The organism is Helicobacter macacae MIT 99-5501 (assembly GCF_000507845.1).
GTDB lineage: Bacteria > Campylobacterota > Campylobacteria > Campylobacterales > Helicobacteraceae > Helicobacter_B > Helicobacter_B macacae.
Genome location: NZ_KI669455.1, coordinates 67,441 through 125,111, shown reverse-complemented (window position 1 = coordinate 125,111; position 57,671 = coordinate 67,441). Strand labels below are relative to the sequence as shown.

The window sequence follows — 57,671 nt, the reverse complement described above, 5'->3', positions numbered from 1 at the left end:
AAGTGCGATTCTAGCAGTGGTGGCAAGTGTGCTTCTTGTGTGGTTTATCATCGGCTACCTCGTGCGACTACTAGGTGGCGAGCCAAGTATCGCTTCACATAGTGTGAAGCTAATCGCTAGCGGGGATTTGAGTGAAAGCATATCTAACAACATAGGTATGCTAGGCGAAATCGCAGCTATGCAAGAGCGACTCAAAAAAATCGTTAGCGAGATTTTAGTCTCTGCAAATGATATTTTCAAAAACACCCAGCTTGTGGCAAGTGCTAGCGCGGACTCCCAAAAAGCATCCATCACACAAAGCGAGACAGCAAAGCACTCTGCAAAGCAAGTGGTAGAAATCTCTGAGGGCATAGCTCAAATCGCTCAAATCGCTAAGCAAACCGAAGAAAACTCTGAAAAAACCCTAGAACTTTCTCGCAAAGGGCAAGAAGCGATGACAGATACCCAAGAAACCGTAGAAGCCGTTACGCAAATGGTAATCTCATCTGCCAATCAAATCCTAGAGCTAGAGAAGCAATCTAGCGAGGTAGGCTCTTCAGCCTCGCTCATCGCAGAAATCGCTGACCAAACAAATCTCCTTGCGCTAAATGCCGCTATCGAAGCCGCACGCGCAGGTGAACACGGCAGAGGATTTGCCGTTGTTGCTGATGAGGTGAGAAAGCTAGCGGAGCGCACTTCAGGTGCTACTTCGCAGATTTCTGCGATGATTCAGCATATAAGCCAAGAAATCCAAACCGTCGCTCAAGCGATGAATCAAGCTGTGCCACAAGCTCAAAAAAGCATAGAACTAGCCACACAAACCGCCTCTGTGCTAGATGAGATAAAAGACCAAGCTAGCGACTCCCTAGCAAAAGCAAAAGATGTAAGCACCTCCTCTAGACACCAAGATGAGAGTGTCAAAAATATCCGTGCTGAAATGGATGAAATGGTAAATATATCTAGAAACACAACAGATCTTATGCACAAAGCTTCTAGAGCAATAAGCGATTTGGAAAATATCTCTACCAAACTCAAAGAAAACATTGGATTTTTCAAAGTCTAAAAGGATAGTTTATCGCAAAAAGCCTGCCAAAGATTGCGGTGTAAAATCTTGCCTAGTGTTACTTAGTGATTGTAAAATTGCTTAGGTTAAAATTTTTGCTTTTTTGTGTGGATTTGTGCCAAAAAGCATTATAGATTCTTAAACAAATCTTGCACGATTTGCATTGTTTGAAGTATATTTGTGTAAATCCAACTAAAAGCCTAAAGGCTTAATAAATGCTATCAACTATCAAAAAAACGATTAAGCACAATTTGGCTGTGTATTTTATGGTGCTTGCTTGCTTGGATTTCGCGCTTGTGGGGGCGTGTGCCAAGATTTTGAGCACTGAGGGGTTGCCAAGTATTGAGGTGGTGTTTTTTAGAAATCTTATCGCTGCTTTTTATCTCTACTATCTTTTCAAAAAATCCACACTTAAACAAAAAGAGGGTGGGCATTTTGGGATTTTGATATTTCGAGGTGTAGCAGGTGTGCTTTCCCTCTATCTTTTGTTTTATAATATTGAGCATATCACGCTTGGTGGGGCATACTCTTTCCAAAAAACTGCACCGATTTTTACCACACTTATTGCATTTTTTGTATTCAAAGAAAGTATAGGATTTAGGGGGTGGATAGCCGTTGGTGTAGGGTTTGTAGGAGTGCTACTTATTGCGCAACCATTTGCTAGCGAGGATTTTCACACAGGTTTTGAGGCAAAAAACTGCCTTTTAGGCGTGCTGTGTGGATTTTTGTCTGCCATATCTGTGGTAAGTGCCCGCAAACTGCGACACTACTACACCACCGAAAAAATCGCGCTATCTTTTATGGTTGTTGGCACACTTGTGCCATTGCTTTCAATGATTGTTGGTGGATTTTACGCACCAAAGGAGCTAGATTTTGTGATTTGTGGCTTTGTCCTGCCAAGTGCAAAATCTGTGCTTTTTATCGTAGTTATGGGGATTTTGGGTGCGGTATATCAAATCCACCTTACCAAAAGCTACGGTGTAGCAAAAAAGGCTGGCATTGTCGCGGGGGTAAGCTATCTTGATGTGGTGTTTTCACTGATTTTGGGGCTATTTTTGGGGGATAGTTTTCCTAGTGCTATGGTGTTTGCAGGTATTGTTAGTATCATTGGTGGGGGAATCATCTTGGTGCTTAGCAAAACCTAATGATTTATCTATATAAAGTAAAATGTGCGAATACAAAAGGTGGCAAAATCTAAAAAATAGCAAAGACCAAGATAAACGCTGATAAAGCTTATAGAGGAAAATATGCTAAAAGTCATCAAACATAATTTGGGTGTGTATTTTATGGTGCTTGCTTGCTTAGATTTCGCGCTTGTGGGGGCGTGTGCCAAGATTTTGAGTGATGAGCTACCAAGCATTGAGATTATGTTTTTTCGCAATATCATCGGTGTGGCGTTTATGCTCTACTTGCTTAGCAAAGTCAAAATCCACAAAGAGGGTGGGCATTTTTGGCTATTATTTTTTCGTGGGCTTACGGGGGCTATTTCGCTGTATTTGTTTTTTTATAATGTCTCTAGTATTTCGCTTAGCGGGGCGTTTGCTTTCCAAAAAACTTCGCCGATTTTTATCACACTGATTGCGCTTTTTGTATTTGGTGAGAGAGTGGGGCTAAAGGGCTGGATAGGGATTTTTATCGCTTTTGGTGGTGTGCTACTTGTCTCGCAGCCTTGGGCGCACCCTGATATGCACACAGGCTTTGATTTTAAAAACTCCATTATAGGCATTATAAGCGGATTTTTTGCAGCACTAGCACTTGTGAGCGTGCGCAAGCTAAGGGGATTTTATGCTACCGAGCAAGTGGCGTTTTCATTTATTTTTATGGGGGCTTTGCTACCACTTATTTCGATGATTGTTGCAGAATTTTACGCACCAAAGGAGCTAGATTTTATGCTTGCACCATTTGTGATGCCTAGCCTAAAATCGTGGATTTTTATCATCATTATGGGAGCTATCGGCACGATTTATCAAATCCACACTACCAAAAGCTACGGTGTGGCAAAAAAAGCTGGCATTGTAGCTGGGGTAAGCTATCTTGATGTGGTGTTTTCGTTTATATTGGGGTTGTTTCTAGGGGATAGCTTTCCTAGTGCTATGGTGTTTATCGGTATCGTTGGAATCATACTAGGTGGGCTTATCTTGGTGTATAGAAAAGATTAGATTTTGGTGGTTTTGTTTTTGTAAGATTTTATGATTTTGCACTTTTTTTGGTGGATTTTAGATTTTAAGGAGAGTAAAAATGTATTATCTCATCGCTTTGTGTATGGGGATAGCTATCGCTACCCAAGCCCCTATAAATGCCTCTTTGGCTCGCTCTTTGCAAGGCTCATCACTTCAGCTTGCTTCGCTTGTAGCTGCGCTCATATCATTTGGTATAGGCACGATTTGTTTAGGCTTTATGGCGTATTTTAGTGGTGCTTTGGGACTAGATACGATTAAATCGCTTTTTTCTCAATCGTGGTGGAAGTTTTTGGGTGGCGTGCTAGGCGCGTTTTTTGTGTTTGGGACGATACTGCTCGCACCCAAAATAGGGCTACTAAATATGTTTTTGCTAGCACTAGCTGGACAGCTTCTCACAAGCGCAGTGCTAGACTCTATGGGGGCTTTTGGACTAGGGATAAAGCCTATCTCGTGGCAAAAGATTTTGGGACTAGGCATAATACTAATAGGACTTTTGGTATTTTTCTCCAAAGAACTACAAAAAAACTAGGGTTTTGGTAGATTTGTGCGTGAGGTTTTGGCGTGTGGCTTTTGAGGTTTAGTTTGTTTGCAAATGCTAGGTTTTGTAGGGAAACTGAAATATCTAAAAACTGCAAATTTTGCAAATAGGCATTTTTGGAGATTTCGCTTTTTGCAAAAAAGCTCAATATGACAATGATATAAACGCTTAGTATGGTAGCGAAATCCAAAAACTGCAATGATTTGTAAGCATAGCAAAGTATCTAAAAATAGCACAATATATAAGACACTTTTGCATTCTATGTGCTTTTATCATTAGCTAGTATTGGCTAGATTTTCTCATTTTTTTAAGTCAAGTAAAAAAACGATAAAACATAGAAAACACATCATTTTTGTCATTTTTACGCAATTTTTTATATATTTTTGTGAAATATCGTAACATAATCAAGTTTTTATAGGAACTAAAATGAGATTTACTTGACAAAATGTTTTTATTTTTTTTTTATAATCTGCTCGCCACCCAAAGAATTGACAAATAATACATATATTCTTAAACATTTCTTATGAGGTGGCAAATTTTATGTAAGGAGGATACAACTATGAAAAAGTTGTCCTTAGTTTTTATGGTTTCTTTGGCTTTGGGACTTAGCTCCCTATCTGCAGAAGTGGTGCAAAACCAAGCTTCACAACATAAAGAGGTCTTGCAACAATCTGATATGGACTTTTTGTTTAAAACCGACAAACAAAAAGAACTCAATATCGTTGTTTTGGACGAAGATGAGCTAAAAGCTACTCAAGGTGAAGCGTGGAGTTGGAGAGGGTTTATTAGAATATTAGGTGAAATATTTAGACTATTCTAAATCACAAATCCAACATCATCACTCTACATAGCCCAATGGTTATAAAAGCCATTGGGTGATTACTATTTATAACTAAAAGGACTAAAAATGGTTTCATATTCAGCTACTTATGCGGCGGCTTATATGGGTGCTTTTTGCGCTATAAATCCTGCCGAGTGTCCAAAAGAGCCTGCTAGGCTAGGAATGGGTGTGCAATATGCACAAGTCCAAGAGGGAAAAACACAAACCTTAGGTGGCTACCTAAGTATGAATGTAGGGATAACCTCTACGGAGGGCAAAAGGGTGCGATTCTCTGTGGGAGGGCTTGCAGGGGCTGGCAATAGTAATAGCAAAAACTTCAAAGCTAATCACACTTCTGTGAAAAATGAGTTGGCACTTTTTTGGGAGCTTTACCCACGACTTGGGATAAATATCGCCACCAAAAAATACCCTCTGTATCTCAATATAGACATTATCGGCGAGGGATATAGCTCTAAAATCAACAGAGAAAATGGCTACACTAATGCGCTATTTTCTGCTGGGATAGGGCTAGAGGGGATTATCCCTACTACAAATAGATTTGCCATAGAATACGGCGCAAGCTATAACTACATATTTGCAGGATATTATTGGTTTGGGCAAACAGGCGATGATAAACAATCCACAATGAGTGGATATAGCTATGGAGCAAAGGCACATATCGGCTTTTCTTACGCTGCTAGTGAGAAATACTCATACTATTTGCGCCTTGTGGGAAAATATCAAGACTTAAGTGCCTCAAAACCTATCAGCACAAATGGTGGCACTCCTCTAAACTACCCTGCGACAACAAACATAGTAGGAATGCTCGAAATGGGATTTGGGTTTATGAGCGTTAGATTTTAGGTAGTGCTTGTGTAAGTGCTAGGCAGTGTTGGATTTTGGGTGTGGCAAGAAATCATTTGAAAATCTACGCCACATAAAATCTACACTGCATAAGGATTTGTAAAACTATGGCTTTGCAAAGCGTGGATTCATAAACGGATTTGCGAGTGGACTCACAAGCAGATTTGAGTGTAGATTTGCAAAGCCTAGAGAGGTTCTAGATTGTTTGCAAAAAGCTAGAATCTTTGAATAAAAATCATACAAACTGTGATGAACCCCTAAATGAAAGAAGCACAGATGAAAGATACACTAAAGAGATGAGAAAAACGCGCGCTAGTAGCCCACACCAACGCGCTTAAGATATTTAATAAAATCTTAAAGAGATAGTTGCACTTTTGCCTTAGCACGAAGTGAATCAACCTTTTTTTGCATTTCTTCACTTACCTTTTGCTCGGTTATCATTTGCTTTATAGCCTCTTTGATTTTCTCAAAGTCATATTTATCTGCCTTGTCAATGACATAGATGATATGATAGCCAAAGTCTGTCTTTACAGGGCTTTTGGAGTAGTTGCCAGCACTCATAGCAAACGCCGCATCAGAAAATGGCTTTACCATTTGGTCTTTGCTAAAGTTGCCTAAATCCCCGCCGTTTTGAGCTTGCTTGTTGCCCGGGTCGATAGTTTGCTTATTTGCTATTTCGATAAACTTTTGCTCTACCTTGTTCTTAGGAGTTTTGTTTAGCTCATCAATGACTTTTTTTGCTTCGGATTCTGTTTTTACGATGATATGTCGTGCGTGGACATTTGGCTTGGAGAACTGCGCGCTATTGCCATCAAAAAACGCCTTTGCTTCTTGGTCGCTTACTGTTACTTTGCTAGCGATATTTTGCCACTCTTTTTGTGCCCATATATTTACCAAAAGATTGTCTTTTATACGCTTTGTGATTTTGTTGTAGGCTTGGGTAAATTCCGCACTTTTATCAAGGCTACTTTTTTGCGCTTCTTTGGCGATTAGGACATTATTTACCGCTTGATTTACAAGCTCTTGTTTTTGTTCTTTGGTAAGTTTGCTAAACTCAAATGAGGGATTTTGTGCTTTTATCTCATCAAAATCCGCTTCTGTAATCTGCACCCCATCGACTGTGGCAAGCACTTTTGCTACTGCTAGATTTGCTAGGCTTAGCCCTAGTGCTACTGCTACACTTGCGACTTTTGTCGCTACTTTTGCGCTATTTGCGTTTGTTTGTTTTGCCATTTAGACACTCCTAAGTAGATTTTGTGTATAGATTTTGTGAAAACACAAATTATAAAAACACATCTGTGGATTTTATCGCTTTTTTGTAAATTTTTAAGTTTTTTGCGTGTGTGATATGTGCCCAATGTGTGTTTGACTAATGCGCTAGCAAAATGTGAAAAATCTATGTGCTATTTTTTTGGTGGATTTTCCTATTTGTAGTTTTTGCAGATTTTGGCTTAGCTTTGCGCGATTTTTAGGAGTGATGGCGAGTAGGGCTTGTGATAGTTGTGCTTGCAGTGGCAAATCTTGTAGTAAGGCAGATGATAGAGAGTTTTTTAGGGCTTTATTTTTTTTTATGGTTTCTTCTATGGATTTTTGGGGAGGCTGGGATTTTTGGATTTTTGGATTTTTGGAGGATTTTATGGGATTTGAAGTTTTTAGATTGGCTTGATTTTGAGCACAAAGTAAAATCGCCACTTTTTTCTTTGCAAACGCGCTAGATTGGGCGAGCTGATTTGTAGCCGTTGGAATAATCACAAATGGCAACGCGTTTTGAGCGATTTCATAGATGCTTTGCCCACCAGCACTTATGGCTATGTCGCACCCTCTCATCACGCTAGCAAAATCTTTTGGGGATAGATTTTGATAAATTTTGTGCGTTATTTTTGTGGGATTTGTGGCACTTTTGGTGTTGATAGATTTTGGCTCAAGGTGGTGGGGATAAAACTCGCCAAGCACGATATGAGCGCAAACTTTAGAGCTAAAAATATGCTTTTTTTGAGTGCTGATTATTTGGCTTAGTGCGTCTATGGTTTTTTGGGTGTAGTTTTGTGTATCGCTCGCTCCAAAGGTAAGCAAAATATGCTTTATGCGCTTCCTTTTGCCCTCCCTAGTGAAGTCAAAATCTGTATTTGCTACGAAATATTTCACCCCATAAAAGACATTATTTTTGACAAAATCGCGCAATAACTTCTCGCTAGATTTTGCAAAATCCCCTCTAAAATCTAGCTCGCAAGATAAATTTGCTACAAAATCTTTTGTAAAATTTTTCATAAAATCGCGTAATAATTTTTCGCTCCCAAGAGCACCATTTAGCACAAATATGCGGCGTAAAGCATTGCTAAGTTTTGAGAGATTTTGTGGTGTGTGCTTACCCTGTCGCAGTGTATTTGCCACAAAGTGCAAAAACCCAATCTCATCATCAAGGATTAAAATGGATTTGCAAAAATCTTTTTTGCCTAAATCACTAGATTCTAGCTCGCTTAAAAGGGCTTGATAATGCTTATTTTGCACTTCATAGCTATCAATGATGATGAAGCGATTTTTTGCGATGATAGCGCGAAACTCGCTTATATCTTGCCAAGTCTTAGTCTTTTTGCTATTTTTGTTATTGTGGATATTGCTTTGCGCCTCGCTATTTAGAAAGGCAAAATCAATTTTGCTATGCTTTGTGCGGGGTTGCGTGTGGGATTGCAGAAGTTTTGCTAGCTTTTTTGTGCGGAGCAAGTGCCCACCACCTGCGTTTTTCCCCCAACTTGTTAGCACCACAGCATTTTTTGTAGTCATTTTTTAGGCTTTTTATTTTTATGCGTTGTGGAGTTTTTGGCTAGAAATTTTCTTTTTGCTAGCTGCCAATCGCTCATCGTGTCTATGTCTTGGGAGCGGGAGGGCTCTAGTGCGATAGCGCGTGAGTGGCTAGAAAATATCGGCTTTTGCGCCAAAAACGAGCTAGCCCTACCCCAATAAAGCACGCCAGCATCGACATAAACAGGTGGTAAGTCTTGGGAGCGCACATTTTCGTAGTGGCTAAAAAGCATTTGTGGTGTGCCACAAAGCGTGCTAGAATCGGCAAAATCCACGCTATAAGTTTTCGCGCTAGATTTCGCACTAGATTTTGAAGTGTATTTGTGCTTAAGATTTTGTGTGGATTCTAGCGTGAAGCCACGCAATGGGTTTTTTGGCAACTCATTTGCAAAAAACACATATTCACATTTAGAGCGCAAAAACACCTCAAAACTACGCAAAATATCGCTAGAATCGATAAGTGGCGCGGTGGGATATAGCACACATATAGGTGTATCATCTTTTATGCTTACGCCTAAAGAGCGCAGGCAATGAAGCGCGTGAGCTATCACAGGGAGTGTCGCAGTGGTATCATCTGCTAGATTGCTAGGACGGAGGAAAGGCACAGCTGCGCCGTATTTTTGAGCGATTTTTGCGATTTGCTTGTCATCGGTGCTAACCACTACGGTAGAAAAAAGTGGCGTAGCAGAAAGAAAGGATTTTTGGCGTGAGGTTTGGTGTGTGGCACAATCTTTTTTTGAATCTGTCTTTGATTCTGTTTTGGATTCTTTTTTGGAATCCTTTTTGGATTCTGTTTGGGAATCTGCTTGTAAATCCATTTCAAAGCGCACTCTAAAATCGGTTTGGGAATGCGCACTAAAATCTATGCTAGAAGCTATACTAGAATTGATTTTGGATTCTAGGGCGTTTTGTATGGAGTAGGCAATGATAGGCTTGCCACAAAATGACTTGATATTTTTGTGAGGGATTCGCTTGCTGCCACCTCGTGCGGGGATAATGCAAATGGGCTTAAGACTATCCAAAATCTAATAACCTCTTAAATTTTTAGCTACTTTTTGCTACTGTGTAAGTGGTTTTACAAGCATTTTACTTCTTAAAACTGCCAAATACTTAGTTGAGCTAAAAAGGAAATTCATTTTCCACAGCTTTTGAGCCAGCTTTTTTGTGGTTTGTCTGCCCGATAGAGCCTACGCTTAAGTAGGAGATTTTGGAGTCAGAGATATACTTTGATGAGATAGTGTTGTCTCTTTGTATGTCATAGGGGCGGATTACGCCACTTATGGTAACAAGCCGTTTTTCACCATCTATTAGCACTTCGTTGTGCCCATAAACGAAGTAGTTGCCATTTTCTAGGACTTTTAGGATTCTAGCTGTGATAGAAAATTTCAGTGCGTCATTGCGACTTTGCGCACCGCTACCGTTAAATGTCGAATTATCAGTGGTTTTTTGCAAGGAATAGTTTGTTGTGTTGTTTAGCTCTTGGGTGTCTTTGGCGATGTCCTCATCTGTGCCGTTGTAGTTTAGGATTGGTGCGTTTGTCGCTCCATTGCTCGTGGAGGTGTAGTTTTTGGAGCTAGAGAGGGAGGCGGTGGAGTTTTCATCTATGTTTATGGTGATTAAGTCATTTGGTCGCATAGCGCGTCTATCGGCAAATAGCGGTCGCTCTCCTTGCCCAAAAAGACTACCTGCTTGCGTGGGTGCGGGCAAAAACTCTTTGCTTGGCATTTCCTCGACATAATCAGGGGGATTGAAATCTATCTGCGGGTCAAACGCCACACATAGACTTAGTAGCCCACACAATCCCAAAAGCCCCAAAAAAGCGGGGATAAAAGCGATAAATACTTGAGGTTTTGTAGATTTTGCTGTGTGGATTTGACTTGGCTTAGTGGATTTTGGGTGTGGCTTGGCACTTCCTTTGATTTGCGCTCTCATTATGGCACTCCTTCGTGTTTTTGGTGTTTTTAGGCTTTTCTTGCTTGGTGGTTTTGTTTGATTTTGCTTTTGATATTCTTGGGTTGTGGTGTTTTGGTTTTTGTGGTGTCTTGCTTAGCTTTTTGCATATTCTCTATTGCTTGCCACTTATCCGCATTTGTCCTATCTACGACATTGACTAAGGTTTAGCAAAACTTATTCCATTATCTCGCGCTACTTTGCTATTTGCACCTGACTATTTTGCACTTGCTGGGCTTAGTGGTGTTTAGGTTTGTTTAGTTTGGCATATTTTTGTATAATGCGGGTTTTTTTAAAGTTATATCCAAATTTATGTAGATTTTATTACTTTACACGCGAGGTATAGAATGAATAATGCTGGCAAAATCTCTGTATGTATCATTGTAAAAAACGCGCAAAAAACGCTAGCAGAGTGTCTTGAATCTGTGAGAGATTTTGATGAAATTATTTTGCTTGACAATGGTAGCACGGATAAAACCTTGCAAATCGCGCAAGAATTTAATGCGACTTATAAAAATTTGCGTGCGAAACAAAGCGAGTTCATCGGCTTTGGTGCGCTGAAAAACTTGTGCGTGAGCTATGCAAAAAATGAGTGGATTTTATCGCTTGATAGCGATGAAGTGCTTGAATTAGACGCATTAAACGAGATAAATGCACTTGATTTAGAGCCAAATCAAATCTACGCCCTGCCACGCAAAAATCTCTACAATGGCGAGTGGATAAAGGCGTGTGGGTGGTATCCCGACTTTGTGTGGCGCATTTTTAACAAAAATTTCACGCGCTTTAATGATAATGCAGTGCACGAAAGCGTGATGATTCCGCCGACAGCGCAAAAGATTCACCTAAAAGGCGCGATAAAGCATTATGCTTTTGCAAATATTGATAGCATCATTGCTAAAATGAATCGCTACACAAGCCAATCAGCACAAGAAAAGTTAAAAAACGGCAGAAAAACGAGCTTTTTTTCAGCATTTGCGCGATTGCATTTTGTGTTTTTCAAAGATTACTTTTTGCGAAAAGGGTTTTTATACGGATATAAAGGTTTCATAGTAGCCTTGCTAAACGCGCTTGGTGCGTTTTTTCGCTATGCGAAGCTATATGAGCTAAGCAAGGATAAAAAAGAGCCTAAAGTGATTGCATTTGATAGGAGGCTTGGTGTGGGGGATATTATTTCAAGCATTCCAGCCTTTTATATTACAAAACAGCTTTATCCACAAGCGACATTTATCCTAATCACTAACAAAATCGGTGCAAGTTTATGTCGCAATTTTGATTTTATAGACAAATTCATCATTGAGGGAGTGGATTTTGAGATAAAAGATTTTGCCAAAGTTGTCGATGAAAATGAGGTTGAAGTCTTGCTTCTAGGACATAGAAGTAGTGCAAATATAAAACTTGCCAAACAAAGCAAATGCCCTAAAATCATCACTTGGAGGCATTTACATTCTATATTTTCCCAACGCTTTATACACCCAAAGCATATCAAAAGAAGCCAAAGGCTTGAGATTTTGCGATGTTTGGATTTGGTAAGAATGATAGATGCTCCAAAGTATGATAAAAATATAGACAAATTTGAACTAAAAAGCTTACCTATACAAATCCAAACTGATAGAAAAAATAAGATTTTTGTAGATGAATTTTTGAGTGATGCTAAAAAATACGAAAAAATCATCGCCATAAGTCCTTTTGGCATATCTAGCGCAAAATATAACCTTGCAATAGATGATTGGATAAGTCTTGTTAAAAATCTAGCAAAAAAATTTGATAAAGCCCTGTTTGTCTTTATGAACTTTCGTGGTAGTGGTTATGATTTTAAGCCATTTATGGAGGAAAATATAAAAGTATTTGTAAATAACGATGACTTACTAAATCTAGTAGAACTAACAAGCAGGGTAAATCTCTGCATAAGTCTAGCTACAGGCAATATCCATATAGCTGATAACTTAGGGATTGATACTTTGGGATTTTTTGCTTATACAGATGAGTTTTTGTTTCCTTGTGGGAATTATGGTGGGAATTTTGAAGTGCTATACCTACCAAAAGATTGGGAAAAAGACTATGAATATTACAAAAATTCTTTTTATCAAAAAGCTCAAAAATGTGTAGAAAAAACACTTTTAGGACATAAAAACAAAAAGGAAAAATGAAATAAACCGCAAAATTTCTCACATTTTAAACACACACAGAGGTAAAGCAAAACAAAGCATAAGATGAGGCAATGCAAAAACAATAAAAAGTGTCGCGATGTTTTTAAGGCGATACAGAGCAGTAAAATAAGCTTTAGCTTTTATTGTGAAGCAAATTTGATTTGTATCTGCTTTTGCTTTGTTTCAATTCGAGCAAAGCCATTCAAAAACCACAAACAATCCCACGACAAATCTCCCAAATAAATCTCGTCCTTAGGCATTGCATAAGATTCCATTTTTGCTATAATTTTGTGCGAATAAAACCACAAAATACCAAAACCGCCAAACTTGGTGCAAAAACCTTGATACAAACTTGACACAAAAGCAAAATATGAATCCAAAAAAAACACGAGTAAGATGACAGATGAAAGCCCTCTCAAGCATTTATTTTAAGATTTTCTTTCTTTTTTTGAGTGCGATAATCGTAGCAATAGCACTTGCTTATGAGATAGACAAAAGCTTTCACAATAGCGAAATCTCTCGCTCAAAAATAGAAATATTCTACCTTATCAACTCTATGACGCCAAATATCGTTATGGAGGATTTCGCCACTGCCAAAGTGCTAGCAGAGCAGTTTGGATTCTATGAGCTAAATAGCCTGCCAAATGGATATTCTACGCTATATCAAAGCACAAATGATATGGTGCGCTCTATGATTTTTAGCACCAAAGAAATGCTTGGGTTTGAGCTAGAATACGAGGAATATCATACCATTGTCTCTCGTCCTATATCTTATGGTGTGGTTATGGGTAATGATTTTTTGTTTTTTTGCGTGGTTTTTGTGGGGATTTTGGCTTTGCTTGGGATAGTGGTTTTACGCTTGCTACGGCCACTTCGCAAGCTAAAAAAATCGCTAAAATCATTTAATGCAGAAATATCTAGCAATGCGTTTGTAGCAAATGCACAAAAAGATGAGATAAGTGCGCTTATTGCTATGCTTAATGAGATGAGTGAGCAAATCGTGCGTATGCTAAAGTCGCGTGAGCTTATCCTAAAAAGTCTAGGACACGAGCTAAAAACGCCACTAACCAAAATGAGGCTATTTATCGAAGTGTCTCAAAAAGAATATCCATATATGCAAAAGCTACTACCACACATAAGTGGGCTAAGAGGGCTTATAGATAATATATTGGAGCTAGAGCGACTAAGTAGTGGCAAAATACAGCTACAATCAAGCAGATTTTTTGCTGAAACGCTTGTATTTGAAACGCTAAAAAACTTCAATGAGGAAGAAGAAAAAATACGCCTAGAGATGATAGAAAATTTCCCTATACAAGGCGATTTGGAGCTACTTGCAAGGGCATTGCGCAATCTTATCGAAAACGCACTTAAATACAATGAATCCCCATACATAAAAATCATCATCGGCGATGAGCTATGCGCTCAAAGCGCGACATTAGCCCAAAATCAAGAAACAAAAAATGACAAAACAACAAACAAGCTAGTGGGCTGGGGTAATATGAACTATACTCTTGGACTAGAGCTAGAGTCGCTGCAGGATTCTATCGCTTCTCCCGCACTAAAAAACGCCCTCAAAAGCACACTAAATCTGCCCAAATGTATCTCTGTGGTAAGCAAATCTCCTCCGCTAACACACCCACTGCATCACTACACCGAGCCATTTGTCCGAGATGATGTCCACAACGCTTTGCCCGGACACGGGCTTGGACTATCAATCGTTAGCGATATTTTGGCATTGCACGGATATTGCTTGCAATACAGCTACCACAATCAAAGGCATTATTTTTCTATGGTGATTGCTTAAGTGGTTTTGGGCTTTGTGGCTTAGGCTTGATTTTGGACTTTATCGTGGTTTATCGCGCCTTTTTATGTTTTGATTAGATTTTGGAATCTTAGTTGGCATTTTCGCTATTTTGTCTACTATGGCTACTTTTTACACTTTTGCTACTCTCAGATGCTTTTAAAAAGGCTTTAGTGCATTAGAATCTATAAGGCTTTGGATTTGGCTTAGGGTTTTGTCAATTATTTTGGCGCAGTGTTTTTGTGTGAGGAGGGATTTTTCTTTGGGGATTATGGTGTAAATTTTATCGTGTGTAGCCCACCTAATCGTGTCTTTGCGTGAGTATAGCCCTATGGTTTTTATCCCTAGATTTGAGGCTAGGTGGATAGTGCCTGTGCTTGGGCTTATAAGCAGGCTTTGGAAGCCTAAAAGTGCGATTAGGTTTGATAGTGTGTTGTCATTCCTGTAAATAAAGAGTTTGGATTTTTGTGCTTGTAGTTCGCTATGGCTATGCACTTTGGCTACAAACTCATTATGCACGCTAGGAAAAGTGATGATAAGCACGCAGACATTTGGCAGTGCTAAAACCTTAGATATAAGCTCCAAAAACGCTTCCAAAGGCAAAGTGTGCGTGGCAGCATTGCTAAATGGATTTATGCAGATGATAAAGGGGTGTGGTAGGTTGTGGGTAATATGTGGGATATTTGTGCAAGTGGTGTTTATAGGTGTATGATTTGCGGTGGTAATATTTGTAGTGGATAGATTTGCTAGAGTGGAGTTTGCGCTAGATTTTGTAAAATCTATTTTTGTAAAATCCATTTTAGAATCCCTTTTGCAAGCAGGGCTAGAATCTATGGGAGTTTTGCAAGTCTTGTTTTGCAAGTCTTTTATGTAGTTTTCCACGCGCTCGCTCAAAAAAGATTGTGCGATTTTTGGATTTGGCACTTTTAGTTTTATATCATCTTTTATGATAGTATCTAGCTGCTCCATTTTGTGCTCAAAATTTGCATAAGATATGTAGCTAGATTTTTGCTTATAGTGTTGCCCCCCCCCCCCCGCTAGAGCACAAGGATTTGGGTGTGCTAAGTTAAACATTTGCCAACTAGCACTTGCTAAATCGCTATTTGCAAAATCTGTGCCCGCTAAATCATTACTTGCCAAATCTGCTAGATTCTGCGCTCTATCAATAGAATTAGCAACAAAGCTATCAAATGCCCTCTTGTCTATAAGCCTAACAAGCGCACAAATAGCATTGTCTGCGCGTAGTTTGCGATATAGTGGGAAAAATGTAAGTGGCGGACATTTTGCTTTGTCGCAAAAAAGTGAGGGGAATTTAAGCGGTGTAATGATAGGTGTGTCAAGTTTGGATAAAAGCCTAATATAGTGCGCTTTAGGGTTTGTGAGGATAAAATAATCGCACTTATGCCTAGCAACTATGAGCAAAGACTCCTCACGCAAATGCGAAATATCCACCACCAAATCTGTGCTATCTAAAAAATCCACATAGCTTAGGATTTGCTTAAATAGAGCATTGCCAAAGATGATAAGATTGCAATTATAAGCCCTTTTGGCAAGGTAGAGGGATTTTAGTAGCATTAGATTATCCCCAAGTCCGTAGTGGTGCAAAAAGCCTAGAGTCAGCTTAGAGGGCATAGTGGGCGACATAGTAGATTGTCGTTTTTTACTCATAAAAATCCTTAAAAAAGCGAAATCTAAAAACGCGCAATTATAGCAAAAACACCTAAAATCTAGCCACCACAAAATCCGCGCAAAATGCCTACAAAAGCCACCAAAATCAAAAAAAATGTCGTGTATTATCTTTTTTTGAGTAGAATTTTAGCGCAATTTTTGCGATTGCATAATATGCGCAATTATTGCTAGCAAATAGTCCAACTATTTGCAAATCTAAATGGATTAAAGGAGAAAAAATGGCACTTTATGACAGAAACATAAACACAAACAACGCGACTTTGGAGGGAAATATCGCTTATGCTGATGAAAGCGCACTTGTAAATTTCGTAAAGACAACTTATAAATTCTTTGGTGCGAGCTTGCTTTTAGCGACTATCGGTGCGCTTGTAGGATTTCAAAATTTCGCATTTGTGCTAGAGTATCGCATCGGTATCTTTATCGCTGAAATCGTTGCGCTAATCGCGCTATTTTTCTTGCGTGCAAAGCCTGCGGTAAATGTGGCACTGCTTTTTGCATTTACTTTTTTAAGCGGTGTGGCACTCGTGCCTTTGCTAGGATATGTGATTTCTAGCTCTGGCTTGGGCGCAGTGTGGCAAGCACTTGGTATGACGACTATCGTCTTTGGCGTGATGAGTATTTTTGCACTAAAAACCAAAAAAGACTTGGCAAATATGGGCAAAATGCTTTTTATCTCGCTTATTGTGGTGCTTGTATGCTCGCTAGTAAATGTATTTTTCCTAAATAGCACACCATTTCAAGCACTAATCGCTGGGGCTTGCGTGATTTTGTTTAGCCTATATGTCGCGTATGATACCCAAAACATCGTGCGAGGGCTTTATGATAGTCCTGTGCTAGCAGCGGTAAATCTATATTTAGATTTCCTAAATATCTTTATCAGCCTTTTGCAGCTTATAGGCATACTCGGTGGCAATGACGACTAAAGAGGGATTATTTAGTATTTTTAGATTCTAGTTAGAATCTCTTTTTGTTGGCTAGGTTTATGGCGTTTGCGCTTTAAGCCTAGCCTTTTTATTTGGGCAAAAATTTGGGGGATAAAGTGTTTTCAAATGTTTATTAAGGCGGGGGAAGTGGGGAGCAAAGTCTATATTTTGTCGATTTTTTCTACCCCATTTGCCACAAGCAATGCAAAGTCTTTTGCAATTCGTGCGTTTTTGCTACCCATTTTTGCAGCGAAATTTAGTGCTTTTTGTCTAGCGATTTTGGAGGCTTCATCTAGCTGCTGCGCCCTTAAATCTAGCTTTTTTGCTCCATTTATATTTGCCAAATACTCCTCCACACACGCTAGATACTCACTTGTCCCAAAATCATAAAATCCAATCTGCAATCCAAACCTATCACTAAAGCTAAGCTCCTCTTGGACTATGCTATGCTCTGGACTATGGTCTGCGCCCGCATTTTCTATGAGTTTGCGAATATTTGAAGTGGCATAAAGCAGGATATTTTTTGCCCTCCTTTCTAGCGAGCCCTCAAGCACGCTTTTGATACTTTTATACTCGCTTTGCCCTATGCGGAAGCTCAAATCATCGCAAAAAATAATAAACTTATAGGGCTTAGTGCGCAAGGTATCAAAAAGCAGTGGCAACAACAAAATGTCCTTGCTATCAAGCTCTATGACACGCAATGTGGTAGATTGGCTCGGGGTGCTGTGGCTTATTTTTGTGGTTTTTGTGGTAGTAGGGGTTTTTGTATTGTCAAGGCTTTTTGTGGTTTTGGTTTCCCAAATACCCAAAAACTCACCTAGCACGCGCTTCACACAAGAGCTTTTCCCACAGCCTCTAGCACCCCACGCAAGCACATTTAGTGCGTCTTTGCCTGATAAAAAACTAGCTGTGTTTGCCCTCAAAATCCCTAGCTGCTCATCTAGCCCAAGCAGAGTTTCTACCCTATCAAAATCCACAATCTTATGCAGGTAGCAAACCCCCTCAAACCTCCGCAAAGCAAACGCTTTTGCTTCCTCAAAATCCACTTCCCCAAAGCTAAAACCATTTGGCAAAAAAAACTCCATAAAGCACCTCCGCTTCCAAATTATCCACAATCTTTCTTAGATTCTTGTGGCTTTTTATTGGGCAGGCTTCAAATCCTCTCACAAATCCTAACAAAATCCTGCCAAAATTTATCAAAATCCTGCCCCACAAAAACAAATTTTGAAAAACAACTTGCAAAATTCACAGCTTACAAAAGGCTTGCAAAATCCAGCTTGCAAAACGCAAAATCTAGCTTTTGCAAAAACCCTAGCGCGAAAAATCCACCAAAATCATACCCAAAAAAATCTCTTTTGGAATATTTTGCTTTGGAGTGCTGCCCAAACTAGAATCTAGCGCAAAATCCCCATACTCTAGCAAACTCTCTAAGATATATCCGCTGATTTTACGCCCACCGAAATCATACTCTACCTTAGCCCAGATTCCACCTATTTGGCTTGCCATTTGTCCTGATTGTAGTGCTTTTTGCGTGCTTAGCACATAGAGTTTGCGCCCTCTTGGTGCTTTTGCGCGTGAGGGAGATAGCTCGCTTGGCTCGCTTCGCACAAACGCGCTTGAAGCGATGACTTGGGCGGATTTTTTATTCGCTATGTTTTTTGTCTCGGGGATTTTTGGCATATCAGATTCTAGCGAAGCATAGCGTATCTTTTGCCATAGCGTATCCCAAAGCATATCGGGGTAAGTAAAATCCGCTGTGGCGTTATTGGCGTTATTTGATTGTGCGTAGAATTCTACTCGGTAGAGATTGCCCGCTTTATCGATACTTGCTAGGGGATTTAGATTTTCTTTTTTTATGATGATTGTGGAGGATTTTGGGGTGGCTTTTTGCCCTACTACCTTTACTTGATAGCCTTTTTCACTCCATTGTGTGCTATCAATCTCTAGAGATTCTCTCACTTTGATTACTTCGCCAAAGGATAGATTTTGCTTTTTGTTATCGACATTTGCCGTTATCTGTATGCCTTTTGGCTTAGCAAACTCCACATACTTTGGCACTATTTTTGTCATAGCGTTGTTGCCGTATTTGAGGGTAAAGGAGTTGCCCTTTGGCAAAAGTCCTAAAATCTTAGCGCGAGAATCTAGAACTATTGTTTCAAATCTCTTTCCCACAGGCAGTGGCAATCCCCTAATCTCATCTCGCAAATCAAAAAGCGGAAAAGGTGGCATACCCTCTATGCCAACGCGCAGATTTCTATCATATATGACTTTTCCCACCCCCTCCACACTTAGCTCGAAATCCCGCTCAAAGCCTATGCCCACCCGCTCAAGCAACGCCTCAATAGCAAGCAGATGATAATACACGCGCTCTTTGACATTTAGCGTCTTGCTAGCCTCGTTTGCAAAAGCGGCTTTGCCACCCTTTATCGCATAAAAGGTAAGGGCTTTTTGCATTTCTTTGTCTTCTTTTTGGGTTTTGGTATTGCGCACGCGGTATTCGTGTAGTGGCTTTAGGATTTTGGCATTTACGCGCTTAGTGATATGTGTGGCTATCTCATTTAGCTCGCCAAATCTCACGCCCTCTAGCTTGTCTTGGTCGATTATGGTGCAGTTTCCCCATCGCTTCGGGCTTAGTAGCTCGCTTTGGTGTGTGTGGCGAAAAAACCCACTCCCATCGTGCAAATGCAAAATCACATCGACACTAGAATCATCGATGATAGATTTTACGCGATTTATGAGTGGAGCTTCGGGGTCTTTTGGAGAGAGTGTGGCAAACTTGCGATTCATATCATCATAAAGCCCTCGATGATTTAGAAGCATTGAGTGAGGGTTTATCACAGGGATAACCCACACGCCACCTTTTGTGATTTTGTAGTGGTTTAGAAATACATTTGTGGCGTTAAACCCACCGGGCTCATCTCCTTGAATCCCTCCTATGAGAAGTAGCGTAGGTGCTTTGGCAAAATCGTCTTCCCCGCCTCTTTGCCCTTGCATTTTGATGAGGCTAAAATCTATGGGTTTTATCAGCTGTGTGCTACTAGGCGGGCTAGCAAAAGCTGTGGCGCAAAGCAAAATCAAAAAAACAAATAACCTCATCACTAATCCTTAAATAAAATCTAAAAAACATATATGATAGTCTATAAAAGCGTGAATTATATCGTAAGCTAAATAATAAAATCTCAAAGCCAAAACAAAAATATCGCCCACCAAAATGATACAAAAGACGCACATAAAAATCGCCAAGTAAAATCCACCCAAAAAACCAAAATACGCCACCAAAAAGGAACGACAAATGCTTCTAGCAAAACAAAGTCGCGCAAATATCACGGCACAAATATAGTGGCATAAAAGCGCGTAAAACTGCGTTTATAAAACTGCATTAAGGAGAAGCGATGCAAGAGGACAAAACCCCAAAAAACACAAGTCTTGGCAATAATGCAAGCAATATTATAGAGACTTTCAAAAAGCACATAAAAGAGCAGGGCATAGAGCCTGATACGCTAGCTCAAAACGCCCTAAGCAACATACAAGCGATAAAGTCAAATGCTAAGCTACCATTTTTAGCCGAGCGCAAAATCCGCAACTTCGGCGAGGACATAAAAAGCGCAAACGAACTCACAGGCGCACTCCAAACCCTACAAATCGCGTTTAAAAAGCTACTTTTCTTTGCAGATGAAATCTCGCAAGATAGCTCAAGTCAAGCAAGAGGGCAAATCCATAAACAGATAAAAGATAGAATCTCATCTACCACATTTATGGGAGATGGGCTATTTGACACCGTCTTAAGTGCCAAAATCGGTGGAAAAGAAATTTTGCTAGAGAATCCATCGCCTATGCCACTGCTAGAATCTAGCAAAGCAAGTAGTGAGGGCGAGTGTATGGATTTTGAAAATTTCAAAGACTATGTAAGTGAGAAACTGCTAGAAATCAATGAAACGCTAGCACTCTTAAGCGAGGCAATATCACAAGCGCAAATCTTTGATAAAACCCAAGAATTTGATAGCTCTAGTGCGTTTGAGAAATTTGACAAAAATATGTTTAAGAATCTAAAATAACCAAGTTTGATACTCAAGTTTGCAAAATCTAGCTATGAGTATGCTTTAAGGTGGTTGTAGATTTTGCAAATGTTTTTGTGGTTTTTGATTTGTGCTTTTATCGCGCAGGTGTGCTTAAAAATGCGTTTGAAGCGCACTTGTGATTAGGATTTTGGTGTGGGGTTTTGTCTAATTTTACTTGTTTGCTACTTCTAACTTGCTTGCGAATTTTTATGAACTTTCTCTAAGTGATTTTTACCGAACTATTTTGCTTGAATGATTTTCTCTAAATATTTTTGCTTGTAAAAAAAATGCTTAATTTTATTTCAAAAAAAAGCGGTTTTTAAGTTTTTTTGCTTTATGATTTTGCATTTATTTTGCATATAATTCTTACTTTTCTTAAAAGCATAGAAATAATGAGAGTGGCAAAGTAAAAATGCAAAAAATTATGCAAAAAAAAATGTGTGTAAGTGTGCTTAAATGTGTGTGCTTAAATGTGTGGAATGTATAGAGTGTGTAAAAAAGGTTTTTTTATGAAAAATATTCAAAAAGTGCTTTTGCTTGCGAGTGTAATGAGTGCATTTACAAATCAAGTGATATTTGCTAGTGAAGTTGCTAGTAGTGAGATTGTTGGCAGTGAGATTGCTAGAGGGATTGCACCCGCTGATAACGAGAGAGAGAGAGAGAGAGAGAGTAACTCCCGCGCAAATGGATTCTAGCGAATCCAAAAAGAGTGATTCTGTAATATATGATTCTAAAGCGAAAGATTCTAGTGAGAAAAATACAACATCACAAGATTTACAAGCAAAAGACTTAGGCAAAGTAGTTGCCAAAGGCTACAAGGACAATGGCACTCAATCTAGGGAGCGATACCAAAGCAGTGCAGGGGAAATCTCACGCCGTATGCTAGAGTCTAGCCCAAGTGGCAATGGTGATATAGGCTCAATTCTAAGGATTTTGCCAAATGTGCAATATGACATTACCCAGCTACGAAGCACTACGCCCGGGGAAATCGACCCTGCCAAAATCTCTATAAGCGGGGGATTGCACTACCAAAATAACTTCCAACTTGATGGAATGAATATGAATAATGACATAAATCCTATGGGAAGCACGGGGTATTATGGAGGGGCAAAGGGACATACGCAAGGGCTAAATATCGATACTTCCTTGCTAGAATCTATCATCGTGCAAGATTCTAATATCAGTGCAAGCTATGGTGGGTTTAGCGGTGGGGTGGTGGAGGCAAACACTCGCAAGCCTAGCAAAAAATTTGGCGCAAATATTAGCTATCAATTCACGCAAGGCAATGCAAACCCTGCCAATGTATCGCTAACTACCTATCATCTAAACGCCCAAACAGATACTCAACTTCTAAACTTCATAAACTCTAGCTCTCAATCAAATCAGCCAATATTTACCAAGCATCTTATCCGCGCTAGCTTAGAATCCAAAATCAATGATAGATTTGGAATCCTTGCTAGCTTTTCAAGCACGCTTAGCTTCATACCACTTTGGTATAACTCGCTTTCTTACTTGCAAGCAGGAAACATACAGCCAAAAAAGCAAAATCAAAACCGACAATCTTATAATTATTTTTTCAAAAGCTATTATGATTTTGCTCCAAATGTCCGCACAGAATTTACCTACTCTTATGCCCCACAAAACAACACTTATTTTATTTCGGGCACAAAAGATAATTTCTACACTTCTGTTTTGGGCGGACACCAAGTGGGCTTAAAAACAATGTGGGATAACACTTTGGGCACACTTACCCACATTCTAAGCTACTCGTATTTGGAGAATAGCACACAAACAAAGGGCTACACAAATCATCAATTTTGGTATATGAGTGAAGCAAAAAATTGGGATTATACTTATGGAAGTGTAAGGCAAGGTGGACACGCTCCTTATGATTCTACACAGCACACGATAAGCAACAAAATCTTGCAAGATTTTACCCCATTTGAAATGCTAAAAACCACGCATAGATTTTCTGTGGGTGTAGAAATCGCTTATCAATATGTCCAAAATCAAAATCCTAGATTGTATTATGCTAGCTCACACACCCCACGCCCTATGAGTAAGCAAATGCAAGCTAGCTGTTTAGCAACTGATTTGGAGTGGTGCGACCCTACAAAAACAACCTATGTCTATACTTCTGCTGCTAGAAAATATACTGAACCTGACGCTTCAAAGGGCGAAACGCAGTATGATTCTTATCGTGTGAGTTCGCTAAGTGATTTTGGTATAAGCGATGGTGGCACAAAAGTAAATGGATATGATACGCAGATTTGGCAATATGGGCAGTGGGTAACAGGCTCTAGGGCATTGCTAAAGGGTGGGGTAAGCCTAGATAATGTGCTAGGAGCGGTGTTTGTAGAAGATGACATTGGTATAGAGCTGGGGAGGCTTGGGCGATTAGGCGCAAGGCTAGGTGTGCGACTTGATACAGACAGCTATATGGGCAAAGCCACATTTGCACCTAGATTTAGTGCTACTTATCAAGCCCCGCATAATGCCCGACAAAAATATCATCACTTTGCTTCCCAAATCACTTTTGGTGCGAATCGCTACTATGGACGAAATATCTTTGCTTATGCGCTAGCGGATGGAATGAATACATTGCTAAAATATATCACTCGAAGTGGACCTCACAAAAGTTTTGATGATATTTTGGCTCACCACCTTGCCACAGGTGAAGTTTGCAACCCAAATGAAGCGGATTATAGCTATGACTGCGTGTATCAAGTGGGACAAAACACCACCAAATTTAGCCAACTAAAAGTGCCTTATAGCGATGAGCTAATGATAGGAGTAGCACAAAAAATATATGATTTCACACTTGGAGTAAAATACATTTATCGAATGGGCAAAGATGAAGTTCGCAGAAGCACTAGAGCACTGAGTGGTTTGCCTTTAGATTCTGCTTATCAAAGCAACTACTACATTTACACCAATGAGGGAAAAAGCAAGACAAATGTCTTAACGATTTCTTTTCAAAATGATAAGCCTATAATTCTAGGTGGAATCCAAAATTTTGTGCTTTTTGCTTATGACTACACAAATGTCGTGCGAAACTACACAGACTATACCGATACACTTAGCAATCTAGAGCTAGCAAATCAATGGATAAGCTGGGGTGGCAAAATAATCCGCTATGGAGATAAGCCTGCTGAAAACTTTGTCCGTCCATATACGATACGACTAAATACGACAAGTGCTTTTGTGATTGGTAGATTTAAGTGGCTGTGGAATAACTTTTTGCGCTATCGCTCTAGCTACAATGCTATGGCTGCTATCCCTGCAAGCTATGGTGGCAACCCACGCCGTGCGCAGCCTGATAAAGTAAATGGCGTGTATGTGGATACTTTTCGTCCATTTCTTATAAAAGGTGCGTTTAGCTGGGATATGCGACTAGGGTTTGAAGTGGATATATGGCGTGGCAAACTCATAAACAACACTTTGCAAGTCAATATAGATATTTATAATGTCCTAAATAACAAAAATATGGCAATCGCTTCTGCTAGTGGTGTGGTAGGAAGTGCTGCAGCTAGTGCTGTGCCTGTGTATGAAGTAGGCAGGCAGTTTTGGCTAGAAGTGGGATATAAGTTTTAGCTTAGTGCGGGTAGATTTTGTGTGGGTAGATTTTGTTGCTTGCAAGTGTGATCAGTGCGTATCTTGAATTTAGATACTTGTATTTTAGGCATTTGGTATAAAATTTTCCAAATATGATTTTAATGCTTTGCCTACTTCTATCCACTCGCCGTTTTTGCCTTGAGCTAGCACTTCCCCACCACATAGCCCGCTAAATCTCCCTCCTATTCCACGCTCTTGTAGGCTAATATTTTTGCCTATCTCTTCCCACCGCCAATCATACCGCTTGTGTGCCACCACCACGCAGGGAATCCCTAGCGCAATGGCAAGATGGGCAGGTGCAGAATCAATGCTTATGACAATATCAAGTCCACTCATCACTTTTGCAGTATCTAAAAAGTTTGCCAAATCATAGAATCTAATGCTAGTTTCTGCAAAATTTTCTATGCCATTTTTTGTGGGACTTTCTGTGGTATTTTTTGCGTCATTATTTGCGCTACTAATGTTTTTTGGGGCTTTTTGTGAAGTGTTGTGTGCGTTTTTTTCTTTGCTGATTTCTTGGGCGGATTTTTGCAAGAGTGATTCTGGCTGGAGGCAGTGTAGCTCCAAATCTATGCCTCTTTTGCCAAAGGATTTTCTAACCCCAAAAAGAATGTCTAGTATAAAATCTAGCGGTATGGATTTGTCTTTGGCATTTGAAGAGCCTGAAGTAGAAGCAAAGAAAAAGCCCACTTTGAAAGGGCTAGCAAGATTATTAGCTTTATAGATAGTTTTATTGACTGCTTTATGGGCTACTTTGCAGGCATTGATTTGTGCATCTTGTGTGCTTTTAGCAAAAGATGATTCTATGTTTTTTTGGCTTTGTTTGTCTAAATCATTTTGATTTTGTTTGGTTTGATTTTTGCGTGGGATTATGCCTGCTAGGTAGTTTTGGTTTGTGCTAAAATCACTCAAAGACTCCACTCCCAAAATATATGCCAAGCTCATCGCACTCACGCAATAATCAAACTCTCTAAACTCACTCTCCACTACCTCATAGCGCAAGGCAAAAAGGCTTTTTAGCTCATCTCTCACATATACATATACCGCTTCGCATTGGCATTTACTTTTTAGTGTGTCGATAAATCGCCCAAACATTATCATATCGCCAAGCCCCTGCTCCCCAAAAATCAGCACCTTTGCTCCTTTTAGTCTTTTTTGGAGTTCTTGTGGAGTGCCACTTAGGCTATGCAAATAGTTTGGGAGGGCAAAAAGCTCTGAATTAAACGCATCGGCTTTATCTAGTGCCAATCGCTCCTCATATAGCTTAAATCCAAGCGAGAAGTTTTGAAGGCTTAGGGCTAAATGCGCGTAGTTTATCGCGCAAAGTGCGTTTGAATCCAAGCAATACGCACAGCCATATAAATAAAATGAAAGCATATTAAATCCAGCGTATCGTGCGGTGTTTGCGTAATTGAAATAAAATTGTGAAATGTGCTGCTCGGGCTTGCTAGATTTGGTGTGTAGGTGGCTTTTGTATGAGGCGATTTTGCTTATGGTATCATCTAGTGAGGGGGTTTTGTAGGTTTTTGGCATATTTGGCAAAATATTGCTTCTAAAGTAAGAATCTAGCGCGTCTTTGTCAAACTCCTCGCCATCAATGCTAAGTGGCAAAAATCCGCATTCTTTGGCAAACCCAGACTCTAGCGTGGCATAGATAGCACACGCCTTTTTGCCCTCATCAATTTGGTTGTATAAAAAGGCTAGATTTAGTTTGGCATTTAGCGTGCCACATTGCTCATATAGTGCGATTGCTTGGGAGTATTGCTTATCTTTGGCGTGCAAGTTTGCTAGGTTGTATATGGCGTCTTTATCAAGTGGGTTTAGCTCTATGGCGGTTTTGTATGCAATCTTTGCTTGACTAAGCAGTAGCCTTGCTTGAGGGTGTGGTGGCGTGGGTGGCTCATAAGGATTTATGAAGTATTGGGGGTTGGTGAGGGAATCTAGCTCTAGTGATTTTTGCAGAGGAGAATCTAAAGACTGCGCTTTAGATTGTGTTTGTGCGAATGGAGAATCTTGTGTGCTAGATTTTGCGCTGCTTTTTGTGCTACTTGGTGCAAAATTTTGCTTGAAATCTTGGCTTTTGGCTTGCGTATTATTTATTTGTTGTTTTTGTGATTTTTGTGGCGGGAGTTGCGCGCTTTTGCGGTTTTGGGAGGTGGTAAGATTTGCTAGATTTGTCATTTTTGGCGAGTTGTTTTCTTTGGCTATATTTTTGGCATTTAATAGCTCAGCTTGGGTGGTTAGCGCACGAGCAAGGTTATAATACACATCGCCATTTTTGCAAGGCACAAAGGCATTTAGGATTTCAATAGCACTAAGTGCATTGCCATTTTGTCGCAAAATCTCGGCTAGATTGAAAGCGATTTGTTCGTTATTCGGAGAGAGAGTTAGAGCGATTTGGAGGGATTCTATGGCACGGGGAATATTTGCTAGATAGTATAGGCTCATACCGCAGATAAACCACACCTGCGGTGCGCTAGGATTTTCTTGCAAAAACGCCGTGCAAAGCGCAATACAACGATTAAAATCTTTTGCTTCAAAAGTGGCGATAATCTCGCTTGGAAGTGCATCTGTCGTGTTTGGAATCTGTGTGGTGTTTTGCTTATTTTGCGTAGGGGCTTGTGTGAGGGATTGTAGTGGATTTTGGGCTAGATTTTTGTGGCTAGAGGGGGAGCTAGTCTTTGGAATCATAGAGCGTGTCTTAGTAGATTTTGTGTGTTTGGAGGGGGTTTTGTTTTGGCTAGATTTTTTTCTCATCACATAGCCTAAGCGCAGGGATTAGCCCAAACTTAAAAGCCTAAGATTGGTGCGTGCAAACCCCGCTTTTGTTTTATTTCTGTGTCTTGCGATATTCTAAAATCATCGCATACACTTCGTCTTTTAGGCGAAGTTTTTGTTTTTTTAGCACATCTATTTCAGTTGGCGAGAGTGGCTCTAAGCCGTTTTCGGCGTTTTGGATTTTTTGGTCTAAGTCATTGTGCTCATCAAAAATCTTTTCAAAATGGGCATCAGAGACTTTTAGCTTGCTGATTTCATCTCGGTATTCGTGGAACATTTGGGACTCCTTAGGGCTTTTTAGTATTTCTGCTTAAAGATACAAAATCGCTTAAGCACTAAGGGGGTATTCTACAAAAATTTTGCTAAGTTTGTCCTTAGTTTGTGGCTATCTCTTAGCAAATCTAGTAAATCCTAAGTAAAATCACAAAATGCTAGCAAAATCTTAGCCCTATCTCATCACTCATATCTTAGGGCTTTTATCGGGTCTTGCATAGAGGCTTTTTTGGCTGGTAGGTAGCCAAAGGCGATTCCCACAGCGGCAGATACACCAAATGCACCCAACGCCACAAGAGAATCAAATACAAAAGGAATATTTAGATAAAAACTCATAAAAAGTGCCACAAAAAATCCAAGCACAATCCCTATAATCCCACCCATCATCGAAATCACTACTGATTCGACAAGAAACTGCATAAGCACTTCGCTCTCTAGCGCACCGATAGCAAGCCTAGTGCCGATTTCGCGTGTGCGCTCTGTAACGGATACTAGCATAATATTCATAATCCCTATGCCACCTACAAGTAGGCTCACACCCGCTATACAGCTTAGAAAAAGCGTCATAGTCTTTGTGGTTTCTTCTTGTGTGCGTGCCATTTCTTTGGTATCCCAGATTTCAAACATCTCTCTTTGTCCCTCTTGTGGGGGGCGGATTTGGAGCATTATCTCACGCAGTCTTTGCGTGGCTTGAGTGCTGTCTATGCCTTCTTTTAGCGAGATAGTGATGCTTTGGACAAAAAATAAACTACTTGAGCCAAAGACAAAGCTAGAGTATGCTTTTAGTGGCATTATGATGACATTATCTTGGTCATTTCCCATTCCGCCCTGCCCTTTTGATTCTAGGATTCCTATGATTTCGCACACGCTATCTTTTACTCGCACTCGTTTTCCCAAAGGATTTTCCCCGCTAAATAGCTCTTTTATCGCGCTTGTGCCCATTAGGCATATTCGCGCTCCTTGTGTGTATTCTCTCTCATCTATGCTTCTTCCGCTTGAGATTTTCCATTGTGTCGCAGAAAAATACTCACTATCTACGCCTATGACTTGGATTTGGGCATTTCTCCCTCCATAGCGAACCAAAGATTCTTTCCAAACACTTGGTGCAACTGCACGCGCTTGGGTAAATTGCTTTTTTACCCTGCCTACTTCTTCAAGGCTAAAGTTTCGCTTCATAGCCAATCCACCGCTCATAAACCCCCTCGCAGGTCGCACCATTATGATATTGCTCCCTAGACTTTGGATTTGCTTTTGGATATTTTCTTTGACTCCATTGCCGATAGCTATCATCACTATGACACTGCCAACACCGATGATGACACCAAGCATTGTAAGAAATGCACGCAAAAGATTGCGGCGGATTTGCTTAAAAGCTAGCAAAAAAGCATTTAGTATCACAATTTCGCCTTGTGTGTGTTATTTTCTAGCAACTTGGGCTAAGATTTTTATCAATGCAATCAATGCCTTGCCTATCTAGCGATTTCTTTGTCATCTAGGATTTTACCATCTAGGAAGTGAATCTCACGCGTGGCATAAGAAGCCATTTCGCTTTCGTGGGTAACCATAAGGATAGTTATCCCAAAGTCCTTGTTTAACTCGCACAAAAGCTGCATTATCTCCACACTTCGCTTTGAATCAAGATTTCCTGTGGGCTCATCTGCGATGAGAAATGAGGGCGAGCTAGCAATAGCTCGTGCGATAGCTACGCGCTGCTGCTGTCCTCCGCTTAGCTCATTGCTAGAGTGGTGCGCCCACGAGCTAAGCCCGACTTTTTGGAGTGCCTCCATAGCGATTCTCTCTCGCTCCACTTTATCTACACCTCGATATAGCAAGGGAAGCTCGACATTTTCTAGCGCGGAAGTTCGTGATAAGAGATTGAACCCTTGAAAGATAAATCCTATATAAAATCTACGCAAATAAGCCCTTTGCGTGCGGTTTAGCGCACTTACTTCTACGCCGTTAAAAAAATATTTGCCACTTGTGGGGGAATCTAAGCAGCCCAAAATATTTGCCATAGTGGATTTGCCAGAGCCAGATGGTCCCATCATCGCTACAAAATCTCCCTTTTTTATTTCCAAATCCACCCCACGCAGTGCTTGATAGCCTGCGTCATAGGTTTTGTGAATGTCTTGCAAAGAGATGAAACTCATTTTTTGCCTTATGGTTTTGTTTATTAAGATTTTATTATTTTTTGGACTTGGCTTGAGAGGAGAGAATCACTTGAGTGTCCTTTGGTAAAATCGGGCTTATGATATGGACATTTGTGCCGTCATTTATGCCTACTTCGACTTCTAGTGGCTGTGGCTTGCCATCTTTTAGGATATAGATTGTTTTGCCCATTTTTTTGGACTTTGTGATATTGCTTCGTGGTGGGCGAGGCATATTTCCACCAAAAGAAAATGCTTTTTTTGCTTGCTCTTTCTCACGCGGTGGCTCAAAGTATAGTGCGCCCACAGGGATACTTTGGGCGTCTTTTTGGGTTTCTACGCGGATATTTGCGCTAGCACTCATACCCGGTCGCAGTAGCAAAGATTTGTTATCCACCAAGATTTTTGTCTCATAGCTTACGATATTATTGGTGCTATCCTCTACCGAAGCGTAGCTCACCCTATCGACAAGTGCGCTAAACTCTACATCTGGATACGCATCGACAAAAAATCTAACTTCTTGTCCTTTTTTGACTTTGCCTATGTCAGATTCTGCGACATTTACCACAAGGCTCATCATCTCTATGCTTTTTGCTAGCTTAAAAAGCGTGGGGGCTTGGAAATTTGCCGCCACAGTCTGCCCCGCATCGACACTTCGCTCTAGCACGATTCCATTTATGGGGCTAATGATAATCGCATTTCGCAAGTCAATTTCAGAGCTTCTCACATCAGATTCTATGTTTGCGATATTTGAAGCATTTACGCGCAAAGTGCTTTTGGCTGTTTCGTATTCGATTTGAGCGGTTTTTAGCTCTAGTTGTGAGGGGGATTTGCCTCCTGTGCGCTCATATAGCTCTTTTAGGCGATTGTAGTTCCACTCATTTTTTGCTAGCGTGTTTTTGGATAGCTCGTATTGGGAGCGGGCAGAAGCTAGGTTTGCTTTGTATTTGGCTAGAGTTTGATTTAGCTTTTCGGGGTCGATTTTTGCTAGCACTTGCCCTTGTGTAACCTCATCGTTTATATCGACATACACAGCTTCTATGCGCCCAGAGATTTGAGAGCCTACCTCGACTGTGTCGGTAGGAGAGAGTGTGCCTGTGGCGGATACGACTTGGGTTATGGTGAGATTGGTAGGGTGTGCGGTGGTGTAGGAATATGACTGCTTGGGCGAGAAAAACAGCACAAAAACAAGCAAAGCAACTAGCACTCCTACAAGCAGTGCAAGGGAGGTAAAAAATTTGGGTGATTTTTTGGGTGGATTTAGTCTTGCGTAAATCTCTTGAGCACTCAAGGTATTACTCCTTAATGTGGATTATGGATTTAATTTTGGGCAAATAAAACTACTTGCAATGATTTTTGGTGAAAATAGATTTTGGCATTGCTTTGTCATTGCCTCTGTATTGTAGGATTTTTGTGTGAAATAAAGATAAAATCCTAGCGACATAAAAACTAGCACAAATACTACCACAACTACACTAGCAAAAACCTAGCCAAATACACAATCTAGTGCGACATTTTCGACATATCAATAAAGATTTTATGCTAGAATTTCACACAATTTTATTCACACAACTCTATACACAACTCTACTTGGTAAGGAAAAAATATGCTTCGGTTTGCGCCCTCCCCCACAGGCGATATGCACATCGGCAATCTTAGGGCTGCGATTTTTAACTATATCTTGGCAAAGCAGCGCAATGAGCGGTTTTTGCTTCGTATTGAGGATACGGATTTTGCAAGAAATATAGAGGGCAAAGACAAAGAAATCTGCTCCTTGCTAACGCTTTTTGGACTGCAATGGGATAGTCTCGTGTATCAGAGCGAAAATTTCCCTCGTCATCAGCAGTTTGCAGACTTGCTACTAAAGCAAGGTAAGGCTTTTTATTGCTATTGCTCAAAGGAGTTTTTAGAAAACAAAAAGCAAGAAGCTATCGATTCTAAGAGGGCATTTCGCTATGATGATGCGTGGGCAGAGTGTGAAAAAAGCGAGGGCAAAACTCCTGTGGTGCGACTTCGCGGGGCACAAAATCCTATCACTTACATAGACAGCATAAAAGGAAAGCTAGAGTTTTTGCCAAATGAGTTAGATAGCTTTGTGATATTGCGCGAAGATGGTGTGCCAACTTATAATTTCGCGTGCGCGTGCGATGATATGCTCTATGACATTAGCTATGTGGTGCGCGGGGAAGACCACACAAGCAATACCCCAAAGCAGATTCTTATCCACAAAGCACTAGGCTATGACAAAGACATAGCTTTTGCGCATCTGCCTATTATACTAAATGATAGTGGTAAAAAAATGAGCAAAAGGGACTCTGCTTCAAGTGTGGCGTGGCTGCTTGATGAGGGGTTTTTGCCAAGTGCGATTAGCAACTACCTAATCGCTATGGGCAATCACACGCCTTGTGAGATATTTACGCTAGAGGAGGCAATAGAGTGGTTTGACATAGCCAAAGTAGCAAAATCCCCCGTGCGCTTTGATATAGCAAAGCTTAGATTTATCAATCACGCGCATTTATCGCGCTTAAGCGAGGATAAAATCGCGCTTTTGCTAGAATCTAGCAAACAATATGCTAGCCAAATAGGTGCGCTTGGCAAAATCTACTTAGAGGAAGCAAGCACGCTAAATGAACTAAGGGCAAAAATAAACGCGCTTTTAGAGCCAAAAGACATTGGGGCTAGCTATGAGGGGTGTGATTTTAGCAAGCAGTGTAAAAAGCTATTTGAGGTTTTGAGCCAAGTGGCAAAAAATCCACCAAGTAGCTATGAGGAGTTTAAATCTATCGCAATGAAGCAAAGCGAGCTAAAAGGCAAGGAGTTTTTTAAGCCTCTTAGGATTTTGCTTACAGGGGCAAGCCACGGACCAGATATAAGTGCTATGTATCCGCATTTGCGTGAAATACTGCCATATATTTTGCGCAAGAAATAACATAAAAACAAAAAGGAGAGAAAATGAGTGTGTTGCTAGGTGCGATTGGCACGGGATTGCATTTGATGATTAGCGCGTATATGTGGGTGATTATCATCGCTGTGCTACTCTCTTGGGTGCGTCCAGACCCGTATAATCCTATCGTGCAGGTGCTAAACCGACTAAGTGCGCCACTGCTTATGTGGGCGCGGGAAAAAATGCCTTTTTTAGTCATAAATGGTATTGATATTTCGCCTATTGCTGTTATCATCGGCTTGCAGGTGCTTGACAAAGTCATAGTCCATACGCTTGGCGTGCTGTGATAGTAGAATTAGATTATTGCTATATTTAGGAATTATTATGCGGATTTTTTGGGTGGTGTTTGGTGTGGTGTTTTTTGGATTTTGCCAAGTGGCTAGCTGCGCTCCGCTACTAAGCCTAAAAGAGCTACAAACAAAACCAAAAGGCGTGGCAAGGGATTTTTATATTTGGGAATTTATAACCCACAAAGACACAAGTCTAAAAGATTCTTTGGAAGCCTACAAACTCGTATATAACGAAATCCCAAAGCTAAAAGCTGCCCTAGAAAAAAAGGGCTTTCACGCGCAAATGCCAAAAAACATAGCCTGCTCTAAGCTAGCTTATGAAAATCTAAAAAACAAAGATGCCCAATGTATCGCCTACGCTCTGCGACTAGGTGCAGTGCCAGCTATGAGCCAAGCCCAAGTGGATTTTTTTGTCTCTAAGCTAAAAGCCACCCACCCAAACATAGTCCAAAAAATCCAAATCCTAAGAAGCAAAGACATAAAAGAATCGATGCTAAATGCTAGCACACAAATATTTGCTGAAGTATATAACTCGCTAAGCTACAATCAAAGAGCGCAGATTTTTGGCACACCTACCAAGCCAGAATCGCTAAAAATCCTAGCAAATGCCAATCGATATAGCTTCAATAGAATCTTGCAAAATGTGATTTTGGATGGCGGGTTTTTGGAATTTAAAAAAAGCATTTCTAAGGCGGATTTGAGTGGGATAAAAGACGCAAATACGCTATTTCTGCTAGGCATAAATGAAGTCCGCATAGGCACAAAAGATAAAGCAATGAAGTATTTTGCACTCTCGCGCACAAATGCCGCAGACCCATTTTTCCGCGATAGGGCGATATTTTGGCAGTATCTGCTAAGTGATAATGTAGCGTTTTTAAATGATTTGCAAGCAAGCAAATATGCTGATATTTTCTCTATCTATGCCAATCAAAAGCTAAAAACCACACCAAACTATCAAGTCATCTCACACTTTGAAAATCTATCCACCACAAATCCAAAACTTGATATAAAAGACCCATTTGCGTGGCAGATTTTGCGTGATAATATGCCAAAGGAAAGCTCAAAGCTAAAAGCCATTGCAAAGGATTTTAGTTACGAGCTAACTATCCCTCATCTAGCGTTTGTAAATAACAGAATCAACAAATACTCCATAAACTACTTCATAATGCCATATACAGAAAATCTCAAATGGCGTGATAACTCCCAAAAGGCTATGGCACTAGCCGTAGCAAAGCAAGAAAGCACATTTTTGCCAGCACTTGTATCGCGCTCCTACGCGCTAGGAATGATGCAAATAATGCCTTTTAATGTCGAGCCATTTGCTCGCAAGCTAAAAAAAACGGATATTACGCTAGAATCTATGTTTGACCCTGTGATTGCTTATGAGTTTGGGAGAATGTATTTAGATGAGCTAAATAGGGAATTTTCTCACCCGCTTTTTAGTGCTTATGCTTACAATGGCGGACCGGGATTTTTGCGAAAGACACTTAGCAAAAAGCGTCTTTTTATCAAATCTCGCAAATATGAGCCGTGGATTTCACTAGAGCTACTACCTGTGGAGGAAACGCGATTTTATGGTATGCGCGTGCTTGCAAACTATGTTATTTATCAGCAGATTTTGGGAGTGGAAGTGGATATAGAATCCTTGCTAAAAAAGACACTTCGGTATTAGGTGTTTTGGGCTATAAAGCACTTATTTTCACAAATTTTAAGCAAATCTTGCGAAATTTATCGTAATTGGATTTTGGGCTATAATTTGATAATGGCATAAAGCTATGCTAAAATGGCGCAATTTTACTAAAAGGCTCGTATATGACTGCTAGAATCAAGCCAGATGCACACACCTTGTTAAACAATTTCTATGTAGATGATTGTGTAAAGTTTATGCAAAATAAACTACAAGATGAAAGTGTTGATATGATTCTTACCTCCCCTCCCTATGATGATTTGAGAAATTATAAGGGCTATACTTTTGAGTTTGAAAAAATTGCTAATGAGATTTTTAGGGTTATCAAAAAAGGCGGTGTTGTTGTTTGGATTGTGGGGGATAAAATCAAAAATGGCAACAAAAGCCTTACTAGCTTTAAGCAAGCGTTGTATTTTCAGCAAATTGGCTTTAATATGCACGATGTGATGATTTATGCAAAGAAAAACACACCTTTTATGCGCTCAAATGCCTACACAAATGCGTATGAATATATGTTTGTCCTATCCAAAGGAAAGCCAAAAACTTTTAACCCATTAAAAGAGCCTACCGCAAGGAATGGAATGGAAATGCTTGTGGCAAATAAAGGTGCGGACGCAAAAAACAATAAAGTCTTAAAAGAACTCAAAAAAGAAAAAACAAAAAACAACATTTGGTATTACGCGGTTGGGCTAGGTGGTAGCACAAATGATAAAATCGCTTTTGAGCACCCAGCGGTATTCCCAGAGCAGTTAGCACTTGACCATATTTTATCTTGGAGCAATGAGGGGGACATAGTCTTTGACCCTATGTGTGGCTCGGGCACGACTTGTAAAATGGCTTTTTTGCATAATAGAAATTTTATAGGCGTAGATATAGGCAAAGAATACATACAAATAGCCCAAAAAAGATTGCAACAATATCAACAAGGTTTATTTGTATGCTAAAAAATGATGATTTTGTAATCGCAAAAAAGCAATTAGATAGCGTTGCGCCAAATTCTGTCGGTGTCATTAGAGCCATAAATGGTAAATCCGCAATGGTGCTATTTATAGGGCTTAATGAACTAAAAAGAGTTGATTTTGGCGCATTACAAGCACTTGATATTTACAAAACAGGCAAAGGCTATGACAAAAAGATATGCAATATTTGCCATATCTTAAAAGATACAGATGATTTTGAAATAAACCAAACAGACGCAAAGGGCAGAAAAACTACTCGCCCAAGTTGCAGAGAATGTAGAAAAAACATTGATGGCGTGAAGCTATCCCCCGCAGAGAAAAAGCGAATGGATAAAATCGCCCCACCTAAAGGTAGTATTTTTACTTGCCCGATTTGTGAAAAGCGAAGCATAGTAGGCGTTACAGCAAATCTTGTGCGCGACCACAATCACGACACGGGCGAGGGTAGAGAGTGGATTTGTGATAGTTGCAACACAGGACTTGGTAGATTTAAAGACAATCCCAAATTTTTAGAAAAAGTCATAGAATATTTGAAAAAGTATGAGAAGCAATGAGATTTGCCAAATCCTGCTAAAACAATACTTTCAAGCCAAAGGTGGGGCGAAGTCTATAAAAGAGTTTGTGTGGGTTTTGCGCAAAAATCTAGGCTAAAGGGGTTAGCCAAAAAATGCTAAAACACCAAATGCGAGATATAAAGCCCTAACGAAGCGCAAAATAGCGTGGGAAGCGTGAAAATAAGGCTATATTTGCAATAATGCAAAAAGGTAAAATCTATGCCCTTTTGCGTGAGGGTAGAGCTTTTGGCAAGTAGAGATAGCCAAAGAAGCGTGCAAAGAGAGCCGATAGGCGTTAGCTTTGAGCCGATATTGCAGCCTAGCAAATGCGCGTAGATAAAGGTTTCTTTTAGGTTTTGGGCGTCAAAATGTTGCGTGTATTGAAAAAAATCGCCTATCGCCAAATTGCCAAAAAGCACCATAGGCAAGTTGTTTATCACGCTTGAGCCAAGCGCACTCACACTTGCCACCCCAAAGATTCCTGCAATCTCGCTTTTGTCATAAAGCGCGATAAGTGCGTGAAAGAGGGCGTTTTGTGCCTCTGTAAAATCCAACTTTTGCACGCCAAACACCACCACAAATAGCCCAAAGACAAACAAAATAATGCCAAAAGGTGCTTTTTTTAGCGTGCTTATGGCTTTTTGGCGCGATTTGTGCCATAGTGTGATAAGCAAAATCCCCGCATAAACCGCGCAATTTAGGCTTAGAGGCAGGTTAAAATGCGTGGAGAGGAAAAAGCTCGCGATAAAAACTGCCAAAGTAGCGCAGTGCAGGGCAAAAAGCGCGTTTTGTAGCTTTGGCTTTGATGGCGTGCGAAAGGTAAGCGGGGTGCGAAGCGGTGTGCGAAAAAGCACCAAAAATAGCATTAGCGCACCAAAAATGCCAAAGAGATTTGGCAGAAGCATTGCGAGCGCAAATTCCGCAAAGCCGAGTGAGTGAAAGTGCGCGGTGATGATATTTGTGAGGTTTGAGATGATGAGCGGGTTTGAGCTAATGTCGCACATAAAGGCGGTGGCGAACAAAAACGCGATGATTTGTAGCGAAGTCGCGTTTTTGGCACGCAAAAATAGCCCAAGCACCAATGGCGTCAAAACAAGCACCGCGCCGTCATTTGCGAGCACCGCGCTTAAAATCGCGCTAAGCAAAATGAGCGCGACAAATGCTTTGCGCGTGTTTATGCACAAAGTCGCACCTAAATGCGCTCTAGATTCTGGATTCGTAGTGTGCGAATCAGCGCAAAACTTTAGCACCCAAAAAATCAGCCACTCAAAAAACCCAAGCCCCTGCAGACAAAAGCTAATGACAATAAGTGCGATGAGGGTAAGCGCACTATCCCAAATAAGTGCGAAAATCACGCCCAAGTCGCCCACCTCCACTAGCCCAAGTGTAAGCGTGGCAGCCGCGCCAAAGCTAGAATACACCCAAATACTAAGCCCAAAAGGGCGGCGCAAAATCCCAAAAAGGCTAAGGGCAAAAATGATAAGGGCTAACATTTGGTGTTCTTTCTTGCGCTAGGTTTATAGCAACTTGCCACCGTATAATTCTTTGTTGTTGCTATTGTATTCTAGCTTTAGTTTTACCTCTTTTTCATACATATCCACTATGTGAAATTCGCCATTTAGTAGCAACGCACTTCCATTTTTGTATGTCAAAAAGCAAATGACTAGATGAGAGGCATCATAGAGGATTTTAGAATGTGTGGAGGGGGAGTAAAAAAATGAACGCAGTGTTTGATTTTGCTTGCTTTGCTCGCAAGTCTTTAGCTCGGTGTAAAAGTATTGATTTTCAAACACGACTAATCCGTCAGGATAGCCACTTTCTTTGCCTTTGCCCTGCGTGTCTTTTGGCTTTTGGTAGTCTAGCCCTACGCCTTTGCACTCTATGGCAAAAAGATTTGCCACGATATTGCCAAACTCATTTGGACGCCCGCTAAACTCGATATTATTCACAGGCGTTATGGTGTTTTTACACGCACTTTTGAGTAAGCCTAGCAATCTAGCGTTTTTAAATTCTAAAACCTCGTGTTTTTCGATGTTTTTGATTACTTCTCTAAATGGAAATCGCTTGTTGTTTAGCTTGCTAATCGTGCCAAGTTTGACATAACTTTCATTGATAGATTGCTTAGAATAATCCATTTTCTACCCTCGTGTTTTTTATCCGCTCTTTTGCGAAATCTAGGTAGCTTGATTCTATCTCGCAGCCGATGAAGTTGCGCCCTAGCTCTTTGCAGGCTACACCTGTCGTGCCAGAGCCACAAAAAGGGTCTAGGACAATGTCGTTTTGATTGCTCCACGAGTGCAAATGGTCGCGTGCTAGCCACAGCGGAAAAGTCGCAGGGTGTTTTATGGATTTGCACATATTTTCCTGCCCTGAAGTGTTGCCTTTCCAAATATTATAGCGCATACCAAATTCTGAAATCACGCGCTTTTTTTGCTTTGTGAAGTTGCCATCTTTCTTGCGCGTGGTGTTTTCGCCAAATGTCGTATACCCCGCATAGACATTTTTCCTATCCATAAGTGGATTGAATGTCTTTGGCGTGCCTTTTGAGAGGACAAACATATACTCAAACACCTGATGATAGCGCGTCTTGCTAGGGTTTGAAAAATTGTTTTTTTGATAAATCATCGTATCGTGGATTCTAAACCCTATATCTTTGAAATGCAGTGCCTGCCTAAAGCTACTCAAACTCTCACTGCCATTTACCACAGAATCCCCCACAATCCACACCATTACCCCGCCATTTTTTAGCACGCGAAAGAGCTCGCCCGCAATAGCTTCAAAATCAAAGCTAAACCCCTCATAATCGCGCAAATCATCATAAGGAGGCGAAGTCAGCACAAAATCAATGCTTAGTGGTTGCAAGGTTTTTAGCGTATCTTTTGCATCGCCTAGCAAAAACAAAGGGAAGTCCTGCAAGTTGCTAGATTGGCTTATAGAATCTGTGTAGCACTTTTGCGAAGCTAAAGTCATTTGTGTCCTTATGGCTAATATTTCGCGCAATTATACTAAATTTTGCCTGCATTTATTTTGGCAAACAAAAAGCATTTTTTAAGAATCGCGCTTGTGCTTAGAAAAATAAGCCTAGCACAAAAATGGTGCAAAATCCCAAAAAGCATAAGGGCAAAAATGATGAGGGCTATGAAATCCAACTACTCCAAGCATCGCCCGCTAGCACATTGATTTACAAGCGCACTTGTAGGAGTTGCGCCACTACCGCGTCTATTTTCGCCCTCGCCCGTGCAGTTGCTAAGCGAGATATTGCTAGCAAATGGATTTGCTAGCAGTCCACGCGCACAAGTAGCGCGATATTTGTGATACTAAAGCCATATTCACTAAATCTAGCCAAAAACTCGCCTCTATTGCGCAAAGGCGTAGTAAAAATGCGAAGTTCCTCCGCACTCATTGGCACATTTGTGGGGATAAGCACCACACCAGCACTTGTCCTTATAGCCACCATAGCGTGTCCTCCCTCTTGCTGCGCGCTCTGCATACGAAGTAGCACTACAAATGCACTTCCATAAGCCGAGCCAAAGATAGAATCTATCACGCGAGGAATATCACTCTGCCCTTGTGCACGAGTGGTGATTGCCCAATCATATTGTGGCAAAAGTGCGATTGCACTCATTAGGGCTAGGTTGTTATTGTAGTCAAACCTCATTTGCTCTGTGATAGTAGGACTCTCCGCATAAGCAGGAAACCAGCGGACAATGTCATCTAGCGTGTGATAAAGCAATGAATTGCGCGATTCAAAGGACACAAAGGGATTTGCGCCCATTTGTGTATTAAAGAAATATCCGCCACTTTGGCGCGGAACTCGCGGATTTTCCAAAATTTCAGCGATGATTTGAAAAGATTGCAACAAGCATATACCGCACACACCTACGCTACTCTCCCCACTATCACTCGTGTGGATAATCGCCAAAAGCCTAGCAAGCCAAGAATTGTTTATGACAAAATCATTAGGAGGGTTTTTTAGATTTTGTGGGGAATGTGTGTTTTGCGGATTTTTATGTGGAGATTGATTTTTAAGCTGATTTTTGGGTGGATTTTGTTCTGTGTTTGTGCTTTTTGTCGTTTCATTTGAGGGAGCTGGGCAAAATGGCAGATTATCCCCGATATTTGCATAGATAAATCTAAGCCAATCCTGCGTATCTTTGTCGATGATAAAGCGCGAAGTAGGGTAGTTTGCGCTATCTTTTAGCAGATATTTGGGCGCGACAATGTATGGCGTCCCCCAATGAATCCCCGTGCTAGTTACGCGCAACGCCGCGCCTTGAAAGTTTAATAGGACAGATTCAGCCTCGCTAACGCGGATAAATCGCCAATAAGCGCGATTTTTGCTAGGAGCTTTTGCGTCCGTGCATTTGCCCCACCAAGCCCAGCTCCACTGCGCCCCACCCAAATCCGCATAAAGGCAGTTTAGCCCCTTATAGTCGTCATATTGCGCGATATGTCCGCTCTCTAAGTTGTAATACAAATCCGTGGTGTTTCTGCTAGAGCCGTTATTGTAGAGAAAATATCGCTGTGTGCCCTCTCTCGTGGTGTAATCCCACGCTAGGGAAGTGAGAATGCTAAGATTTGTAGGACGCGCAATGGTGCTTAGCCATTCACTCATCGAGGTGTGAATCCTACTTAGCTTTAGGCTTGTATCACGCAAAGTCGTAGCATAGAGATACGCGCCGTCATCTTTTATCACATAGCTTTCATCAAGCGAGTAGAACAAGTCATTTTTGAGCTTCCACCGCTGTTTTTTATCATTGATGACACAGGGCTTTAGCGTTAGGTAGTCCTTATCTTTGCGCTTTGTTTGCGCTACTGATTCGGGAGCAGTCAGGCAAAGCCAAGTATCCTCTACATTATAAGCGATTCGCCCAAAGACATCGTATCTCGCGGGTTTTGCCCAGCTCGTGCGACAAGTGCCAATCACAGCATAAACACTCCGCACATCGGGCATATAGCAACGAATCTGCCCATTTTCATCAAGGACTTTGATAATGCTATCTTTGGGCGAATCGGCTAGTTTTTGGGGAATGGGCGGGGAAATTTGGGTGAGATTAGGCTTAATATTTAAGTGCGGTGGATTTGATGATAGATTGGGCGGATTTGGGGCAGATTCGCCACCACTCATCGCACACGCAGAAAATAGCAACGCAAAGAGCATAAAGATTAAAATCCTAAATATCGCAACAACCATAAAGCCCCTAAGTAAAAATATTTATGGCAATTTTATCGCAACACTTATTAAATTTGCGCATTTTCCATTTCATTTTCACTTTGGATTTTACGAAAGCACTGCTATGTCATAGTGTTTATAAATATTACAACGATGCAATTTTCTTACACCACTCATTGAAATGGCTACATTTTTCTCTTATGTGTGTAATGGTTATCTTTTCAGTAATAATTTTGCCGTGCAAAACCTTTCTATATGTTGGCAATATATTTTTTAGTCTATGTGATGGGCTGGTTTGTAGAGAGTTGTTAATCAATTCTGGGTTGTTAAATTCATCAATAATCGCTTTAAGCCCAATAAAGTAAGATTTATTATTGCTCCACTCTGTGTCTGCCTGAATAATTTTATCAATATCACTAAATAGCAGACTTTCAAATTCATAAGGCTGAATATGCGGGAAAAATCTTTGGTAGCAGTCGTCACTATCATTTATATCCTCATAAAAACCCTGCTCTAAAATAGCGACTTTCTCATAAATATCACCATTTTGTTTGTCATATTTTGGAAAATCATTAGGCAGGGCATAATAATCAAAAAATGTGCTTACAAAGGCTTCTTTGTGATTAAGCAGGGCTAGAATCTCTTTTTTTATTCTATGATATTTCAAACCGCCACCCTTGTGTCCAGCGGAAGTTTTTGTAACTATGGGGATAAGACAATGTTGTGAATTTATATTGATAAAGTAGGGGGCTAAAACTTGCCTAATAAATACTTCCTCACTTTGTCCCTCACAAAGTATATAAACTCTTTTCATTAAGGACGACCGCCTATGAGATTACTTTTCCAAATTTCGCCTAACGAATAATCTTTTAGCCAAGATTCCAAGTCAGTAGCATCTAATCTTTTAAAGGTGGATTGATTGTCCATTCTATCCACAACAATAATATCTTGTGGCTCAAAATAATTGATAAGTTCTACTGATTGCGAAGAAATAATGATTTGTTTTTCTTTACTTGCTCGCTTAATCAAATCGCTTAAAATGCAAAGCGCGAATGGGTGAAGCCCAAGCTCAGGCTCATCAATGATAAGTGTATCTGGCATTAGCTCAAAAGGCTGCAATAATAAAGTCGCAAGAGCGATAAATCGCAATGTGCCATCTGATAAATAATGCGCCTTAAATGGCGTATCCGGGTCTGTTTTATCAAACCATTCAAGCTGAATATATTCATCATCTCTTAGCACAAATCCACCGAAAAATGGTGCAACCATTTGTATAGTTGCTATGATTTGCTCGTAATGCTGTGTGAATTTATCTTTAAGCATTTTAAGATAAGGTGCTAGATTTTCAGCATCTTGCTTAAAGATAAGATTATCAATACTAGCACTTTTTCCTTTCATTTTTGAAGTATCGCTTGTATCGTGGAAATGATAGATTTTCCATTTGCTTATATAGTAAGCAGAATATATTCCGACAGCTTTAGACCTAGCATAGCTTCCAGCTTCACTAATATGGCTTTCTTCTAAGTTATTGCCTATCAAATACTCGTGCTTCAAAAAACCTACATATTCACTTTCAATCAAGAGTTTATTTTCTTGAGTAGGACTGATAGTGACCTTGTATGAATTACTATCAAATTGAAATTTAAAATAAATTTTGTCTGTCTGCTTTCTACCAAAATATAAAAAATTATCAGGAGATTTGCTTTGTGTGTAAAGTTGCAATCTCTTATTATACATTTCATTAAGTAGTCTAAAAATAGAGATAAAGTTACTTTTACCCACCCCATTAGCACCAATAAGAATATTTAATTTTGTAAGTGTAAAATCCTCCAAATATTTAATAGATTTGTAGCCTTGTATAGTAATCATATCTACTTGCGCCATTTTAACCCTTTAATACTTTTTGGTATTACGCTACCATTTTAAAAAGTGTGGAATTGTATCAAATTTTGCTTAATTTAATTTGTAATATAAGCACAATATTTCAAAAAGAAGGCAATGTGGAAATTTCGTGCAAAATCAAGCATTGTAACCTATTACACCTTGCGTTCTTTTTATATATCCTCATCATATCTCTTTTAACTTCTTGTCGCATTTGCTCCAGCTCTTTGGGTGTGAATTGTTTTTCAGTTTCTTTTGCAAGTTTAGTTAATCCCCACTCATCAAGCGTTTTAAATTCATTGGGCTAGAAAAAGTCGAGCAAAGAGATAGAGAGAGCAATATGCGTTGGTTTTATGCCCTGCAAGGGCTTGGGGCACTGAGTGCGTTTATATTTATCGTAGGGAGTTTGGGGATATTTGCCTACCTTGTAGTGTAAGATAAGCCAAATGCTTGGCTATCGCTTATCCCTGCGATTATTACCTCACTTGCCAGACAAAGTTTTATTCTAAAAAATACCACAAAATTACCAAAGGACAAGCAAATCTCATAAGCGCAGTGATAAAAAAGACGAAAATGGCTAACCTTGCTTTTTAGTGTAAATCAATATACCACAATGTACTACTTTGAATCTCTTTCAATATCATACAAAAACTGCGATATTGTAACAAAGATTTTAAAGTCCTTGCACAACAATTCAAATTTATCATAAATTTTCTCCATTTCGCCAAACGCTTCTTTCACTTTCTCATCGCTCTCCACATAAGTCCAGCTAATGTTTATTGTTTTAAGTGCCATAAATAGCGTGTGTGGCGTGGTTAGATAGATTTGTTTGTTAAAAGCATATTGATAAAGCGTTAGCTCAGCATTCAATGCCAAATCCAATATTATTATATGGCGCAAAAAGTAGCATAAAATCATAGATTCGCGTCTGTGCGAATCGTGGATTTTTGCTGGTAAATTTTTTATAAGGTTTTTTAGCAAGTTCATCTATGCGTGATTTTTGTTGGAATTTTGATTTGATTCTAAGTATATTAGCAGTGTTAGCCTAAGGGTGGCAAGCTCCAATCAAATGCTTCCTTGCCCATTTCTATAAGCGCGGTATTTGCCTTTGCAAACACGCCACTGCCGACAAAGCCTTGCGCTAGAGGGCTAGGATGGGCAGCTTGCAAGATAATGTGCTTGCTAGAATCTATGAGGGTTGCTTTGCGCTTTGCGTAGTTACCCCATAGCATAAAGATAAGCCCCTCTTTTTTGCTAGATAGTTTTTTTATCACACTATCGCTAAACGCCTCCCACCCGAAGTGTTTATGTGAGCCTGCTATGCCTTTTTGCACAGAAAAAATCGCATTTAGAAGTAGCACACCTCTTTGAGCCCAAGCACTCAAATCCCCGTGTCTTGGTGGGAGAAATCCAAGTGAGATTTGCAGCTCTTTGTAAATGTTTTTTAAGCTAGGTGGAATAGGCACACCTAGTGGCACACTAAAGCTTAGTCCCATAGCCTGTGGCACTTCGCGCTTCACTCCCTCACTATCAGTGATAAACACACTCCCGTGATATGGGTCTTGCCCTAAAATTACGATTTTGACATTTTGTGGGGGAGTTAGATTGAAAGCATTAAAAATAAGATGATTTGGTGGGAAAATGGTTTGGTTGGATTTTAGTGCGTTTTTGTAGTGGGCTACTATATCGCCAAAATATTGTTGCGAAAACTCATCATCTAGGAAATCCACCCATTGCTTTGATAGTGTCTTTGGTATCATTGTGATTTGTGGTGCTTGGCAAGGTTTTGGCAATCTTTGTGCTAGATTGTGGGTGGCGTCTGCTAGATTTTGTCTAAGTAGATTTTACTTAGCAAACGCGTTTATGAGCTATTTTAGCCCCATTAGGCAAGTGCGCCACCACTTAGGTAATTCATCAAATGGATTTTTTGCACAAGCTGTGCGATAAGCCCGCGCATCTCACGACTAAGATTGTCGTTTTTTATCATAGAGTCAAAATCCTTAAGCGATATATTTGGCGATTTTTCACTCAAAAAATCCACCATCATCATTTCATCGCGGTTGATTACGCCGTCATTGTGAAGCTGGCGAGCCATAGCCTTGAAGCTATCAGCATCAATAAGTGCGTTTTTGAAATACGATTTTGCCCTCATAGCCGCGCTAAGCTCATCTGATGGGGTAAATGTATCTTCAAGTCGACTTATAGATTGCACACCTTGCTGTGTTTGAGCGGTATTTTGGGTATCGCTTACTTGGTTTATGTTGGATATTTGGTTGATTTGGCTTACTAGATTTAGCGCGGAGTTTTGCTCATTTGCAGGGTCGTGGATAAAGTCTTGCAAAGTTGGCAATGTGTCTTTTTCCGCGCTGTTGTAAGGGATTTTGCTATCAGTTTTGCTATCTTGGGTGGTTTGAGGGTGTTGCTGCGTGTTTGTTTTGGCAGAATCTCTAGCAGGAGTAGTCGCACCACTTGTGTCTAGGTGGTTTTGGGCTTGGCTTATGTCTTGGGTAATATTTTGCGCTGGGGTTTGTGGCAGGGTAGCACTCTGTGGGGCATAGCGACTTGCAAAAAGCTCGGCTAGCGCGGAAGTATCTGTCCTGCTTGTGCTAGAAATACTACTAATAGGGCTCATAGGAAAATCCTTTTTGGGAAATAAATTAAGGATTTTAAGCAAAATATATTCCCAAAGTGTAGCACAAAATCCACAAAAAAGCAAAATCTTAAAATGAGCGAAAAACAAAAAAAGTAGTAAAAAAATAGAAGTGAAAAGCCAAGCTAAAGCAAGTTTAAAAATAAAAAGCCTCCAAACCCTCGCTCCGCCCTAAGCTAAAAGCGTAAATGATTTGGAGGCACTTGAAATATTTTAAGGCAAAGAGTCTTACGCAAAGCTACCTTTGATAGAATCTACCCAAGATGAGATTCTGCTATCTGTCTTGTCATCTTGATTGTCTTCATCTATGATAAGCCCTACAAACTTGCCATCTACCACCGCTTGAGAGTCGCTAAACTCATAGCCGTCTGTGGAAGTTTGTCCTACGATTTTGCCTGCTTTTGCTTTTGCGTAGATATGAGAGATACCATCGGCAAAAGTGTCGCTATAAGTGTCTTGGTCGCCAAGTCCTACAAGCCCGATAGTTTTGCCCGAGAAATCGCCATCGCTAAGCGAGCCCAAAAAATCGTCCCAATCGCTTTGCAAGTCGCCACTACCATAAGTAGGAGTTACAAGCACAAGGTTTTTGAACCCTGCAAGTTGGTCTTTGCTTGCGTTTGCCACATCGATTAGCTCAGCATTTCCTAGTGCGCTAGATACTTTCTCTGCTACGCCTTTAGCGTTTCCGCCATCGCTTCCATAAAAGATTCCAATCTTTTCCATTGTGTGTCCTTTCTATGAATAAAATTTAGAAACGATAAATATGCCAAATTTTCTTAAATAATGCAATAAATCCACACATTTTTAGCGCAAAATCACACAAACTTTAAGTCCAAACTAAGCCTAAGCCACCCCCCTAGCCCACCACCCAAAGCGCAAAACAAACGCACAAAATCCACAAAAAAAGCAAAATCCGCTAAAACAAAGTCAGCTGTCTTGGGGCGTTTGCTCTCTCGCATTCACTTTTTTGCCCTAGCAGAAGTCGCATATTATCAAACTGCTTCTCTGTAAGTATCAAAGCGCGGATATGCCCTTTGCGCGGGAGGTAGAGATATAGCCTATCAATATGATTGTTTGCGCTTGCTACGCCTTTGCAGATGCGCATATACACGCTAAACTGCAGCATCATAAACCCCTCTTTGATTAAGTCTTTGCGAAATTTCGCACTTGCCTTTCTGTCCTCTTTGGTAGAAGTTGGCATATCAAACATCACTAGCACCCTCATAAATTTCTCTTCCATTTGAAATATCCTCCATAAATACAGGCAAATCAAACCCTAGCCCGCTTATGTCGCCATTTGATTCTATGAGCTTTACTAGGCTTTGTATGCAGACGATTACAGCACGCATAAGCGGGTAGAGCTTGCCTTTGTTTGTGGCGTTTGAGAGACTTTGGGTATGTGTGGCGTGCGCTTGTGTAGCAGGGGCAAAGCAGAGCATACACACTTGTGTGCTTAGGATTTGAGCTAGCTTTGTGCGGTTTTGTAGAGATAGCTCGCTAGATTGCCCAAACTCACCCAATGAGAGCATTTCCGCCACTAGAGAGTCTACAAACGCACGAAATGGCTCGATGATGTCATCAGCTAGGTTAAATGGATTAAACGCGTTTGCGTGGGATAGCCCAAGTGCGGGGTTTAGCCCGCTACTAGAGAGAGTGCGCACGATAGCCGCCCTCACTATGGCATAGCCATAGTTCAGCGCGGAGTTTATGATAGCATTTGGCGCGCTATCTTTTGTGTCTGCCGCGTCTACTGCACTATCGCTATTTGCCATTTGGGCTTCTTGGGCTTGTGTTTCTAGTCCATTTATCGCGTTTATTTGACTATTTATATCACGCATTCGTATGAAGCTATTCCCAAAAAGTGCTTTGAAGTAGATTGCCGCAGCTTTTGCTTCATTGTAGGTAGAGTCTCCTAGCTGGACAGATTTGGCTAGGCTTTGGAGAGAATCTATCGCTTTTGTCTCATTTGGTTTGGCTAGCTTTAGGGCGGAGCATTGATTGGTGATTTTGGATTTTATGATTTGCTGCCAGATAATGCTTTTTGTCTGCTTTTTTAGCGCGATTTGAGACTCAAGCACGGATAGCGAGCGATAGTGCCCCAAAAATGGCGTAAAAATCCCGCTAGGCAAGTGCGAGCTATCACACGATATAAGTGCGACTTTGTGCGTAGAGAGTGCGTCTAGCAGAGCGGAGCTAAGGGTTATGCGCGGGGATTCTAGTATGATATAGGCAATATCAGCTAGTGGGATAGCTATGCTATCTTTTTTGTCGCTTTTATAGGGAGAGTATATATCACTCAAGTTATCGCTATCTTTTGCTTCTTTGTGTGCTAGGGCTTTGTGGTGGCTAGTAGATTCTTTGCGCTCTATGATTAGTCGCTTGGATTCTAGTCGCAAATGCGCAGGATTGCTTATAAATAGCGTGCGAAAATGCGAATCAAACATTTTGGCTATCCTTGCAAGAATCTTTTTGGAGTGGATTTCAGTGCGATAGGCTCTCGCTCTTTGAACTCTGCCTTGCTTACCTCGCCAAGTGGCGAAACCTGCCATTTTTCAAAGACTTTTAGATTTTGGATACCTATGCTTTTACCCGCAACTTCTTTTGGTGTTGCAATGTTAAAAAGCAACCTTTGATTGTCCGTAAGAGTAGCAAAATGGTTGTCGTGTTTTTCGACTTTGATTTGCCCACCCGAAGTGTCAAATCCAGCAAAATAACACAACTCCGCCTTGCTCATTTCCTTTTTCTGCACCAAAATCAAATCATCTTTAAAAAGGCTAAAACAAAATTCATAATTTGAGTCCATCGGTAGCCAATCTTTTATCACGCCAGATTTATCTTTGCCACCCACTACGGCTTTATTTGGCAAAATCCCAAGTGCGAAATCCATCGTATAAATTGGCACACCATAAAATTTGCCACTTACTTTATGGCGAAAAATATCCACGCGCACCATTGTGCCATTATCGGCGATTTTGCTACCGATTTGGCGGACTTTGCCTAGCTTTATGGCGCGATTCACACCCTCTTTGCCGCCATAGGTTTTTAGCAAATCTTTATCATCAATGCTACTAAAAGTCTCTTTATGCAAAGCACCTCTTGCGCGTTTTCTAGGTGGTTTGCTGACAAAGATTCCGCCCACTTTTTCGCCCAAAGCCTCACTATTTATTGTCATATCATTTTCTCTAGATTCAAGAGATTGTCCCAAAATCTTACGCTTTATAGCCTGACGAAATGCCTCATTGTTTTCAAAGCCACTTGGCGAGAAAAATCTGCGTGAGATTTTATACTCGGCTGATTCTATCTCTTTGGCGATAAGCCGAGCTTTGTTTTGCTCTTGGGTTTTCTTAAAGTCGCTAAAAGCCTTTATCACGCTATCATTCACATAAGCGATGATTATCGCATCTAGGGCGTGGTGGAGGTGGTTACTTCTATCTTTTGATTCGCTATTCTCGCCATCTAGCAGAGTATTTAGCCCCCAATAATGCCTCATAGTCGCCGTTAGTGAACCATTTACCACACTTATGTGTTTTTTGCTTCCCTTTTCGCCGCGCCCTAGCGTGGTATCCTCATTTTCTGCTAGGGGGCAAAACTCAATAAATGCGTCTGTATAGCTAGCACTAAGTCTAGCGATATAGCTTGTATCTACGATATTTCGCGCGATAAACCCAGCTTCTTTGTTTGCAAAATTTTTGTTTGTGATGCGATTTTTCTTTGCCTTTGGTAGTTTTTCGATACGCCCTAAAATCTGATTCCATTTGCTAATATCTTTGCCAAAGGCTTCATAAGGCGTTTGATTTAGCTTGTTTTGATTGGCATCTGTAAAAACAAGCACTTTGTTATTTTGGCTATCATCATAGCTTCGCGAGTATGGGTAGATATGGTCGATTTGCAATGTGCTTTCATCACGCAAATCACTTTGTGTGATTTTTTTACCACTATATACGCAAAATTCGCCTTGCTCTTGCCAAAGTTTGAGTTTAAGGATATTTTTGCCACTTGGGATTAGCCCATATTCCTCACACCTTTTTCGCGCTTCTTCATTTGCCTTAAGCCTCTTGTTTTGCTCGGCTATGATTTCGCCCCGCTCTTTGCTACTCACACCCGCTTGGCGAGTAAATTCTAAATGAATCTTATGCACCTTGCCGTGTTTTTTAAGCAAAGCATTAAGCACTTTGCGATACTCTGCCAAAGCCCTTGCCACTACGGGATTTGCTAAATCTTTCTCATATTCTATTAGAGGTGGGAGGCTATCGCCTTTTTGCGTCTTTTTGGCTACTTCGACTAGTCCCGCTTCTCTCCACGCTTCATCATAGCGATAGATTTTATCATCTTTATCCCCGCGCATAAGGGGTAAAATCGCCTCCAATGCCTTAAAACTCAAATCAATAAATTTATCAAAACTTAGCTCACTTAATTTCTCTCTTTGCTCATCATTTAGGCTTTGATAATTGGCAAGTTTGGCTTTTAGCTCATCTTTGCTTTTGATAAGCGCAATATCTGTGGCGATAGAATCTAGCTCGGCACGGATAAATCCCTCAAAGCTCCCACCCAAAGCCTTTCTAAATGCTTTTAGTTTGCTAAATTCTATTGCCTTTGCTTTTTCGGCGTCCTCTTTTGCGTAGTCTAGTTTGGAGTCTTTGGGGAATTGTAGTCTTTCATCAAGGGCGATGACTTTGCGCAAGTTTTTATAAGTGATTTCGCCTTTATCTAGCACTATGGATAGAATCTCGCGCACTTTATCCGCGCTATATACCTCGCCACTGCGCTTTGTGATATTTGCTAGAGTGTTTATGATACGCGTAAGCGCAACAAATTCGATAGCACTTAAAGAGTCTTTTGGTGCGCGGGGTTTATCCTCATAAAAGGTGCATTTGCCGACTTTATCTGCGAAACTTTTTAGTGGGCGTTGTAAAAATGCGATTTCTAGCACCGCGTCTGCAAAATCTAGCTCTTTAAGTTTGCCATTTGCATTGATGGTTTTATGCTTTTTATCACTAAATTGAAAGCCAAATTCGCGTTGTTTGGCAAAAATAATCTCTAATTCTTTTTGCAACTCACTCTGCGCCAAACACCTAGCATAGTTTTCGCTCTTATTGCGGACATTTTTAAATTCTTGTGTGCCTCGCGCGTTTTTGGGGGACTTTGGTTCTGCCTCGCTAAAATTCCGCGCCTTTTGATAAAACTCGCCATAGAGATACTGCCCTGCGGTTGTGTAGCCTTTTTCACTCATCACTTTTTGATTTTCACTTATCGCCTTTTTGACTTTGCCACTATCATCATCGCTTGATTCTTTTGCGTGTTTGTTGCCATAGCCTCTATGCTTGGCGATATGCAAAATCACGCGGGCAAACTCATCGGCACTAAGTTTGCGCTCTAGTGATTCTGCGCGGAGCTGATATGGGCTTTTTGTTTCTTTGCTCGTGGCGTAAGCCTTTGGTAGTTCCCCTGCGGTGGCTAGATAGTCGCTACGATTTAGCCCAAACTCCTTGCAGATAAGCACTTTTAGCGCATTTAGCCTACCTTTGCGCCGTGCTAGTCGCCTACGCACTCCCCTTGCCTCACGGCGTGGCAAAGCTAGAGAACTGCCATCTTTTGGATTTTCTGCCTTTGTGAAGATTCTCACTCCGCAGTCTTTTAGCTCTCCACCCTCGACAAACGCCCAGCCAATACTCGCCACACCTATATCAAAGCCTAAGATTTTTAAGCTCTCTTGCGTGGTTGGTTGTGGGTTAGACTGCGTACTTGATTGTGTAGTAGGATTGAGATGAGATTGTGTGTTTGGATTTTGATTTTGCGACATTTCCACTCCTTAAATATTATATTTAACTTAGCAAAAACCACTCCAAGCCAAACAAAGCAAAAAAAACAAAGCCAAAAACGCAATCTCGCCCCACTCATACCCCACCACCTTACGCGCAAAAAGCACGGCAAAATCTAGCTAAATCTATATAAACCCCACACTTTTGCTACTATCAAAGTCCCCGCTTAGCTCACGCTTTATAGCTTCTATAAAGTCATCTTTGGTAAAGATAGGCTTATCTCTAGTGGCGACTTTATAGGCGGTGTTTTTTATCACTAGGGCGATTTGAGCGCCACTTAAGCTATGGCTAGATAGCTCCTTGCAGAGGGATTCTATGCTAGAGTTTGGCTCATATTGTGCGTTTTTGGGGAGGTATTTTTCCCACAGCTTGCGTCTTTGCTCCTCATTTGGTCGCCTAAACTCGATTTTGTAGTCAAACCTCCTAGAAAACGCAGAATCTATACTCTCTACAAGATTTGTCGTAGCCACTAGCACGCCACTAAATCGCTCGATTTGCTCCAAAAATATATTTTGCATTTGGTTGTGCATTTTCTCCGCGCCAGAGCTAGAGGTTATGCGCGTGCTTAGGAATTGGTCTGCTTCATCTAGTAGTAGCACGGGCTCGTTTTTGATTTTTTTGCTTATGTCGCTGTATGTGTCAAATATCTTTCGCACATTTTTTTCACTCTCGCCCACATACATAGAGAGGATTTTGGAGCAGTCAAAGCTAAGCACTTGCTTTTTTAGGGCTTTGGCTATGGCAAGTGCGCTAAGCGTTTTGCCCGTGCCTGCTGCACCGTAGAAAAGGATTTTTGCTTCTACTCCTTTGTGCTTGTCTTTTATCCCCCATTGCTTTAGTCTAGCTACCACGCTAGAGTCTACTTGCTTTAGGATAGAGTCTATCATTGTCCTAGTGGATTGTGGTAGCACGATTTCATCTAGGCTACTTTTGGGACGCAGTAGCTCAAAGATTTCTTGCTCTTCTAGCACAGAAGCTAGGGCGATTTTTTTGCTTTTTTTCTTGTAGGGCTCGCGGATAACCTTGTGCAAAATCTCTTCGGGGATATAAAATGTCCGCACGATTCCACCAAATGGATTTAGCATTTCCCCAAAGTCAAGTAGTCCTTTTTCTATGAGGGTGGATTTTTCATCAAGCAGGGCGCGGTTTTTCATTTTGTCATATTCGCTTTCACTTATCAAGTCTATGAGGTTGTTCATATCTCGGTAGTAGCCATCTCCTCCGTAGTATTCCTCTTTAAGCAACGCAAAAAATATCATCTCTTCTTTTGGGTTTAGCGCGTAGTCTTTGATGATTTTGTGTGCTGAAATCTCTTTTGTGGTGATTAGAAGTCGCTCTTTTATGCGGTTTTCTAGCGCGTTTATCTGGGATTTTAGCGCGGTGTTTTTTTTGTCATTTTGTGGGCTAAATTTGCTTGCCAAATGTATGCGCAAAAATTGGTCTTTGACATACTCTAGATGGTCATTATAAGGCGTTTCATCGGGCATTTGCACTTCGCTATGTCCTCTCTCTATGAGGCGCAAAAACGCGCTAGAGAGGCTTACCTCACAGCTTAGCAGCTCTAGCAAAGCCAAGTCCTTGATATTTGGCTGCTTAAATCGCGACATCTCACTAAGGACAATCCACCCCAAATCCAAAAGCGTGCGGATAGTAGGGAGGTGGGTAATGATTAGGGATTGCTTTGGCTTGTCATATAGTGAGTTTTGGAGGGGATTTTGAAGTGAGTTTTGTTTTTGTAGGGAATCTTTTTTTGTCGTTTTTTTGGTAGCTTTGGCAGGATTTTGCAAGTCTTGTGAAGTGTTTAGGCTATCTTGGCTTACTTGCTCGCCAAAGCAGTTGTGCACTAGCTCTATCACACCCACTTCTTGCACGCCATCTAGTAGTGCTTTTGTCATATATTGCAAGATGATTGCTTCTTGCTCTTTGCATCTCAAAAGCTCAAAAATCTTCGCTTTTTGTATGTCTTTTGTATGTAAAAAATCCTCTAAAAATTCCATTTCCTCTAGCCTTTTATGTTTATTTGCCTTGCCAAGCAAAATTATAGATTCTGTCTAAAAATCAAAATCCCCGCCTTCTTGTCCCTTGCTCATACTCTCATACACAGCACTTACATAGGATTTGCGCGTGGGACACTCTAGCATCTTCTCACACGCAAAGCAAGAATCCACCCCGCTACTTTGCTGACAATTTTTGAGACTATCTAGCTCATCTTGGAGTTTTTTCTCAAATATATCCATTGTGCCATTTGCGACTTCTGTGCTTTGTGCTATATTATCAGGGGTTTTTATTTCACTCATTTTTTATCCTTTGTTTGTCGCTATAAAATCGTTTTTCTAAAAACGCTTTTTAAACTCTAGCGTGAGATTATTTATATGCTTCTTTTACAATGGCGATTTCTGCTTTGCTGCCTAAGAAGCACTGCGTGGTATCGTGCAGTCCATCACACCCTAGCTTTAATAAAGAGCAGTGTCCATCTATGCCCTCTCCACCTGCTTTCTCATAGATAAAAGCAAATGGAAACACCTCAAAAAGTTTTCTTAGCTTGCCTTTTGGTGCGTCCTGTGTCGCAGGGTAGCTAAATAGCCCTCCACCTTTTATAAGTATCTGGTGCAAATCTGGCACCATTCCCCCCGAATATCGCAATCGATACCCTTGCGCAAAAAGAGAATCCACTAGCACCTTGTGCTTCTCACTCCAATGCTTTTGTGTCCCACCCGGTGCATTTAGCTTGCCTTTCTCTCCCAAACGCAAGGCTGGCTTTTTACGCCATTCCCCCCTAGCAAAATCATACAAAAAATGCCCCACCTCATCATCTGTGCTATCTGCCCACACTAGCTCTAAGCGCGGTCCATACACCACATAGCACGCCCCTACTATCGCACTAGAGGCAAACTCCCCTTGATAGATTCCAAATATAGAGCCCACGCTAAGGTTTGAGTCAAAAAGACTTGAGCCATCTAGCGGGTCATAAGCCACCAAAAGATTTGCACTAGAATCTTTATAGAGTGCTTCTTGTTTTTCTTCAGAGCACACTCCCTTTACGCACCCTAGCTCTAAGAGTTTTTGTTCTATGAGTTTATCACACGCCACATCTACTCCTAGCTGCATATCCCCACTAGAGTTTGTGCTAGATAGATAGCCTACATTCTGGCTTTGTAGTGCGCTATGCACAGCGATAGCACACTCTTGCAAACATAGCTTTAGTGTTGCAAAATCTATTTTTGCTTGGGCTTGCATTTTCACTCCTTTTTCATTCTTTTTCGCTCCTCTTTTAAGGGTGGGCTTTATTAGATTTTGTATGAATTTTTATATTTTTGCTAGTTTTTATAAAGGCTTAATTATATTCTTAATACACTTATGATAGCATTTAATTTTTGAAATTTATCGCTAAAACTTTTTCTACAAATATGACGCCTAAAGATACCAACCAAAAAGGCACGCGATGCAAAATCTACTTTCTACACCCTCTATGCCACTTGCACTTTTGCTTCACACGCTTTCATTTGACATATTTTTGTCTGCTCATCTTTGCTCCCACTGCGTAGATTCCACCACAAAAAGCCTGCCACTATGCTAGTCGCACCGAGTATTTTATCTAGCGATTTTTTGCGACTTGGCGAGGAGGTAGCCTCTATCTGTGAAGCGGGTGCTGATTTTGTCCATATTGACATTATGGATGGGCACTTCGTGCCAAATCTCACATTTGGCGCACCTGTGATAAAAAGCGTAGCAAACGCCGCTACAAAGCCACTAGATGTGCACCTAATGGTAGAAAAAGTAGAAAGTTTTGTAGATAGCTTCTTGCCACTAAAGCCAGAATTTATAAGCGTGCATATCGAAGAAGTGAAGCACCTACACCGCCTTATAAGCCACATACGAGGTAATGGAGTGCGTCCCGCAGTCGTGCTAAACCCACACACAAGTGAGGAAAATCTGCGCTATATTTTGCCAGATATTGATATGGTGCTACTAATGAGTGTAAATCCGGGATTTGGTGGGCAGGAGTTTATCCCTTCAGTCCTAGAAAAAGCACGAAACTTGCGCGAACTAATAGAAGCCAAAAATCCAAAATGCCTAATAGAAGTCGATGGCGGAGTAAATGACAAAAACGCTCTATCTTTGAAGCAAGCAGGTGTAGACATACTCGTAGCGGGGAGTTTTGTATTTGGTGCTAGGGATTATCGCCAAGCCATAGACTTGCTAAAAAACCCACGATAGAGATTGTAAAAAAATCGGGCTAAAGACTAAGGATATGACTTTGAGTATCGCAAAAGAGCTACAAGCAAGGCTGACAAAAAGCAAAATCTCTTATGAGGAGCTTTATGGGATTTTGCAACAATCTAGCAAGAATCAAACAAGCTACACAGATACCAAAAGCACGCACAAAAATCCACACAAAAGCACGGGAAAAAGTAGTATAGTAAAAAGTGCAAAAAAAAGTGTGGAAAAAAATCTAGGGCAGGATTTTGGGGACAGACTAGATTCTAGTTTAGATTTCACACAAGATTTTGCCAAAGATTTTGGGACTAGAGATTTTGATAAAGACTTTGACATAGAGGAAGCGTATCTACAAGTAGAGCTACTACGCGCACAGGGCTTGCCACTAGAATCAAGCGGGGATACTTACTTCCTAGCGCACAATGAACTATCGTGGAGGGAGCAGGAATTTTGCTTTGTGGATATTGAAACCACAGGGAGCAAACCACAAGAGCACCAAATCATCGAAATCGGTGCGATAAAGTGGAAAAATGGCAAAATTTTGGGCGAGTTTAGCGAGCTTATCCACGCGTATTTTGTCCCAGAAACTATCGTAGAAATCACCCAAATTACACCCAAAATGCTAGAAAACGCACGAAAAGAGCGAGAGGTTTTGCGTGATTTTAGGGAGTTTTTGGCACAGAGTGTTTTTGTAGCACACAATGTGGGATTTGACTATGGGTTTGTAAGTGTGGCTATGGAGCAAGCAGGGCTTTATAAGCTACTAAACCCAAAGCTATGCACCATAGATTTAGCCCGCAGGACGATACTTGCTAAGCGGTATTCTTTGCAGTATCTAAATGAATTTTTGGGGATAAATACGCCTACTTCACATCGTGCCTATGCTGACGCGCTAACCGCGCTAAAGGTGTTTGAAATATCGCTTTTATCGCTGCCAAAATCTGTGCGCACAACGCAGGATTTGATTGATTTTTCAAAAAGTGCTATGTAGGTTTTGGGAATATTTTGGGGGTTTTGAGGAGATTTTTGGTGGGTTTGTGGGGTTTGCTGAAGTTTTAGTTTGCTTTGGTGTATTTTGATGATTTTTGATACTTCTAGGGATTGGTGGGGATTGCTTGCTTATTTGATTTTGTTGTTTTTTATTGCTAGTTTTTATGCTCTCATAAACCAAATTTTTGTGTCATATTTTGGTGAAGTATATTTGTCGCCTATTATAGCTAGAGATTATCGCTATTTTGTGATTTGCTACTCTGTCGTTGCTGTCTTTATTGCTGTGTTATAATTGCTACCTTGTCATTGCTGTCCTTGTCATATTGAGCATTAGCGAAATATCTCTTTATTGCTTTTAAGTATTTGGTGGAGTATCTTTTATCAGCAAATTTTGCTTGACAAAAATATTAAAAGGCATTGTGTGAGGTGATATGACTTTGGAAGTTGGTAAAGTAGGTTAAGTAGGTGTATTTAAGTGTAGTATGTTTAAGTATGTGTAAGGTAAAAAGTAGAATCAAAAAAGAAAACGGGCAGGTTTAGGGATTAGCTCAACACAATCCATTCATTGCGTTTTACCCCTTGCGGGACCCTGCGGGATTTCCTGCTTCCCTTATTTTAGCCGCTTGTTAGACTCTCTATGCTTGATTATCTCGATTTTATGGGGATTTTGGGCTTTCAAAAACTCTCAAATGCCGATAAAATCGATATATTCTCACAGGATATTTTACCATAAGAGAATTTAACAAGCGGCTAAAACCAAGAAACTTTATCAATGAGACGCCTTGTTATTTTACCATAAGAGAATTTAACAAGCGGCTAAAACTGCAAATGCACTGCTCTTTACTGCTTCCAAATTTTACCATAAGAGAATTTAACAAGCGG

Annotated in this window: 49 protein-coding genes and 1 pseudogene (1 of these 50 running past the window's edge); 20 read left to right on the top strand and 30 right to left on the bottom strand. The window is 40.6% G+C overall.

Annotated elements, in window-relative coordinates:
• From HMPREF2086_RS08040 to HMPREF2086_RS08015, 6 genes are all read left to right on the top strand, one after another.
• A protein-coding gene (locus HMPREF2086_RS08040; protein WP_023928268.1) for a methyl-accepting chemotaxis protein crosses the window boundary here: on the top strand, nt 1–1,042 show its 3' portion. It extends 599 nt beyond the left edge of the window; only the last 1,042 of its 1,641 coding nucleotides appear in the window; the start codon falls outside the window, past its left edge; the stop codon is at nt 1,040–1,042.
• 227 nt (nt 1,043–1,269) lie between these two features.
• The gene (locus tag HMPREF2086_RS08035; RefSeq protein WP_034561671.1) at nt 1,270–2,187 is read left to right on the top strand and encodes a DMT family transporter; all 918 of its coding nucleotides are present in this window, start codon (nt 1,270–1,272) and stop codon (nt 2,185–2,187) included.
• Between the two features lie 102 nt (nt 2,188–2,289).
• Nucleotides 2,290–3,201 carry a DMT family transporter gene (locus HMPREF2086_RS08030; protein WP_023928266.1) on the top strand — a complete coding sequence of 304 codons (912 nt, stop codon included), beginning with the start codon at nt 2,290–2,292 and terminating at the stop codon, nt 3,199–3,201.
• A gap of 79 nt (nt 3,202–3,280) precedes the next feature.
• A complete protein-coding gene (locus tag HMPREF2086_RS08025; RefSeq protein ID WP_023928265.1) occupies nt 3,281–3,751 on the top strand; it encodes a DMT family transporter in 471 nt (156 codons plus the stop codon).
• A 568-nt stretch (nt 3,752–4,319) separates the two neighbouring features.
• A complete protein-coding gene (locus HMPREF2086_RS08020; protein ID WP_023928264.1) occupies nt 4,320–4,580 on the top strand; it encodes a hypothetical protein in 261 nt (86 codons plus the stop codon).
• 87 nt (nt 4,581–4,667) lie between these two features.
• Nucleotides 4,668–5,444: a hypothetical protein gene (locus HMPREF2086_RS08015; RefSeq protein WP_023928263.1), complete on the top strand. Its 777-nt coding sequence runs from the start codon at nt 4,668–4,670 to the stop codon at nt 5,442–5,444.
• A 354-nt stretch (nt 5,445–5,798) separates the two neighbouring features.
• Here HMPREF2086_RS08015 and HMPREF2086_RS08010 read toward each other — a convergent pair whose 3' ends face one another.
• From HMPREF2086_RS08010 to flgH, 5 genes and pseudogenes are all read right to left on the bottom strand, one after another.
• On the bottom strand, nt 5,799–6,677 hold the full coding sequence (locus tag HMPREF2086_RS08010; protein WP_023928262.1) for a peptidylprolyl isomerase: 879 nt from the start codon (nt 6,675–6,677) through the stop codon (nt 5,799–5,801).
• A gap of 144 nt (nt 6,678–6,821) precedes the next feature.
• On the bottom strand, nt 6,822–8,225 hold the full coding sequence (locus HMPREF2086_RS08005) for a hypothetical protein (protein ID WP_023928261.1): 1,404 nt from the start codon (nt 8,223–8,225) through the stop codon (nt 6,822–6,824).
• Nucleotides 8,222–9,061, bottom strand: a complete 840-nt coding sequence (locus HMPREF2086_RS08000) for a cytidylyltransferase domain-containing protein (protein ID WP_267902095.1) — start codon at nt 9,059–9,061, stop codon at nt 8,222–8,224. The genes HMPREF2086_RS08005 and HMPREF2086_RS08000 overlap by 4 nt, the downstream gene beginning before the upstream one ends.
• 42 nt (nt 9,062–9,103) lie before the next feature.
• Nucleotides 9,104–9,265: pseudogene (locus HMPREF2086_RS12145) on the bottom strand (cytidylyltransferase domain-containing protein); the annotation flags it as partial.
• Nucleotides 9,266–9,362: 97 nt separating this feature from the next.
• Entirely contained in the window at nt 9,363–10,175 is an 813-nt protein-coding gene (flgH, locus tag HMPREF2086_RS07995) for a flagellar basal body L-ring protein FlgH (protein ID WP_023928259.1), read from the bottom strand.
• Nucleotides 10,176–10,540: 365 nt separating this feature from the next.
• On the opposite strand from flgH, the gene HMPREF2086_RS11225 reads away from it, so the two are divergent.
• Both HMPREF2086_RS11225 and HMPREF2086_RS07980 read left to right on the top strand, forming a co-directional pair.
• Nucleotides 10,541–12,340 carry a glycosyltransferase gene (locus HMPREF2086_RS11225; RefSeq protein WP_023928258.1) on the top strand — a complete coding sequence of 600 codons (1,800 nt, stop codon included), beginning with the start codon at nt 10,541–10,543 and terminating at the stop codon, nt 12,338–12,340.
• Nucleotides 12,341–12,743: 403 nt separating this feature from the next.
• A complete protein-coding gene (locus tag HMPREF2086_RS07980) occupies nt 12,744–14,144 on the top strand; it encodes a histidine kinase dimerization/phospho-acceptor domain-containing protein (RefSeq protein ID WP_023928257.1) in 1,401 nt (466 codons plus the stop codon).
• Nucleotides 14,145–14,300: 156 nt separating this feature from the next.
• Here HMPREF2086_RS07980 and HMPREF2086_RS07975 read toward each other — a convergent pair whose 3' ends face one another.
• Nucleotides 14,301–15,809: a glycosyltransferase family protein gene (locus HMPREF2086_RS07975; RefSeq protein ID WP_023928256.1), complete on the bottom strand. Its 1,509-nt coding sequence runs from the start codon at nt 15,807–15,809 to the stop codon at nt 14,301–14,303.
• 239 nt (nt 15,810–16,048) lie between these two features.
• Here HMPREF2086_RS07975 and HMPREF2086_RS07970 point away from each other — a divergent pair, with 239 nt between their 5' ends.
• On the top strand, nt 16,049–16,753 hold the full coding sequence (locus tag HMPREF2086_RS07970; protein ID WP_023928255.1) for a Bax inhibitor-1/YccA family protein: 705 nt from the start codon (nt 16,049–16,051) through the stop codon (nt 16,751–16,753).
• A gap of 161 nt (nt 16,754–16,914) precedes the next feature.
• On the opposite strand, the gene HMPREF2086_RS11940 is transcribed toward HMPREF2086_RS07970, so the two are convergent.
• Together HMPREF2086_RS11940 and HMPREF2086_RS07955 are read right to left on the bottom strand one after the other, a co-directional pair.
• Nucleotides 16,915–17,838, bottom strand: a complete 924-nt coding sequence (locus HMPREF2086_RS11940; RefSeq protein WP_023928254.1) for a DUF815 domain-containing protein — start codon at nt 17,836–17,838, stop codon at nt 16,915–16,917.
• Between the two features lie 226 nt (nt 17,839–18,064).
• Entirely contained in the window at nt 18,065–19,849 is a 1,785-nt protein-coding gene (locus HMPREF2086_RS07955; protein WP_023928253.1) for a M99 family carboxypeptidase catalytic domain-containing protein, read from the bottom strand.
• Nucleotides 19,850–20,145: 296 nt separating this feature from the next.
• Here HMPREF2086_RS07955 and HMPREF2086_RS07950 point away from each other — a divergent pair, with 296 nt between their 5' ends.
• The 3 genes from HMPREF2086_RS07950 to HMPREF2086_RS07940 all read left to right on the top strand — a co-directional run bounded on the left by HMPREF2086_RS07950 (nt 20,146) and on the right by HMPREF2086_RS07940 (nt 24,405).
• Nucleotides 20,146–20,808 (top strand): flagellar FLiS export co-chaperone, encoded by a 663-nt coding sequence (locus HMPREF2086_RS07950; RefSeq protein ID WP_023928252.1) that lies wholly within the window; start codon nt 20,146–20,148, stop codon nt 20,806–20,808.
• 512 nt (nt 20,809–21,320) lie between these two features.
• The gene (locus tag HMPREF2086_RS07945; RefSeq protein ID WP_034561510.1) at nt 21,321–21,506 is read left to right on the top strand and encodes a hypothetical protein; all 186 of its coding nucleotides are present in this window, start codon (nt 21,321–21,323) and stop codon (nt 21,504–21,506) included.
• A complete protein-coding gene (locus tag HMPREF2086_RS07940; RefSeq protein WP_148374512.1) occupies nt 21,430–24,405 on the top strand; it encodes a TonB-dependent receptor plug domain-containing protein in 2,976 nt (991 codons plus the stop codon). Before HMPREF2086_RS07945 ends, HMPREF2086_RS07940 begins: the two co-directional genes overlap by 77 nt.
• 84 nt (nt 24,406–24,489) lie before the next feature.
• On the opposite strand, the gene HMPREF2086_RS07935 is transcribed toward HMPREF2086_RS07940, so the two are convergent.
• From HMPREF2086_RS07935 to HMPREF2086_RS07915, 5 genes are all read right to left on the bottom strand, one after another.
• The gene (locus HMPREF2086_RS07935) at nt 24,490–27,183 is read right to left on the bottom strand and encodes a tetratricopeptide repeat protein (protein WP_023928249.1); all 2,694 of its coding nucleotides are present in this window, start codon (nt 27,181–27,183) and stop codon (nt 24,490–24,492) included.
• A gap of 73 nt (nt 27,184–27,256) precedes the next feature.
• Nucleotides 27,257–27,481, bottom strand: a complete 225-nt coding sequence (locus tag HMPREF2086_RS07930) for an HP1242/YdcH family protein (RefSeq protein WP_023928248.1) — start codon at nt 27,479–27,481, stop codon at nt 27,257–27,259.
• Nucleotides 27,482–27,660: 179 nt separating this feature from the next.
• Nucleotides 27,661–28,875 carry an ABC transporter permease gene (locus tag HMPREF2086_RS07925; protein ID WP_023928247.1) on the bottom strand — a complete coding sequence of 405 codons (1,215 nt, stop codon included), beginning with the start codon at nt 28,873–28,875 and terminating at the stop codon, nt 27,661–27,663.
• Between the two features lie 71 nt (nt 28,876–28,946).
• Complete coding sequence (locus HMPREF2086_RS07920) at nt 28,947–29,627, bottom strand: ABC transporter ATP-binding protein (RefSeq protein WP_023928246.1); 681 nt, start codon at nt 29,625–29,627, stop codon at nt 28,947–28,949.
• 34 nt (nt 29,628–29,661) lie between these two features.
• Nucleotides 29,662–30,915: an efflux RND transporter periplasmic adaptor subunit gene (locus HMPREF2086_RS07915; RefSeq protein WP_023928245.1), complete on the bottom strand. Its 1,254-nt coding sequence runs from the start codon at nt 30,913–30,915 to the stop codon at nt 29,662–29,664.
• A 315-nt stretch (nt 30,916–31,230) separates the two neighbouring features.
• On the opposite strand from HMPREF2086_RS07915, the gene gltX reads away from it, so the two are divergent.
• The 5 genes from gltX to HMPREF2086_RS07890 all read left to right on the top strand — a co-directional run bounded on the left by gltX (nt 31,231) and on the right by HMPREF2086_RS07890 (nt 36,058).
• Nucleotides 31,231–32,553, top strand: coding sequence for a glutamate--tRNA ligase (gene gltX / locus HMPREF2086_RS07910; RefSeq protein ID WP_023928244.1), 1,323 nt, complete (start codon nt 31,231–31,233; stop codon nt 32,551–32,553).
• 23 nt (nt 32,554–32,576) lie between these two features.
• On the top strand, nt 32,577–32,855 hold the full coding sequence (locus tag HMPREF2086_RS07905; protein WP_023928243.1) for a YggT family protein: 279 nt from the start codon (nt 32,577–32,579) through the stop codon (nt 32,853–32,855).
• Between the two features lie 37 nt (nt 32,856–32,892).
• Nucleotides 32,893–34,530, top strand: a complete 1,638-nt coding sequence (locus HMPREF2086_RS07900) for a lytic transglycosylase domain-containing protein (RefSeq protein ID WP_023928242.1) — start codon at nt 32,893–32,895, stop codon at nt 34,528–34,530.
• Nucleotides 34,531–34,670: 140 nt separating this feature from the next.
• Nucleotides 34,671–35,489 carry a DNA-methyltransferase gene (locus HMPREF2086_RS07895; RefSeq protein ID WP_023928241.1) on the top strand — a complete coding sequence of 273 codons (819 nt, stop codon included), beginning with the start codon at nt 34,671–34,673 and terminating at the stop codon, nt 35,487–35,489.
• Nucleotides 35,483–36,058: an Hpy99I family type II restriction endonuclease gene (locus HMPREF2086_RS07890; protein WP_023928240.1), complete on the top strand. Its 576-nt coding sequence runs from the start codon at nt 35,483–35,485 to the stop codon at nt 36,056–36,058. The genes HMPREF2086_RS07895 and HMPREF2086_RS07890 overlap by 7 nt, the downstream gene beginning before the upstream one ends.
• 116 nt (nt 36,059–36,174) lie before the next feature.
• Here HMPREF2086_RS07890 and HMPREF2086_RS07885 read toward each other — a convergent pair whose 3' ends face one another.
• From HMPREF2086_RS07885 to HMPREF2086_RS07800, 17 genes are all read right to left on the bottom strand, one after another.
• Entirely contained in the window at nt 36,175–37,551 is a 1,377-nt protein-coding gene (locus HMPREF2086_RS07885) for an ArsB/NhaD family transporter (RefSeq protein ID WP_023928239.1), read from the bottom strand.
• A 24-nt stretch (nt 37,552–37,575) separates the two neighbouring features.
• Entirely contained in the window at nt 37,576–38,193 is a 618-nt protein-coding gene (locus HMPREF2086_RS07880) for a hypothetical protein (RefSeq protein ID WP_023928238.1), read from the bottom strand.
• Nucleotides 38,180–39,028, bottom strand: a complete 849-nt coding sequence (locus HMPREF2086_RS07875) for a DNA-methyltransferase (RefSeq protein WP_023928237.1) — start codon at nt 39,026–39,028, stop codon at nt 38,180–38,182. The genes HMPREF2086_RS07880 and HMPREF2086_RS07875 overlap by 14 nt, the downstream gene beginning before the upstream one ends.
• 179 nt (nt 39,029–39,207) lie before the next feature.
• Nucleotides 39,208–39,315 (bottom strand): DUF1561 family protein, encoded by a 108-nt coding sequence (locus HMPREF2086_RS12545; protein ID WP_408605744.1) that lies wholly within the window; start codon nt 39,313–39,315, stop codon nt 39,208–39,210.
• A gap of 20 nt (nt 39,316–39,335) precedes the next feature.
• Nucleotides 39,336–41,252, bottom strand: a complete 1,917-nt coding sequence (locus tag HMPREF2086_RS07865) for a DUF1561 family protein (RefSeq protein WP_023928236.1) — start codon at nt 41,250–41,252, stop codon at nt 39,336–39,338.
• A 124-nt stretch (nt 41,253–41,376) separates the two neighbouring features.
• Nucleotides 41,377–42,045 carry a DUF4276 family protein gene (locus HMPREF2086_RS07855; protein WP_023928235.1) on the bottom strand — a complete coding sequence of 223 codons (669 nt, stop codon included), beginning with the start codon at nt 42,043–42,045 and terminating at the stop codon, nt 41,377–41,379.
• Nucleotides 42,045–43,115: an AAA family ATPase gene (locus HMPREF2086_RS07850; protein WP_023928234.1), complete on the bottom strand. Its 1,071-nt coding sequence runs from the start codon at nt 43,113–43,115 to the stop codon at nt 42,045–42,047. The genes HMPREF2086_RS07855 and HMPREF2086_RS07850 overlap by 1 nt, the downstream gene beginning before the upstream one ends.
• A 615-nt stretch (nt 43,116–43,730) precedes the next feature.
• Nucleotides 43,731–44,099 carry a DNA recombination protein RmuC gene (gene rmuC / locus HMPREF2086_RS07845; RefSeq protein ID WP_023928233.1) on the bottom strand — a complete coding sequence of 123 codons (369 nt, stop codon included), beginning with the start codon at nt 44,097–44,099 and terminating at the stop codon, nt 43,731–43,733.
• Nucleotides 44,100–44,152: 53 nt separating this feature from the next.
• Nucleotides 44,153–44,872 (bottom strand): uracil-DNA glycosylase, encoded by a 720-nt coding sequence (gene ung / locus HMPREF2086_RS07840; RefSeq protein ID WP_023928232.1) that lies wholly within the window; start codon nt 44,870–44,872, stop codon nt 44,153–44,155.
• 122 nt (nt 44,873–44,994) lie between these two features.
• On the bottom strand, nt 44,995–45,744 hold the full coding sequence (locus HMPREF2086_RS07835) for a hypothetical protein (RefSeq protein ID WP_023928231.1): 750 nt from the start codon (nt 45,742–45,744) through the stop codon (nt 44,995–44,997).
• 246 nt (nt 45,745–45,990) lie between these two features.
• A complete protein-coding gene (locus HMPREF2086_RS07830) occupies nt 45,991–46,485 on the bottom strand; it encodes a flavodoxin (protein WP_023928230.1) in 495 nt (164 codons plus the stop codon).
• 193 nt (nt 46,486–46,678) lie between these two features.
• On the bottom strand, nt 46,679–47,002 hold the full coding sequence (gene cas2 / locus HMPREF2086_RS07825) for a CRISPR-associated endonuclease Cas2 (protein ID WP_023928229.1): 324 nt from the start codon (nt 47,000–47,002) through the stop codon (nt 46,679–46,681).
• A complete protein-coding gene (cas1, locus tag HMPREF2086_RS10970) occupies nt 46,965–48,206 on the bottom strand; it encodes a type II CRISPR-associated endonuclease Cas1 (protein WP_023928228.1) in 1,242 nt (413 codons plus the stop codon). The genes cas2 and cas1 overlap by 38 nt, the downstream gene beginning before the upstream one ends.
• 5 nt (nt 48,207–48,211) lie before the next feature.
• Complete coding sequence (gene cas9, locus HMPREF2086_RS07815) at nt 48,212–51,562, bottom strand: type II CRISPR RNA-guided endonuclease Cas9 (RefSeq protein ID WP_023928227.1); 3,351 nt, start codon at nt 51,560–51,562, stop codon at nt 48,212–48,214.
• 144 nt (nt 51,563–51,706) lie between these two features.
• Nucleotides 51,707–53,578 (bottom strand): ATP-binding protein, encoded by a 1,872-nt coding sequence (locus HMPREF2086_RS07810; protein ID WP_023928226.1) that lies wholly within the window; start codon nt 53,576–53,578, stop codon nt 51,707–51,709.
• Between the two features lie 54 nt (nt 53,579–53,632).
• On the bottom strand, nt 53,633–53,878 hold the full coding sequence (locus tag HMPREF2086_RS07805; protein ID WP_023928225.1) for a hypothetical protein: 246 nt from the start codon (nt 53,876–53,878) through the stop codon (nt 53,633–53,635).
• Between the two features lie 67 nt (nt 53,879–53,945).
• Nucleotides 53,946–54,818, bottom strand: coding sequence for a class 1 fructose-bisphosphatase (locus HMPREF2086_RS07800; protein WP_023928224.1), 873 nt, complete (start codon nt 54,816–54,818; stop codon nt 53,946–53,948).
• Between the two features lie 205 nt (nt 54,819–55,023).
• Here HMPREF2086_RS07800 and HMPREF2086_RS12380 point away from each other — a divergent pair, with 205 nt between their 5' ends.
• The 3 genes from HMPREF2086_RS12380 to HMPREF2086_RS11220 are packed head-to-tail and all read left to right on the top strand — an operon-like array spanning nt 55,024 to nt 56,790.
• Nucleotides 55,024–55,158, top strand: a complete 135-nt coding sequence (locus HMPREF2086_RS12380; protein ID WP_267902087.1) for a hypothetical protein — start codon at nt 55,024–55,026, stop codon at nt 55,156–55,158.
• Nucleotides 55,152–55,799 carry a ribulose-phosphate 3-epimerase gene (rpe, locus tag HMPREF2086_RS07795; RefSeq protein ID WP_023928223.1) on the top strand — a complete coding sequence of 216 codons (648 nt, stop codon included), beginning with the start codon at nt 55,152–55,154 and terminating at the stop codon, nt 55,797–55,799. Before HMPREF2086_RS12380 ends, rpe begins: the two co-directional genes overlap by 7 nt.
• 40 nt (nt 55,800–55,839) lie before the next feature.
• Nucleotides 55,840–56,790: a 3'-5' exonuclease gene (locus HMPREF2086_RS11220; protein ID WP_023928222.1), complete on the top strand. Its 951-nt coding sequence runs from the start codon at nt 55,840–55,842 to the stop codon at nt 56,788–56,790.
• Nucleotides 56,791–57,671: the final 881 nt, after the last annotated feature.

What these genes read in the sequence shown, in the direction of transcription:
- HMPREF2086_RS08030 (WP_023928266.1), top strand. Translation starts at nt 2,290, where the DNA reads ATGCTAAAAGTCATCAAACATAATTTGGGTGTGTATTTTATGGTGCTT.
- HMPREF2086_RS08025 (WP_023928265.1), top strand. Translation starts at nt 3,281, where the DNA reads ATGTATTATCTCATCGCTTTGTGTATGGGGATAGCTATCGCTACCCAA.
- HMPREF2086_RS08020 (WP_023928264.1), top strand. Translation starts at nt 4,320, where the DNA reads ATGAAAAAGTTGTCCTTAGTTTTTATGGTTTCTTTGGCTTTGGGACTT.
- HMPREF2086_RS08015 (WP_023928263.1), top strand. Translation starts at nt 4,668, where the DNA reads ATGGTTTCATATTCAGCTACTTATGCGGCGGCTTATATGGGTGCTTTT.
- HMPREF2086_RS08010 (WP_023928262.1), bottom strand. Translation starts at nt 6,677, where the DNA reads ATGGCAAAACAAACAAACGCAAATAGCGCAAAAGTAGCGACAAAAGTC.
- HMPREF2086_RS08005 (WP_023928261.1), bottom strand. Translation starts at nt 8,225, where the DNA reads ATGACTACAAAAAATGCTGTGGTGCTAACAAGTTGGGGGAAAAACGCA.
- HMPREF2086_RS08000 (WP_267902095.1), bottom strand. Translation starts at nt 9,061, where the DNA reads ATGGATTTACAAGCAGATTCCCAAACAGAATCCAAAAAGGATTCCAAA.
- flgH (WP_023928259.1), bottom strand. Translation starts at nt 10,175, where the DNA reads ATGAGAGCGCAAATCAAAGGAAGTGCCAAGCCACACCCAAAATCCACT.
- HMPREF2086_RS11225 (WP_023928258.1), top strand. Translation starts at nt 10,541, where the DNA reads ATGAATAATGCTGGCAAAATCTCTGTATGTATCATTGTAAAAAACGCG.
- HMPREF2086_RS07980 (WP_023928257.1), top strand. Translation starts at nt 12,744, where the DNA reads ATGAAAGCCCTCTCAAGCATTTATTTTAAGATTTTCTTTCTTTTTTTG.
- HMPREF2086_RS07975 (WP_023928256.1), bottom strand. Translation starts at nt 15,809, where the DNA reads ATGAGTAAAAAACGACAATCTACTATGTCGCCCACTATGCCCTCTAAG.
- HMPREF2086_RS07970 (WP_023928255.1), top strand. Translation starts at nt 16,049, where the DNA reads ATGGCACTTTATGACAGAAACATAAACACAAACAACGCGACTTTGGAG.
- HMPREF2086_RS11940 (WP_023928254.1), bottom strand. Translation starts at nt 17,838, where the DNA reads ATGGAGTTTTTTTTGCCAAATGGTTTTAGCTTTGGGGAAGTGGATTTT.
- HMPREF2086_RS07955 (WP_023928253.1), bottom strand. Translation starts at nt 19,849, where the DNA reads ATGAGGTTATTTGTTTTTTTGATTTTGCTTTGCGCCACAGCTTTTGCT.
- HMPREF2086_RS07950 (WP_023928252.1), top strand. Translation starts at nt 20,146, where the DNA reads ATGCAAGAGGACAAAACCCCAAAAAACACAAGTCTTGGCAATAATGCA.
- HMPREF2086_RS07945 (WP_034561510.1), top strand. Translation starts at nt 21,321, where the DNA reads ATGAAAAATATTCAAAAAGTGCTTTTGCTTGCGAGTGTAATGAGTGCA.
- HMPREF2086_RS07935 (WP_023928249.1), bottom strand. Translation starts at nt 27,183, where the DNA reads ATGAGAAAAAAATCTAGCCAAAACAAAACCCCCTCCAAACACACAAAA.
- HMPREF2086_RS07930 (WP_023928248.1), bottom strand. Translation starts at nt 27,481, where the DNA reads ATGTTCCACGAATACCGAGATGAAATCAGCAAGCTAAAAGTCTCTGAT.
- HMPREF2086_RS07920 (WP_023928246.1), bottom strand. Translation starts at nt 29,627, where the DNA reads ATGAGTTTCATCTCTTTGCAAGACATTCACAAAACCTATGACGCAGGC.
- gltX (WP_023928244.1), top strand. Translation starts at nt 31,231, where the DNA reads ATGCTTCGGTTTGCGCCCTCCCCCACAGGCGATATGCACATCGGCAAT.
- HMPREF2086_RS07905 (WP_023928243.1), top strand. Translation starts at nt 32,577, where the DNA reads ATGAGTGTGTTGCTAGGTGCGATTGGCACGGGATTGCATTTGATGATT.
- HMPREF2086_RS07900 (WP_023928242.1), top strand. Translation starts at nt 32,893, where the DNA reads ATGCGGATTTTTTGGGTGGTGTTTGGTGTGGTGTTTTTTGGATTTTGC.
- HMPREF2086_RS07895 (WP_023928241.1), top strand. Translation starts at nt 34,671, where the DNA reads ATGACTGCTAGAATCAAGCCAGATGCACACACCTTGTTAAACAATTTC.
- HMPREF2086_RS07890 (WP_023928240.1), top strand. Translation starts at nt 35,483, where the DNA reads ATGCTAAAAAATGATGATTTTGTAATCGCAAAAAAGCAATTAGATAGC.
- HMPREF2086_RS07885 (WP_023928239.1), bottom strand. Translation starts at nt 37,551, where the DNA reads ATGTTAGCCCTTATCATTTTTGCCCTTAGCCTTTTTGGGATTTTGCGC.
- HMPREF2086_RS07880 (WP_023928238.1), bottom strand. Translation starts at nt 38,193, where the DNA reads ATGGATTATTCTAAGCAATCTATCAATGAAAGTTATGTCAAACTTGGC.
- HMPREF2086_RS07875 (WP_023928237.1), bottom strand. Translation starts at nt 39,028, where the DNA reads ATGACTTTAGCTTCGCAAAAGTGCTACACAGATTCTATAAGCCAATCT.
- HMPREF2086_RS07865 (WP_023928236.1), bottom strand. Translation starts at nt 41,252, where the DNA reads ATGGTTGTTGCGATATTTAGGATTTTAATCTTTATGCTCTTTGCGTTG.
- HMPREF2086_RS07855 (WP_023928235.1), bottom strand. Translation starts at nt 42,045, where the DNA reads ATGAAAAGAGTTTATATACTTTGTGAGGGACAAAGTGAGGAAGTATTT.
- HMPREF2086_RS07850 (WP_023928234.1), bottom strand. Translation starts at nt 43,115, where the DNA reads ATGGCGCAAGTAGATATGATTACTATACAAGGCTACAAATCTATTAAA.
- rmuC (WP_023928233.1), bottom strand. Translation starts at nt 44,099, where the DNA reads ATGAACTTGCTAAAAAACCTTATAAAAAATTTACCAGCAAAAATCCAC.
- ung (WP_023928232.1), bottom strand. Translation starts at nt 44,872, where the DNA reads ATGATACCAAAGACACTATCAAAGCAATGGGTGGATTTCCTAGATGAT.
- HMPREF2086_RS07835 (WP_023928231.1), bottom strand. Translation starts at nt 45,744, where the DNA reads ATGAGCCCTATTAGTAGTATTTCTAGCACAAGCAGGACAGATACTTCC.
- HMPREF2086_RS07830 (WP_023928230.1), bottom strand. Translation starts at nt 46,485, where the DNA reads ATGGAAAAGATTGGAATCTTTTATGGAAGCGATGGCGGAAACGCTAAA.
- cas2 (WP_023928229.1), bottom strand. Translation starts at nt 47,002, where the DNA reads ATGGAAGAGAAATTTATGAGGGTGCTAGTGATGTTTGATATGCCAACT.
- cas1 (WP_023928228.1), bottom strand. Translation starts at nt 48,206, where the DNA reads ATGTTTGATTCGCATTTTCGCACGCTATTTATAAGCAATCCTGCGCAT.
- cas9 (WP_023928227.1), bottom strand. Translation starts at nt 51,562, where the DNA reads ATGTCGCAAAATCAAAATCCAAACACACAATCTCATCTCAATCCTACT.
- HMPREF2086_RS07810 (WP_023928226.1), bottom strand. Translation starts at nt 53,578, where the DNA reads ATGGAATTTTTAGAGGATTTTTTACATACAAAAGACATACAAAAAGCG.
- HMPREF2086_RS07805 (WP_023928225.1), bottom strand. Translation starts at nt 53,878, where the DNA reads ATGAGTGAAATAAAAACCCCTGATAATATAGCACAAAGCACAGAAGTC.
- HMPREF2086_RS07800 (WP_023928224.1), bottom strand. Translation starts at nt 54,818, where the DNA reads ATGCAAGCCCAAGCAAAAATAGATTTTGCAACACTAAAGCTATGTTTG.
- HMPREF2086_RS12380 (WP_267902087.1), top strand. Translation starts at nt 55,024, where the DNA reads ATGCAAAATCTACTTTCTACACCCTCTATGCCACTTGCACTTTTGCTT.
- rpe (WP_023928223.1), top strand. Translation starts at nt 55,152, where the DNA reads ATGCTAGTCGCACCGAGTATTTTATCTAGCGATTTTTTGCGACTTGGC.